The following is a 56,836-nucleotide window of genomic DNA, read 5'->3' on the forward strand; positions in this document are numbered from 1 at the left end:
CTCTTTTTCAACTTCCTTCTGGCTTCGATGAACTGAAGCAACCTGCCGCCGAAACCTACATAACTCATTGAATCTCAAGGAGTTTTCCGTTTCGACTGCGCCGGAAGTGGGGCGAATTATAGACATCTGAAATTCGCCGTCAACCGTTAATTTCGCTTTTCTTGCAAAACCTGCTTTTTAGCCAGCAAACGCGGGATCCGACGCATCACTGGCGGAATACGCAGCACCAGAAGCATCGCGCCTACAAAGGCATAGATCGCCCATTCCTCTAGATCAGCACGCACGATCCACAGCATATGCAGCAAACCCAGGCCAAGAATCACATAGACCAGACGATGCAGCTTCTTCCAGCGCGAACCCAAACGACGCTGACTGTAGCGATTTGACGTCAGCGCCAGCGCCAACAATCCGAGAAAACCCAAAGCCCCCACTATTATGTAGGGCCGCTTACGCAACTCGACAGTCAGCTGCGACCAATCGAAACCCAGAATAAACGCCATATAACTACACAGATGCAAAACCACATAGGCAAAACACCAGAGCCCCAGCTGTCGGCGCACTGCAATCCACCCAGCCCAGCCGGTGAGCTTCTGCATAGGTGTCATGCTCAGAGTGATCAACAACAACACCAACGTCCCCAAGCCCAGCCGATCCACCAGCACTTTGCCAGGATCAGGCCCGAGCAAATCCCCGAGAGCCTGATACAACCACAGCATCGGCCAGACTGCCGCCGCAATGAAAACGCCTATACGCCAGTACGGGAATCGCATCAGTAATTCTTCCGCAGATCGAGCCCTGTGTATAAAGAAGCGACTTCATCCGAGTAGCCGTTGAACATCTGCGTATCCCGCACATTTGGCTTGAACAGACTGTTTGGCAGTCGCCGCTCCCGCGCCTGGGTCCAGCGTGGGTGATCAACCGTCGGGTTCACATTCGCATAGAAGCCGTATTCATCTGCCGCGATACTCTGCCAGGTCGTCTTCGGCTGCTCGCTGACCAGGCTGATACGGACGATGGATTTAACGCTCTTGAAGCCGTACTTCCATGGCACCACCAAGCGCAGAGGCGCACCGTTCTGATTCGGTAACTCGCGGCCATACATACCAACCGCCAGAATCGCCAGTGGATTCATCGCCTCATCCAACCGCAAGCCTTCTACATAAGGCCAATCGATCAGGGCAAACCCTGAACGCTGGCCAGGCATGCTCTTGGGATCCTGCAAGGTTTCAAAACGGATGTATTTGGCCTTGGACGTTGGCTCGACCTGCTTGAGCAGCGCCGAGATTGGAAAACCGATCCACGGAATGACCATCGACCACGCCTCGACACAGCGCAAGCGATAGATGCGCTCTTCCAATTGGTACGGCTTCATGAAGTCTTCCAGCGCATAGCGCCCTGGCTTACCCACCTCCCCGTCGACCACCACACTCCATGGTTCGGTTTTCAGCGAGCCCGCATTCGCCGCCGGGTCGCCCTTGTCGGTACCGAACTCATAAAAGTTGTTGTAGTGAGTGGCGTCTTTATAAGGCGTGATCGCCTCATCCTTGACGTTGACCGCTCCCCATTTAGTAGAAGGCAGCTTCTCAGTGAACCATGCAGGTGCCTTGCCCGGCTCGACATCGGCATACCGCGCCGCATCGTCGGCATTGGCCCAGCGCGGCAGGCTGCTGACGGCGATACCGGCAGCAGTGACCCCCAATAATTGGCGGCGAGAAAGATAAATGGCTTCAGGCGTGACATCCGACTCGTGGCAGTCGGACGCTTTGGGGACTTTGATCAACATGGCAACTCCGCAGCTTTGGAGGACAGATGCACCCATAGACTGCGGAGTATGCGGAAAATTACATCACTCGGCTTTTTTGTGCCGACGAAGATGCAATAAGTACTGCACCGGGCCGGAAGCGGCGTAGGCAAGGAACACCAACAGCAGAATGCGCGGTGGATCGCTAAACACCACGGCAAACACCAGCACTACCGCAAGAATCGCCACAAACGGTACGCGCCCCTTCAAGTCCAGCTCTTTAAAGCTGTTGTACTTGATGTTGCTGACCATCAGCATGCCGGCAGCCGCCACCATCAACGCGACCAGGAACGACATCTTCGAACCCTGGATCCCGTAATCACTGAATGCCCAGACAATCCCCGCCACCACACCGGCCGCTGCCGGACTGGCCAGACCGATGAAGTAACGTTTATCCGCCGTGCCAACCTGCGTATTGAAACGCGCCAGACGCAACGCCGCGCCTGCTACATAGATGAAGGCAACCATCCAGCCGACCTTGCCCATGTCGCCCAACGCCCAACCGAATGCCAGCAACGCCGGTGCAACACCGAACGCGACCATATCCGACAGCGAGTCGTACTCGGCGCCAAAGGCACTTTGCGTATTGGTCATGCGCGCGACACGACCGTCGAGGCCGTCGAGCACCATGGCGACGAAAATCGCGATCGCGGCGAACGCGAAATACTTGCTAGCGTTCGCCGAATCACCGGCACTCAACGCAGCCTGGGCGCTCATCGAGTTGATGATGGAGTAAAACCCTGCGAACAGGTTTGCAGTGGTGAACAGGTTCGGCAGCAGATAGATACCACGATGCCGGACTTTACGACCTTCTGCGTCGTGCCCTTCTTCGATGTGTTCATCGATGGGCAACAGGCTTTCGGCGTCAGAAGCCTTGTTCGGCTCTTCGGGACGTTCGCTCATGGACATTACCTTGCAACGGTTTGAAGAAAATTCGACAGATGCTTGAGGACGACAGTTCGGCCACAAACGCTGCAGCTTTATACCAGAACCACCGCCTCAAACGAAAAAACGCGGCCGAGGCCGCGTTTTTTTCATACAAGGGACAACGACTTAGTTTTTGGCTTTGTCGACGATCTTGTTGGCACCGATCCACGGCATCATGGAGCGCAGTTGCTCGCCGATGACTTCGATACCGTGAGCGGCGTTGTTACGACGCTTGGCGGTCATCGAAGGGTAGCCGGTTGCGCCTTCGCTGATGAACATTTTGGCGTATTCGCCGTCCTGAATACGTTTCAGGGCGTTGCGCATGGCCTGACGGGATTCGGCGTTGATCACTTCCGGACCGGTCACGTACTCGCCGTACTCAGCGTTGTTGGAGATCGAGTAGTTCATGTTGGCGATACCGCCTTCGTACATGAGGTCAACGATCAGCTTCAGTTCGTGCAGGCACTCGAAGTAGGCCATTTCCGGCGCGTAGCCAGCTTCAACCAGGGTTTCGAAACCGGCTTTTACCAGTTCAACGGTACCGCCGCACAGAACGGCTTGTTCGCCGAACAGGTCGGTTTCGGTCTCGTCCTTAAAGGTGGTTTCGATGATGCCGGTACGACCGCCACCAACGCCAGCGGCGTAGGACAGCGCAACGTTTTTGGCGTTGCCCGAGGCGTCCTGGTAGATAGCGATCAGGTCAGGGATACCGCCGCCCTTCACGAACTCGGAACGTACGGTGTGACCCGGAGCTTTCGGCGCGATCATGATCACGTCGAGGTCGGCACGCGGAACAACCTGGTTGTAGTGGATCGCGAAGCCGTGGGAGAAGGCCAGGGTGGCGCCTTTCTTGATGTTCGGCTCGATTTCGTTTTTGTACAGCGAGGACTGGAACTCGTCCGGGGTCAGGATCATGACCAGGTCGGCGGCAGCAACAGCGGAAGCAACGTCGGTCACTTTCAGGCCGTGAGCTTCAGCTTTGGCAACAGTGGCCGAACCTTTACGCAGACCAACGGTAACGTCGACACCGGAGTCTTTCAGGTTGCACGCTTGGGCGTGGCCCTGGGAACCGTAACCGATGATGGCAACTTTCTTGCCCTGGATGATCGACAGGTCGCAGTCTTTATCGTAGAAAACTTTCATGAATTTCCCCTTTATATCCAGGCCGTTCAGGCCATTCGCTAATTTGGTTTAGATGCTGAGTACTTTGTCGCCGCGGGCAATGCCGGTCACGCCGCTACGGACGGTTTCCAGAATCGATGCGGTGCCGATGGACTGAATGAAGCTGTCGAGCTTGTCGCTGGTACCGGTCAATTGAACGGTATACACGCTGGCGCTGACGTCGACGATCTGTCCACGGTAAATATCGGTGGTGCGTTTGATCTCGGCGCGCTGGGCGCCAGTGGCCTTGACCTTGACCAGCATCAGTTCGCGCTCGATGTGAGCGCTTTCCGACAGGTCCACCAGCTTGACCACTTCGATCAGCTTGTTCAGGTTTTTGGTGATCTGCTCGATGACTTCATCGTGGCCCACAGTGGTCAGCGTCAGACGCGACAGGGTCGGATCTTCGGTCGGGGCCACGGTCAGGCTTTCGATGTTGTAGTTGCGCTGCGAGAACAGGCCGACTACGCGAGACAAAGCGCCGGGTTCGTTTTCCAGAAGCAAGGAAATAATGTGCCGCATGATTAAGTACGCTCCGTCTTGCTCAGCCACATATCGCGCATCGAGCCGTCTTTGATCTGCATCGGATAGACGTGCTCGCTGGTGTCGACCGAAATATCGATCACGACCAGGCGATCCTTCATGGCGAACGCTTCTGCCATCTTCGACTTCAAATCTTTCGATTCGGTGATGCGTACGCCAACGTGGCCGTAGGCTTCAGCCAGCTTGACGAAGTCAGGCAGCGATTCCATGTAGGAGTGTGAGTGGCGGCTGCCGTAGCTCATGTCCTGCCACTGACGAACCATCCCCAGAACACCGTTGTTGAGGATGACGATTTTCACTGGCAAGCCATACTGCAGGCAGGTCGACAGTTCCTGGATGTTCATCTGGATACTGCCTTCACCGGTGACGCAGGCAACGTCGTCATCCGGGAAGCTCAACTTGATGCCCATGGCCGCCGGAAAACCGAAGCCCATGGTGCCCAGACCACCGGAGTTGATCCAGCGATTCGGCTTGTTGAACGTGTAGTACTGCGCAGCGAACATCTGGTGCTGACCCACGTCGGAAGTGATGAAGGCATCGCCTTTGGTCACTTCGCAGAGGGTTTCGATCACGGTCTGCGGCTTGATCAGGCTGCCGTCGCCCTTTTCATAAGGGAACAGGCCGCGATCACCGCGCCATTCATCCACCTGCTTCCACCAACTGGCCACGGACTCCTTGTTCGGGGTCTCGCCGATTTCCTTGAGAATCGCGACCATTTCAGTCAGAACACTCTCAACCGGACCAACAATTGGCACGTCGGCCTTGATGGTCTTGGAAATCGAAGCCGGGTCGATATCGATGTGAATGATCTTGGCGTTCGGGCAGAACTTCGCTGCGCCATTGATCACGCGATCGTCGAAGCGTGCGCCGACAGCCAGGATCACGTCAGCATGGTGCATCGCCAAGTTGGCGGTGTAACTGCCGTGCATGCCGAGCATGCCGATGAACTGACGATCAGTCCCCGGGAAACCACCCAGGCCCATCAAGGTGTTGGTCACTGGCAGGTTGAGCATTTTCGCCAGTTCGGTCAGCGGTGCGGAACCGTTGCCGAGAATTACGCCGCCACCGGAGTACATGACCGGACGCTTGGCCGCCAGGAGCATTTCTGCTGCCTTGCGGATTTGCCCGGAGTGACCACGAACGGCCGGGCTGTAGGAACGCAGCTTGGCTTTCTTCGGGAAGATGTATTCGAACTTCTCGGCCGGGTTGGTCATGTCTTTCGGGATATCGACCACGACCGGCCCCGGACGACCGGATTGCGCCAGGTAGAAGGCCTTCTTCATGACTTCCGGGATTTCCGAGGCGTGCTTGATCATGAAGCTGTGCTTCACGATCGGCCGGGAGATACCGATCATGTCGGTTTCCTGGAACGCGTCGGTGCCGACCATGGTGCTTGGCACCTGACCGGAAATGATCACCATTGGAATCGAGTCCATATAGGCGGTCGCGATACCGGTAATGGCGTTTGTGGCGCCAGGACCGGACGTCACCAATACCACGCCGGCTTTACCGGTGGCACGGGCATAACCGTCAGCCATATGGGTTGCCGCTTGTTCGTGACGAACCAGAATGTGAGTCACTTCCGGTTCTTTGAACAGGGCATCGTAAACATGCAGGAGAGCACCACCCGGGTACCCGTAGATATATTTGACGCCTTCGTCACGCAAGAAGCGGACGAGCATCTCACCGCCAGATAAAAGCTCCACGTTGTTCACCTCTAAAACGCCAGAATACCGTCCACAAAAAAGGGGCGGGTCTTAATAGGTTTACTTCTCGGCAGAGCATGAGCGACGGTGGTCGCCGACTACGTCAGCACTGACTGAGCAAGTATTGGGATCGTCCCAAGTGTTGCGGGCCTTTCCCACCCAGCGCGAGGTAACGCGTTGCGGGTGTAACAGGTCGGCGCGGATGTGCGCCTCATGATCTACCGAGTGGGTCTGCTTCTGGCAGTCCCTCTACAGCGGACTTTGGATTCTTCTGTTTCGCCCTCTCCAAGTCAAGTCGTCTGTGTGGTTAATTGTGGGTAAGCACATGAGAACGCAAGAAAAAACCTGAAAACCGCTACTCTGTTAGTGTCAATTGCGCAATTTTGCCAAGGAATCAGCATGCGAACGCTCCTCCTTACTCTGCTGATCGGCCTCAGCCCATGGTGCATGGCCGCTCAAATCTACAAATGGGTCGATGCCCAGGGGGTCACGCACTTCGATGCGCAGCCGCCACCGGGTCAGCAGTCGACAACCTTGCAGACGCCCTCCTCGCCCCCACCGAAACCGGCGGCAATGCCGGGCAGCGGTGTATTGGGCGATCAGAAGGCGATTGATGACAGGGTGAAGAAACAGGTGGCCGACCAACAGGCGCAGCTCAAACAGTTTTGCGAGCAAGCACGCACGAACCTTGCGCAATTGCAGAACAATCCGCGTTTGAGGGAAGAGGTGGAGGGACAGATGCGACGGCTGGATGATGCGCAGCGTCAGGAACGCATTGTCGAGGCTCAGAAACAGATAGCCGAGAATTGCCAATAGGCATCTGCAGGACTGTAGGAGCTGTCGAGTGAGACGAGGCTGCGATCTTTTGACTTTAAAGTTCAATAGATCGCAGCCTTCGGCAGCTCCTACACAGAATCGGTATTAGCGCGAGGCAGTGATCAACAGGTCAAACTCTTTGAGCAGCACCTGAAGCTGACGATCCTTGCCACCCAGGTTGCGCTGGGCGAAGACCATTTCAGCCATTTCCTGAATCCCCGAGGCATTCGGCAATGGCAGATCCTCCTCAAGGATGTATTTCATCTTCGGCAGGAAGATCCATTGCAGCCACTGCTCGAAATCCAGCGTATCGACCGAAAACGGCTCGACACTGCTCAACGCTTCCGCCGACGGCGGAACCTCGTCCCACCAGCCTTGAGTGCGCAGTTCACGCTCGATCAGCAACAGCTGATCGGCGATTTTCGGGAAACGGGCATCCATCACAGCGAAACCTTGGCCTTCTGACGGGCCTGAGCGGCGCCCGCTGAATCGCCTTGTTTCTCACGGGACTGAGCGATGACTTCCCACAGGTTGGCCTGCAGGTCCGGACGACCGTTGGCCATGGTCAGCGCACGACGGGCGAACTGCTCGGCTTGCGGCGCATCACCTTGGGCCATGCGCACTTGCGCCAAGCGATAAAGCACTTGCGGCTCACGCGGGGCAACTCGCTGAGCACGCTCCAGGCTGGAGGACGCACCGTTGAGGTCGCCGCCGGCCTGTTGCTGCTGCGCTGTGGTCAGCAAGGCGAGCACCGGACCATCCAGTTGCTCGTCGGCGGAAAGTCCACCGCCACTGCTGGCCGAAGGAATTCCGCTCGGCGTCGAAGGCATGTTGTAAGTGCCCGAGTTGATCGGCGCCGATTCAACTGCTGATGGGTTGTACGGCCCAGGCGTGATACCACCGGACGCCGGACCCGGCACGATTGGCGAGGAGCTGATCGGCGCAGAAGTCGTCGCGCCGCCACCAGGCACCATCACCACCACGCCAGTGTCACCTTGCGGAATCGCCTGGGTCTGGCCCTGTGCTGGACGCTTCACCGTCGTTTGACGGAAGCCGCCATTGGCCGAAATACGTTCGCTGTTGGACACCGCAGTACCGGAGTCAACCACTGGAATCGAACCACGCTGTACGGTAGAGCAGCCGCTGAGCAAAGCCACGGCGGTCACCGCTGGAATCAACCACTTGTTCACTTGAAACCCTCTTTGCTTAATTCATCCAGCCCTTGACCCAATCCATCACCGACTCGCCGGAGGCAGGCGTTTCGCCCGCACACGCGGCGCCGGGTGGCGGTTCGCTGCCGCGAATATACGGCATCTGCACCGCCCCCGGACAGTTGGCATCGGAACCCTGCCCGGTACGCGAATCGACCCAAGCCTGTACGACATTGTCCGGCTGCGGCATGTCCAGCGGTAGCGGATCGGCCTTGCGCATGAAACTGGTCCAGACCTGCAACGCACCGGTGGCCCCGGTGAACGGCGTCTTGCCGTTGTCATCGCGCCCCAACCAGACCACCGCCAGCAGATCCTGACTGAAGCCGGCGAACCAGCTGTCCCGGGAATCGTTACTGGTACCGGTCTTGCCCGCCAGCGTCAAAGTCTTGGGCAGCACGTTATAAACCGAGCTGCCGGTACCTTCACGCATCACGCGCTGCATGGCGTTCTGGATCAGATAGATGGACGCCGGATCGAAACGCTGCTCGATCTGGAACGGATAACGCTTGAGCGGTTCGCCCTCGGCGGTCAGCACACTGCGAATGCCGCGCATCGGCGTATTGAAACCACCGTTGGCCAGCGTCTGGTACATGGTCGCGACTTCGATCGGGGTCATGCCACCGGCGCCAAGCAACATCGACGGGAATGCCGGGAACTCACGCGTTACGCCCAGACGACCCAAGGTCTTGAGTACGTTAGGTACGCCCACTTCCAGGCCCAGACGCGAGGTCGACAGGTTGTAGGAATGCGCCAGGCCTTGATAGAGGAACACGGTGCCGTGGGAGCGACGGTCGTAGTTCTGCGGTTTCCACACCTGACCGTTCGCGCCTTTGACCGACAACGGATCATCAGACAGCCAACTGGTCAGGGTGTACTGGCTCGGCTTTTCCAGCGCAGTCAGATAAACCGCAGGCTTGATCAACGAGCCGATCGGTCGCACGGCATCCAGTGCGCGGTTGAAACCGGCATAACTGGCCTGACGACTGCCGATCATTGCCTGGACCTCGCCGGTTTCCGGATTGGTCACGACCATCGCCGCTTCGACATCGTCGGAGCCCTTGCGCCCGGACAGACGTTTAAAGGTGTCGTTTACCGAGGCCTCGGCTTTCATCTGCAGGATCGGGTCGAAGCTGGTGAAGATGCGCAGACCTTCTTCGGTCAAGTCTTCGTCGCGATAGTCTTCACGCAACTGGCGTTTGACCAGATCGATAAAGCCCGGGAACGAGCTGTCGGCGAGCTTGCCGCGAGTAGTCACGCCCAGCGGCATTTTCTTCGCCGCTTCAACCTGTTCGGCCGTCGCCACGCCTTGCTGCTCAAGCACGTCGAGCACCAGGTTACGCCGCTCCAGCGCGCGCTCAGGATTGCGACGCGGGTTGTAGTAGGACGGACCTTTGACCATGCCGACCAGCATCGCCACCTGATGTAGCTTCAGCTCGGACAATGGCTGGCCAAAGAAGAACTGGCTGGCCAGACCGAAGCCGTGCACCGCGCGCTGACCATCCTGCCCGACGAAGACTTCGTTGAGGTAGGCCTCAAGGATTTCCTTTTTGTCGTAATGCAGCTCCAGCAGCATCGCCATCATCGCTTCGGTGAGCTTGCGGGTCAGGCTGCGTTCATTGGTCAGGTAGAAGTTTTTCACCAACTGCTGGGTCAGCGTACTGCCGCCCTGCGTCATCTTGCCGCCCGAGGTGTTGACCCAGATAGCCCGGGCAATCGACTTCGGCGACACGCCCCAGTGGCTATAGAAGTCGCGATCTTCGACAGCGATCAGAGTTTCGAGCAGATACGGCGGCACTTGATCGAGCTTGATCAGAATGCGGTCTTCAAGATTCTTCGGATAAATACCGCCGATCATCAGCGGTTCGAGGCGCACCACAGACAATTTCGATCCGTTGGTCGCCGACAGCTCAGCCACATAATCGCCAGAGAAACGCACGCGCACCGGCTGCGGTTTCTCCAAGCCTTCATAGAACTGGAAGCCACGGGTATTCAGATCGACGGTGTTGCCGCTAACGGCTGCCGCGCCGGGACCATTGCTCACGGCTTCGCGGCGATAACCGAGGGCATCGAGTTCGGTAAGGAAGTCGTCCTTGCTGAGCTTTTGTCCGACGAACAGCTCGAGCGGCCGCGCGTAAACCTTGGCCGGGATGGTCCAGCGCTTGCCGGAGAACTTCTCCTGCACCACGGCATCGAGGTAAACGGCGAAGCCAGCCAGCACGACAAGGCCGACCAGACTGAGTTTAATGGCCCAGCTCAACCATGGGCTAAGGCCCTTGGAGGGTGGTTTTTTCTTGGTACGGGGGGATCGAGTTCGAGTCATGGCGGCGGATTATACGCACTTTATTCATCCTCAACAGGAGCGCTCCGAGGTTTGCGTCGGGCTGGCGAGCGGCCATAATGGCGGCCTCGAATTTCCCCCAGTCTCTGAAGGATCGCCCGTGAGCCAGTCTCTGATCGCTGCCCTGCAAAACCCGGCCCTCTACCCGCACCCTGTCGAAGGGTTTCAGGTCATCGAAACCCATATCTCGTGGGTGATCCTCACCGGTCCCTTCGCTTATAAAATGAAGAAGCCGGTTAATTTCGGCTTCCTCGACTTCACTGGCCTCGAATCGCGCGCGCATTTCTGTGCGGAAGAGCTGCGTTTGAACCAGCGCCTGACCGATGATTTGTATCTGGAAGTGTTGCCAGTCACCGGCAGCCTTGAAGCACCGCAACTGGGCGGCGACGGTCCGGCCATCGAATACGTACTGAAAATGCGTCAATTCCCGCAGAGCGGTTTGCTCAGCACCTTGCAAGCCAAGGGTGAGCTGACGACTCGGCACATCGACGAGATGGCAGAGCAGATCGCACGCTTCCACCTCACCGCGCCAAAGGTCCCGGCCGAACACGACGCCGGCACCCCGGACAGCGTGATGGCGCCGGTCTCGCAAAACTTCGAACAGATCCTGCCGTTTCTCAGCGACAAAAACGATCTGCTGCAACTCGATGCACTGAAAGCCTGGGCCGAAAGCAGCTTCGAACGTCTCAAGCCACTGTTCGCTCAGCGCAAGACGGAGGGTTTCACCCGTGAATGCCACGGCGATATCCACTTGGGCAACGCCACGGTCATCGACGGCAAAGTGGTGATCTTCGACTGCATCGAGTTCAACGAACCGTTCCGCTTCACTGACGTCTGGGCCGACACCGGTTTCCTCGCGATGGACCTGGAAGACCGTGGTCTGAAATCCCTGGCGCGCCGCTTCATCAGCCAGTATCTGGAACTGACTGGCGACTATCAGGGCCTGGAAGTGCTGAACTTCTATAAAGCCTACCGTGCACTGGTGCGCGCCAAGGTTGCCCTGTTCAGCATGCCGGCGGACGCGACCCCGGTGCAGCGCGCCACCACCCTGCGCCAGTACCGCAACTACGCCAACCTGGCCGAAAGCTACAGCACCATTCCTTCGCGCTTCATGGCGATTACCCACGGCGTTTCCGCTGTCGGCAAGAGCCACGTGGCCATGCGTCTGGTCGAAGCGCTGGGCGCAATTCGCCTGCGTTCCGATGTCGAGCGCAAGCGTCTGTTCGGTGAGCAAACCGTTGCCAACGACGTGCAGGCCGGTATCTATAGTGCCGACGCCAGCGCCGCCACTTACGCGCGTCTGCATGAAATCGCTGAAGTGATCCTGCACGCTGGTTTCCCGGTGGTCATTGACGCGACTTACCTCAAACGCGAACAACGCGACAACGCGGCAAAGATCGCCGAAGCCACCGGCACGCCATTCCTTATCCTCGATTGCAACGCGCCACAAGCGGTGATCGAAAGCTGGCTGGCGATCCGTCAGGCCGACCAAAAGGATCCGTCCGACGCCACCCTGGCGGTGATCGAAGCGCAGCAGGCCAATCGCGAAGCGCTGACGCCGGAAGAAATCCTGCGCAGCAAACGCGTACAGACCAATGAGTCCGGCACGCTGGACACCGTGGTCGCGCAGATTCGTCAGCGCCTGCCAGGCCTGTAAGAAACTATTTCGGCCGTGAAGCCCTCGCTTGCTTCACGGCCGTCAAATAGTGGCACTATACTGGCGTCATAAAACCAACGGTGATATGACATGAGCCAGCCGAAACTTCTCGACACCCCGCTATATGCCTTGCTGCACAAAGACGACATCACAGGTTTCAACAAAGAGCGCCCACAAGATGGCCCGATCGACATGGTCGGCGGCGATTTCCGTGGTCTTGATTTGCGTGAACTGAATGCCGATGGCGTGGATTTCAGGGACGCGTATTTCCGTTCTGCCGATCTGCGAGGCATCGATTTCCGCAATGCGTCGCTGGAAGGCGCGAGCCTGGCTCACGCGCAGATTTCCGGGGCTTACTTCCCGCCGGAACTGAGCGCTGACGAGATTCTGATGTCGATGAATTTCGGCACGCGCCTGCGCTATCGCACCCGCTGATAGTTGCCTCCCCTCTGACACGACGCCCACCCTGTAGGAGTGAGCCTGCTCGCGATAGCGGTCTAACATTCAACACATGTGTGCCTGCCAGTCCGCTATCGCGAGCAGGCTCACTCCTACATTGATATGTGTTTTTTCCCCTTCTTTCTGCGTTCGCAGGCCTTTCAAGCGCCCTTTCTTAGAAGCGTTTGCGTTGAATCCGACCAAACAATCACGCTTTTCCTACTGATGGCTACACTCCTGAGAAGCTCGCCCACGCACCATTCGGCCGTCGCAAGGAGGCTTGATGAATGATGAACTGCAACACCTGAAGAATCTTGGCAAGACGTCGGCGCAATGGCTGCATGCCGTGGGCATCCACAGCGCCTCGGACTTGCGTCGCCTGGGCGCGGTGGACGCCTACCGGGCCGTGCGTACCCGCGGGTTTCGCGCATCGAAGGTGTTGCTGTATGCGATCGAAGGCGCGCTGATGGATGTGCACTGGAACGACATCCCCGCTGAACGCAAGGACGCCCTCAACAAGCAACTCGAAGCCATTTCCTCGCGCCACAAGAACTGAACGGGCATTGACCGTCATGTATTTACTTGGGGAACAATCGGCCTGCGCCGATGCCTTGATCAACCGTTTGCAGAGCTTGCCCGCACTGTGGCTGCGCGATTTGGCGCCTTGCGGGCCGATGCTGGAACTGGAGGCGGCGGATGATTTGCTGACGCAGTTACCCGCCGATCAGCTATTCATGCTGAATGAAGGGATGATCAACGGCTGTATCGGCGCCCGTCCGCTGTTTTATTGGCAGGACGGCGATTTGATCGGCCTTCAGCAAGGTGAGGACTGGGCTGATTGCCGTTTGTGCAGTGACGGGGCGTTGCGCTTGACGCCCTATTGGCGCCGTGAGGTTTTCCAGCATGTGTATGCCGACGCTCATCGGGCAGACCAGTTTCTAGAGTATCTGCTGGGGCAGATGGCGATCCTCGCCCATGCCGTCGCGGAACTGAAACCGCGTGAGTTTCGCAGCACCAATGGCTTCAAACGGGTCGAGGCGGGTGAAATCCTGATTAACCAAGGGGACGCGGCTGATCACGTGTTCGTGATCATCGACGGGCATGCCGAAGCGTTTGTCGACGGGCATAAGGTGGGAGATGTGGCCAAAGACGAGATTTTCGGTGCCATGGCCGTGTTTACCGGCGAGCCACGCAATGCCACGGTGATAGCACGAGAACCGAGCACGGTGATGCTGATTCCCGGTGATCATTTTTTGAGCATGACCCGCACCAATCCAAAGATCGCCCACAGCCTGATCGAGAGCATGGCACGGCGGATCGGCCAGTTGAATCGGCAGATCACGCAAATGACACCGACTGAAGGTCAACGCTAAAAGTCTTTGTTTGCGGGGCGTACCGACCATTTTCCGGACGATTTCAAAGAAACGGAAAAACAGTTGTTGACTCGGTAATGAGAATCGCTATGATTATCACAACTGGTCGCGAGATCAGTCGATATTCTGAAAAGCCCTTGGTTCGGACTCTCAGATTATCTCCTCATCAGGCTAATCACGGTTATTTGACCCGGTTTTTACCGGGTCTTTTTTTTGCCTGTGGAAAAGTCATTTGCCGAACTGTTTACGCATCTGCTCGCAGTAATCCTGTTTTGGCGTGGCCGGCGTGTACCAAACGTAATCGGCCATCGCAGCCGTTACCTCGGAGCCATGCTCCGCCAACAGCAACACGGTGGGTGCCTGGGCGGCGCCCAGATCAACAACATGCAACGGCACGCCGACGTCCTTGCGCGCATGCCACGCACCGGCCAGCAGGACTGAAGGTGAAGGAGCCGCCAGCAGACGCTCGGCCATACGCCGATCACGTTGTTGCTGAACGGCGAGCATCGCCGGCATCTGTGATTCGGGCAGCAGGCCACAATGGGAATCGCTGATCTGTTCCAGCAAAACAGCTTTCACGGATGCTGTATTGCTGCTCTCCCCGTTAAGCACAGGCGGATCACGATAGAAGGTGCGGATTTCAGCGCTGTTCAAATTCGCCGCCAGCAGTGGATACGGCTGAGTCAGCGCGAAGCGGACAATGGGTCCATAGAGATTCCAGTCCCAGCCGTCCTTCCAGGCCAATGCGGCTGGGAAGTCCGCGGGCGGCGTTGCAGCCTGGCGCACTTGATCAATGCGAGGCTGCTGATCCGGCGTGAGCATTTCCAGTAACAGACTGCCCTGCGGCCGCTGCTCACCGAGCGAGCGCAACAGCCACAATTGCGCGGCGTGATGATCGGCGTTGTCATGCTGTTCACCGATAATCAGCCGTTCAGACTCGACAAGACGCGTCAGCAACTGCTGTGCCGTCAGCACCTGACCGTTGCGCAGGTCGCGAATCTCGCCACTGATCGGCGGTGGCGCCGCAACATGCTGACACCCCGCAAGTAACATCACCGCCAACAACCACAACCCACGCATGCCATCACCTCAAGGATCCTGTCAGCGGGCGATGATCAGCGGATGCCCGCGCTCCGGGTGCGGCTGCACCAACACTTCGAGACCGAATACGGCCTGAAGCGTGTCCGGACGCAAAACCTGCTGCGGTGTATCCAGCGCCACCGGACGCCCACCCTCCAGCAGCAGAATGCGATCACAATAACGCGCCGCCAGATTCAGATCATGCAGGATCACCAACACCGCCGCGCCACGATCGGCAAACTCGCGTACGGCCTGCAGTGTCGTATGTTGATGCAGCGGATCAAGCATCGAAGTCGGCTCATCCAGCAACAGTGTCTGCCCGGCCTGCCCCGGCCAAAGCTGCGCGAGCACCCGCGCCAGATGCACACGCTGACGCTCGCCCCCGGACAGCGCCAGATAACTGCGACCACTCAAGTGCCCGGCATCCGCTGCCGTCAATGCCTGTGCGATGATTTCGGCATCCCGCACCCGCCCGCTTTGCCAAGGCAAGCGGCCCATGCCGACCACTTCCTCAACGCGAAAAGCAAAATCCAGGGTCGACACCTGAGGCAACACCGCCAGTCGTTGCGCGCGCTGCGGGCCAGTCCAGTGGCTCAACGCTTGCCCGTCGAGCGAAACCCCGCCCGCGCTCGCTGCCAGCTCACCGCACAAGGCACCGAGTAACGTACTTTTGCCAGCACCGTTCGGCCCAAGCACACCGAGCACTTCACCCGGTTCGACCTGCAACGAGACATCGCTGAGCACAGCCTTGCGACCCCGAAGGATGTGCAGATTCTGCGCACGCAACATCAGGCACGCCCTCGCAGCAGCAAATAGAGAAAGAACGGCGCACCGATAAACGCGGTGACGATGCCGATCGGCAACTCTGCCGGCGCCAGCGCCAGCCGCGCGACCAGATCAGCCAACAGCAACAGGCTCGCCCCCGCCAGCACTGAGGCCGGCAGCAACACTTTGTGATCCGGTCCCGCCAGCAAGCGCACCAGATGCGGCACCACCAGCCCGACAAAACCGATCATCCCGGCTGCCGCCACTGCTGCGCCAACCCCCAGCGCCGTGCAAAACACCAATTCACGCTTGAGCCGCTCGACATCAATGCCCAAATGACCAGCCTCGGATTCCCCGAGCAGCAAGGCATTCAGCGCTTTGGCGCGACGTGGCAACCACAACGCCACGCCGGCGCTGATGATCAGCAATGGCCACAGCCGCGCGTAACTAGCGCCGTTGAGACTGCCGAGATTCCAGAACGTCAGCGTGCGCAGGGTCGCGTCATCCGCCAGATAAGTGAACAGCCCCACCGCCGAACCGGCCAGCGCCGTCAGTGCGATGCCCGCCAGCAACATGGTCGCGACGTTGGTCTGGCCATTACGGCGACCCAGTCGATACACCAGCGCCGTCACGCCGAGGCCGCCGAGAAACGCGCAGACCGACAGCAGGTACGGCCCGAACCATTCCGGCAGGCCGCCAAAAAAAGCACCGCCGACAATCGCAATCGCTGCGCCCAATGCCGCGCCGCTGGAAACACCGACCAGTCCCGGATCGGCCAGCGGATTACGAAACAAGCCCTGCATCGCCACGCCGGACAACGCCAGCACACCGCCCACTGCCAGTCCCAGCAGCGTTCGCGGCAGACGAATCTGCCCAAGGATCAGTTCAGCCTGCTCCAGTCCGTCCGGTGCCAACGGCACACCAAGCATGCGTAGCGCAGCACGCAAAGTGTCGAACAACGGCAGACTGACGGGCCCGAGTGCCAACGATAGCCAGATCGCCAATAAACACAGGAGCGTCAGGCCAATGAACAAGCCACGGGGTTTTACCAGTGTGGTCATTGGCCGCTCTTGGCCGGGTAGAAACCGTCAGTCAGGGTTTTCAGCGCTGCCGGCAAACGCGGCCCGAGCCCACCGACCAGCAGGGTCGGATCCAGCTCCAGCACACGCCCGGTCTTCGCGGCGCGACTTGAATTGAGAATAGGGTTTTCCTTGAACAGCGCCGCTTTCGCCGCCTCACCGGTCAATGCACGGTCGGCGAACACCAGCACTTCAGGATCGAGACTGGCGAGGGATTCCACGGAAAACGGCTTGTAACCCGTGTGCGTGGCCAGGTTATGTCCGCCCGCCTGTTGCAGCAACCAGTCGGCGGCGGTGTCCTTGCCAGCAATCAATGGCTTGCCACCGGCATGTCCAAGCAACAGCAACACACCCGGCGCTTTTTGTTTAGTCTGCACTTCAGTAACCCGAGCCTTCTGCGCATCGAGTTGCTGTTGATAACTTTGCAGCAGTTGCGCGGCCTGAGCCTGTGCGCCGAGCAATTGGGCCAAATGAGTAACGTTTTTCTCCAGCGTTGGCAGATCTGGCTGAGCCGAAAACAACGCCACCTGAACCCTGGCCGCTTTTACCTGCGACAGTACCGGTGGCGGGCCCATTTCTTCGGTGCCGATCAGGATATCTGGGCGCAAACTGAGAATGCCCTCAGCGGACAGACTGCGCTGATAACCAATACTCGGTAGCGCCTTCAACGACTCCGGATGCTGGCTGGTGGTGTCGACACCGACCAGTTTCGACTCGCCCCCCAACGCACTCACCCACTCCGACAGCGCACCGCCAGCACTGACCCAACGTTGCGGCAAATCGGCCGCTGCAGCCTGGTGGCTGACCAAAAGTCCGACACACAGCACGGCAACGCGGGTACTCAGGCGCATACACAGCTTCCTTGAATAAGGTTTTTTCCCGGGCATCCGGATGGCAGGCCAAGTATCCTCGACATCTGCCAGACGCCTACGGGTGAAGGCCGCCATTTGATAATTGTTTGCATTTAAACGTCAAGCTCGGACATATCCAGACACGAGCGGACACTAGAGGATAGCCATGAAGTTTCTCTGCGCGGGCGCCGATCTGGCCGAAGCGAAAAGTCGTGGTTTCGAGATCGACGGAAAAAAGCTGTTTGCCGTGCGTCGCAATGGTCAGGCCTATGTCTACCTCAATCGCTGCCCGCACCGGGGCGTGGGTCTGGAATGGCAACCCGACCGGTTTCTCGACCCGAGCAACAGCCTGATCCAGTGCGCCACCCACGGCGCACTGTTTCTGATCGAGGACGGTGAATGCGTCGCCGGCCCCTGCGCCGGGCAAGCACTCACCGCCATTCCTTGCCGGGAAGACGTGCAAGGGCTGTGGATCGATGTTTAACCGTTAAGCAGCACCTCGAGACGCCGGTCGATGACCATCTCTTCATGGTCCAGCCGCACGCCATACGCCAGCACCTCAACGCCACAAGCCACCGCTTCGAGAAGCGCATCGGCGTAGGCCGAATCGATTTCCCTCGCCGGTCGCACCGCGTCAATCCCGGTCAGATTGACGCAATACAACTGCACCGCCCGAATTCCGTCCCGCGCCAGATGCGCCAATTCACGCAAATGCTTGGCGCCGCGCTGGGTCACCGCATCGGGAAACGCCGCCACGGCAGTGCCGTCGAAACCGAGGGTGACGCTTTTCACTTCAACATAAGCCGGGCCGCTCGGGTATTCGAGGCGGAAGTCGATTCGGCTCTTTTCCTGCCCGTACGCGACTTCACGTTTCAATGCGGTAAAGCCGTTCAACTCGCTGATGACGCCGGCCTGCAGCGCCTCCTCGACCAAACCGTTGGCCCGTGCGGTATTCACGCAAAACAACCGACCCTGCGGGGTTTCACCAATTTCCCAAGTGCCCGGTAATTTACGTTTCGGGTCATTTGAGCGGCTGAACCAGACCTGCCCGCCTTCGACCTGACAGTTGAGCATCGAACCAGTGTTCGGGCAGTGAATGGTCAGCAACTCGCCGTCAACGGTTTCGATATCGGCGAGAAAACGCTTGTAACGACGGATCAGTCGCGCCTCTTCCAGAGCAGGATAAAAGCGCATCAGCCTTGCCAGCTCTTCAAGCCACGGGCAATACGCTCCACTGCTTCCTGTAGGCGAGGGAGGTTTTGCGTGTAGGCAAAACGCACATGGTGGCTGGCCTGATAGCGACCGAAATCCAGACCCGGGGTGAACGCTACATGTTCGGTTTCAAGGAAATGACGGCAGAACGCGAAGGCATCGCCGCCGAACTGGCTGATATCGGCGTAAAGATAGAACGCGCCTTCCGGCTCCACGGCGATGTTGAAACCCAACTCGCGCAACGCTGGCAGGAGGAAATCACGGCGGCGACCAAATTCGGTGCGGCGCTCTTCCAGAATGGCGATGGTGTCCGGTTCGAAACAGGCCAACGCCGCATACTGCGCCATGCTCGGTGCGCTGATGTAGAGGTTCTGCGCCAGTTTTTCCAGCTCGCTGACGGCAGCGTCCGGCGCCACCAGCCAGCCGAGACGCCAGCCGGTCATGCCGAAATATTTGGAGAAACTGTTCAATACAAAAGCGCTGTCGTCGACTTCCAGTACGCTGGCGGCATCGGTGCCGTAAGTCAAACCGTGGTAGATCTCGTCCACCACCAGATGTCCGTGCCTGGCCTTGATGGCGGTGGATAACCCGGCCAGTTCATCGCGGGTCAGGATGGTGCCGGTCGGATTGGCTGGCGAAGCGACCAATGCACCGACGCTGTCGTGATCCCAATGACGCTCGACCAGATCCGGAGTCAACTGATAGCGCACGTCCGGCCCTACAGGAACAAGCTGCGCCGCACCTTCCACCAGGCGCAGAAAATGCCGGTTACACGGATACCCCGGATCCGCCAGCAGCCAGTGTTTACCTGGATCGACCAGCAAAGCGCTGGCCAGCAACAGCGCACCGGAACCACCCGGCGTGATCAGAATCCGCCGTGGATCGATGTTCAAGCCGTAGTGCGATTGATAAAAACCGGAAATCGCCTCGCGCAATTCAGGAATGCCGCGCGCAGCGGTGTAACGGGTCTTGCCCGCCGTTAAAGCGGCCTGCCCGGCACGGATGATCGGCTCGGCAGTAGTGAAGTCCGGCTCGCCGATTTCCAGGTGGATCACGTCGTGGCCTTCAGCCTGTAATTCATTGGCCCGCGCCAGCAGCGCCATCACATGGAACGGTTCGATCGCACGACTGCGCGCACTGTAGGGCTGAGCCATTGGTTTTCCTTCGGCAGGGAAAAAGAGACGATTCTACCCATCTGCCGGAACGAGCGAGAACCCGCAGCGGTCACAGCCTCAAGAACGCTGGACTGTAACGATATGAGCGTACGCTCCAGGATTGACTAAAATCAGTGATTGAACAGGTCTTCAGCACCACCAGACACGGCTTGCCAAACATTTGCAAGCGCCACCCGCCGGGGCCTCGACATCCGGGAGTAGCGCAGGCCGAATTGATCTGGTAAGTTCGCCCGCTTGCAGCCGCAGGGCCGGCAGGTGTCGGTGATGGAGCAATCCTGCGCAATGGATTACAAGAGTAGAGGCGGTCCATTTCATGCCCACCCAAGCAAAGCAACAGCAGCAAACGGCGATCAGTGGCTTCGAACCTTACGTTCAGGCCAAAGACGAAGAGTACATGGGCAAACCCATGCGCGCGCACTTCACCAAGATCCTGACCAAGTGGAAACTGGACTTGATGCAGGAAGTCGACCGAACTGTTGATCACATGAAGGACGAAGCGGCCAACTTTCCCGACCCGGCCGACCGTGCCAGTCAGGAAGAAGAGTTCGCCCTTGAACTGCGCGCCCGTGATCGCGAGCGCAAGCTGATCAAGAAGATCGACAAGACACTGCAACTGATCGAAGACGGCGAATACGGCTGGTGCGATTCGTGCGGCATCGAGATCGGCGTCAAGCGCCTTGAAGCCCGTCCTACCGCCGACATGTGCGTCGACTGCAAGAACCTGGCTGAGATCAAGGAAAAGCAGGTCGGCAAGTAACCTCGACCTGAACGAAAAACGGAGCGTGCGAACGCTCCGTTTTTGTTTCTGCCTTTTGCCTTTTGTAGGAGTGAGCCTGCTCGCGATAGCGGTGGGTCGGTCAATATCGGTGTTGAATGTCACACCGCTATCGCGAGCAGGCTCACTCCCACAGGTTGACCTGCGTATAGCCTGAAAAGTAGCTTCGTCTCCATGACTGCCAAAACATCCCCCGCCTACATCGGCCGCTTCGCCCCAACCCCCAGTGGCCACTTGCACTTCGGTTCGCTGGTTGCCGCCCTCGCCTCTTACCTCGACGCTCGCTCGGTCGGCGGTCGCTGGCTGGTGCGCATGGAAGATCTCGACCCACCCCGCGAAGAACCCGGCGCACAAGCGGCGATTCTCAAGGCGCTGGAAAGTTACGGCTTCGAGTGGGATGGCGACATGGTGCGCCAGAGCGATCGCCACGACGCCTACGCGGACGTGCTCAACAGCCTGTTCAATCACGGCTTGGCCTACGCCTGCACGTGCTCGCGCAAACAGCTCGAAGCGTATAACGGGATTTATCCGGGCCTGTGCCGCAATGCCGGCCACGATCAGCAAGACGCCGCTATCCGCCTGCGCGTACCCGAACTGGAATACCACTTTATCGACCGCGTGCAAGGCGAATACCGCCAGCATCTGGGTCGCGACGTCGGCGATTTCGTGATCCGTCGCCGTGACGGTCTCTACGCCTATCAACTGGCGGTGGTGCTCGACGATGCCTGGCAAGGTATCACCGACATCGTGCGTGGTGCCGACCTGCTCGACTCGACGCCGCGCCAACTCTATCTGCAAGAGTTGCTGGGGTTGCGCCAGCCGCGCTATCTGCACCTGCCGCTGATTACCCAACCGGACGGCAACAAACTCGGCAAGTCCTATCGCTCGCCGCCGCTGCAAGCCGATCAAGCGACACCGTTGTTGCTGCGCGCCCTGCGTGCTCTGGGGCAAAACCCTGGCGCCGAACTGGCCCACGCCTCACCGCAAGAATTACTCAAGTGGGGCAGCACACACTGGGATGCCACGAAGATCCCGCGCACACTGACCCTGCCCGAAGCGCAACTGCTATGACGACACTTGCAGTCGTGCGCCCATCCGTTACCATCGCCGCACGTTTTCGGGCACGCGCATAAAAAAGAGAGGCCGGGATGTACATCTATCGCTTGGTCCTGCTTTTAGTCGTGGGGATCTACCTGTTTTCCCCCGCCATCATGGATTGGTGGATCGACGCTACGGGCGCCTGGTATCGCCCCTATCTGCTCTGGCTGATCCTGATTGTCGTGACCTTCATCCTGCAGAGCCAAAAAGATGCCGATGAGCTTTAGCCTGACCCAGATGATCCTGATCAGCGCCGCGTACCTGGCGGTGCTGTTCGGCGTCGCCTGGATCAGCGAACGGGGCATGATCCCGCGGGCGATCATTCGCCACCCGCTGACCTACACCTTGTCGCTGGGGGTTTACGCCAGTGCGTGGGCGTTCTACGGCACGGTCGGCCTCGCCTATCAGTACGGCTACGGCTTTCTGTCCAGTTACCTCGGCGTGTCCGGCGCATTTCTGCTGGCGCCGGTGTTGCTCTATCCGATTCTGAAGATCACCCGCACTTATCAATTATCGTCGCTGGCCGATCTGTTCGCGTTTCGCTTTCGCAGCACCTGGGCCGGCGCGCTGACCACGATTTTCATGCTGATCGGTGTGCTGCCGCTGCTGGCGTTGCAGATTCAGGCGGTGGCCGACTCCATCGGCATTCTGACCGGCGAGCCGATCCAGAGTCGCGTGGCGCTGGCGTTCTGTGCGCTGATCATCCTGTTCACGATTTTCTTCGGCTCCCGGCATATCGCCACTCGTGAGAAGCACGAAGGACTGGTGTTTGCGATTGCCTTCGAGTCGGTGATCAAACTGATCGCTCTCGGCGGCGTCGGTCTGTATGCGCTGTACGGCGTGTTCGATGGCCCGCAACAGCTGGAACTGTGGCTGCTGCAAAACCAGACCGCCCTCGCCGCTCTGCACACGCCGTTGCAGGAAGGCCCGTGGCGCACGTTATTGCTGGTGTTCTTTGCCTCGGCGATCGTGATGCCGCACATGTATCACATGACCTTTACCGAAAACCTCAATCCGCGCTCGCTGGTCAGTGCGAGCTGGGGCCTGCCGCTGTTCCTGCTGCTGATGAGCCTGGCGGTGCCGCTGATTCTATGGGCCGGCCTCAAACTCGGCGCCACAACCAACCCGGAATACTTCACCCTCGGCATCGGCATCGCCGCCAACAGCAAACCGCTGGCGTTGCTCGCCTATGTCGGCGGTTTATCGGCGGCCAGCGGGCTGATCATCGTCACCACGCTGGCGCTGTCGGGCATGGCGCTGAACCACTTGGTTTTGCCGCTCTACCAGCCGCCGGCCGAAGGCAACATCTACCGTTGGCTGAAGTGGACCCGCCGCGCGCTGATCGTCGCGATCATCATGGCCGGTTTCGGTTTCTACTTGATGCTTGGCGCCGAGCAGGATCTGGCCAACCTCGGCATCGTCGCGTTTGTCGCAACCCTGCAATTCCTGCCTGGGGTGTTGTCGGTGTTGTACTGGCCGACCGCCAACCGTCGCGGCTTTATCGCCGGTCTGCTGGCGGGGATTCTGGTCTGGGTAGTGACCATGCTGCTGCCGCTGGTCGGCAATCTGCAGGGTTTCTACATACCGCTGCTGAACATGATTTACGTGCTCGACGACACCAGTTGGCACATGGCGGCCATCGCTTCGCTCGCTGCCAACGTGTTGATGTTCACCCTGATCTCGCTGTTCACCAACGCCAGTCCCGAAGAGGCCAGCGCTGCCGAAGCCTGCGCTGTGGATAACGTTCGTCGCCCGCAGCGGCGTGAGCTGCATGCCGCTTCGCCACAGGAATTCGCCACACAACTGGCGAAACCGTTGGGCGCCAAGGCTGCGCAGAAAGAAGTCGAGCAGGCCCTGCGCGATCTTTATCTGCCGTTCGACGAACGCCGTCCGTACGCCTTGCGCCGTTTGCGTGACCGCATCGAAGCCAACCTCTCCGGCCTGATGGGCCCGAGCGTGGCCCAGGACATGGTGGAAACCTTCCTGCCGTACAAGGCCGGCGGCGAAAACTACGTGACCGAAGACATCCACTTCATCGAAAGCCGCCTCGAGGATTACCACTCGCGCCTCACAGGCCTGGCCGCCGAACTCGATGCCCTGCGTCGTTACCACCGCCAAACCTTGCAAGAACTGCCGATGGGCGTCTGCTCGCTGGCCAAGGATCAAGAGATCCTGATGTGGAACAAGGCCATGGAAGAACTCACCGGAATCGCCGCACAGCGCGTGGTCGGTTCGCGCCTGAGTACCATCGGCGAGCCATGGAAAGGCCTGCTGCAAGGTTTCATCGATCTGCCGGACGAGCATTTGCACAAACAGCATTTGGCCCTCGATGGCCAAACCCGCTGGTTGAACCTGCACAAAGCGGCAATCGACGAACCGTTGGCACCGGGTAACAGCGGCCTGGTGCTACTGGTCGAAGATTTGACCGAAACGCAGATGCTCGAAGACAAATTGGTGCACTCCGAGCGTCTGGCCAGCATTGGTCGTCTCGCGGCGGGTGTGGCTCACGAAATCGGCAACCCGATCACCGGCATCGCTTGTCTTGCGCAAAACCTGCGCGAAGAACGTGAAGACGACGGCGAGCTGACGGAAATCAGCGGACAGATTCTCGAACAGACCAAACGCGTCTCGCGCATTGTCCAGTCGCTGATGAGCTTCGCCCACGCCGGCAGCCACCAGCACAGTGACGAGCCCGTTTGCCTGGCCGAAGTGGCGCAGGATGCGATTGGTCTGCTGGCGCTGAACCGACGCAATTTCGAAGTGCAGTTCTACAACCTCTGCGATCCTGATCATTGGGTCGAGGGCGATCCGCAGCGACTTGCCCAGGTACTGATCAATCTGCTCTCCAACGCCCGCGACGCCTCACCGCCGCACAGTGCGGTACGGGTCAAGAGCGAAGCCGGCGAACACACGGTCGATCTGATCGTCGAAGACGAAGGCAGCGGTATTCCGAAGAACATCATGGACAGATTGTTCGAACCCTTCTTCACCACCAAGGATCCTGGCGAAGGCACCGGTCTGGGCCTTGCACTGGTCTATTCCATCGTTGAAGAGCATTATGGACAAATCACCATCGACAGCCCGGCTGATGTACAAAGCCAACGCGGCACCCGTATCCGGGTGACCTTACCGCGTCATGTCGAAGCGACGTCCGCTGTGAACTGAGACCGTCGAGAGTATCGAATCAATGCCGCACATTTTGATCGTCGAAGACGAAACAATTATCCGCTCCGCCTTGCGCCGCCTGCTGGAACGCAACCAGTACCAGGTCAGCGAAGCCGGTTCAGTGCAGGAAGCACAAGAACGCTTCACCATTCCTACGTTCGATCTGATCGTCAGCGATCTGCGTTTGCCGGGCGCTCCGGGCACCGAGCTGATCAAGCTCGGCCAGGGCACGCCGGTGCTGATCATGACCAGTTACGCCAGCCTGCGCTCGGCGGTCGACTCGATGAAGATGGGCGCGGTGGATTACATCGCCAAGCCTTTCGACCACGATGAAATGCTTCAGGCTGTCGCACGGATCCTGCGTGATCGCCAATCGGCACCGGCGGCCGGCGAAGCGGTTGCCAGCAAACCGGCCAATGGCAGCGGCAAATCTGCCGTCGACAACAGCAATGGCGAGATTGGCATCATCGGTTCCTGCCCACCGATGCAGGATCTGTACAGCAAGATCCGCAAAGTCGCGCCAACCGATTCCAATGTGTTGATCCAGGGCGAGTCCGGCACCGGTAAAGAACTGGTGGCCCGCGCGCTGCACAACCTGTCGAAACGCGCCAAGGCGCCGATGATCTCGGTGAACTGCGCAGCCATTCCGGAAAGCCTGATCGAGTCCGAACTGTTCGGCCACGAGAAAGGCGCATTCACCGGCGCCAGCGCCGGGCGTGCCGGTCTGGTCGAAGCGGCGGACGGCGGCACCTTGTTCCTCGACGAAATCGGCGAACTGCCGCTGGAAGCTCAGGCTCGCCTGCTGCGTGTGTTGCAGGAAGGCGAAATTCGCCGTGTTGGCTCGGTGCAGTCGCAGAAGGTCGATGTACGCCTGATCGCGGCCACTCACCGGGATCTCAAGAGCCTGGCGAAAATCGGCCAGTTCCGTGAAGACCTTTATTACCGTCTGCACGTGATCGCACTGAAACTACCGGCCCTGCGCGAGCGCGGCGCTGACGTCAACGAAATCGCTACTGCCTTCCTCGCTCGTCAGAGCGCACGCATCAACCGTACCGACCTGAAGTTTGCCGCGGATGCCGAACAGGCGATCCGTCATTATTCCTGGCCGGGTAACGTACGTGAGCTGGAGAACGCGGTCGAGCGCGCAGTGATTCTGAGCGAAAGCCCGGAAATCTCCGCCGACCTGCTGGGCATCGACATCGAGCTGAGCGATCTGGAAGACGACGAGTTCATCGGTCTGCCGCCACAAACGGCGGGTAACGCCAGCAACAGCAGCCATGAGCCGACCGAAGACCTGTCGCTGGAAGACTACTTCCAGCACTTCGTTCTCGAGCACCAGGACCACATGACCGAGACCGAACTGGCGCGCAAACTGGGCGTCAGCCGTAAATGTCTGTGGGAGCGCCGTCAGCGTCTAGGCATCCCACGGCGCAAGACCGGGGTCGCCAGCGAGAGCTGAACGTTACCTGTCGAGTGTGCGGGTAACGCTTGAAGATGTGAAAAAACTGTTACCTCAGTCGATTCACGTAACAGAAGCCGGGGTTATCGGTAACGAAACCCCGGCTTTTTTTCGCCCCGACAAAACGGTTATATCGACCTAACCCCTTGTTTTATTGGGCTTCGCAAAAGTTGGCACGCCCCCTGCTATATGTTTGGTACAAGAACAATAACAAGCAATGCACAAGACAATAAAAATAAGACGAATCGACTCACGCACAATAAAAACAAGACGGCGAGAGGCGCAGCTAACTGATTCTTTTGGAGAGGCGTTGTATTTGGGGCTTGCCCCACGACCAGGCCGAGAACAACAAAAACTGTCCTAAGACAGAGCCTGTACTGGTTGGATCGAGAGATCACTGCAATTCAGCGACCAAAGCAATCCGTTTGCTCTTGGCTCCCGATTGGGAGGGTCACGAAGGACACACTTCGTGGCGAGGGCACTCAACAAAAACAAGAAGCCCGAATCAATAATAAAAAGAGCACGCAACTACTTCTTGGGGAGCTTCGGCTCCCCTTGTAGTTTCTCCTCCCTGGTAAAATCCTCCATTTTATTCGCGCGCGATGCCTGTAGCCTGCGGCTTGCAGCTCAAATCGGCCGTGTCCTACACCATCCCCCGACTAAATGCTAGAATCTGCGCCCATCATGCGGTCATTCTTTGGTATGGCCGAACATTCCTTCAAACAGTGCATCCCATGCTGAAGAAGTTGTTCCAGTCATTCCGAACTCCCGTGCGTCGTACGCAACACATCCGCAGCACCCCTGAAGTGCTCAACAGCGGTCAACATTCGCTGCAGAAAACGCAATTCAGCCGCTATGCGGTGAATATTGTCGAACGCCTGCAAGGTGCCGGTTACCAGGCTTATCTGGTCGGCGGTTGCGTGCGTGACATGCTGCTGGGCATCACGCCCAAGGATTTCGACGTCGCCACCAGCGCCACCCCCGAGCAAGTCCGTGCCGAATTCCGCAATGCGCGGATCATTGGCCGTCGCTTCAAACTGGTGCACATCCATTTCGGTCGCGAAATCATCGAAGTCGCGACCTTCCGCGCCAATCACCCGGTCAACGAAGACGACGAAGACAGCAACCAGTCTTCGCGTAACGAGAGCGGGCGCATTCTGCGCGACAACGTTTACGGCACCCTGGAAGAAGACGCGCAACGCCGCGACTTCACCATCAACGCCCTGTATTACGATCCGGTCAGTGAGCGCATCCTCGATTACGCCAATGGCGTACACGACATCCGCAATCACCTGATCCGTCTGATCGGTGATCCGAAGCAGCGCTACCAGGAAGACCCGGTGCGCATGCTGCGCGCCGTGCGTTTTGCCGCCAAGCTCAACTTCGGCATCGAAAAGCACACCGTGCAACCGATCCGTGAATTGGCGCCGATGCTGCGCGAGATCCCGTCGGCACGCCTGTTCGAAGAAGTGCTCAAGCTGTTCCTTTCGGGACACGGCGCAATCACCTTCGAAATGCTGGTCGATCTGCAACTGTTCGCCCCGCTGTTCCCGGCCAGTGCCGATGCGCTGGAACACAACCCGGAATACACCCACACACTGATCAGCGAAGCGCTGACCAACACTGACCTGCGCATCAAGCAGAACAAACCGGTGACCCCGGCGTTCCTGTTTGCCGCGCTGCTGTGGCCTGCCCTGCCGGCTCGCGTGTTGCGCTTGCAGGAACGTGGCATGCCGCCGATCCCGGCGATGCAGGAAGGCGCCCACGAGCTGATCGCCGAACAGTGCCAGCGCATCGCGATTCCGAAACGTTTCACCATGCCGATCCGCGAGATCTGGGACATGCAGGAGCGTCTGCCACGCCGCAGCGGCAAACGTGCCGACCTGTTGCTGGACAATCCGCGTTTCCGCGCCGGTTACGACTTCCTCCTGCTGCGTGAAAGCGCGGGCGAAGAAACGGACGGCCTGGGCGAATGGTGGACTGATTATCAGGACGCCAACGACAGCGAACGTCGCGACATGATCCGCGACCTCAGCGGCAAGGGCGATGACGCTAGCGGCGCGCCACGTAAACGTCGCCGCAGCGGCGGCTCCAAGCGCAAACGCGCCGGCGCCCCGAGCGCTACAGGCGAATAAAGGCATGGAACGCATCTACATCGGCATGGGCAGCAACCTCGCTGACCCGGCCGAACAGTTACGCAGCGCCGTCGAAGCGCTTGGGCAATTGCCGCAGACCACACTCGCGGGCGTTTCCGCCTTCTATCAAAGCGACTCGTTGCTGCCAGGCCAACCGCGGTACACCAACGCGGTCGCTGCTCTCGACAGCGATCTTGCGCCGATTGAACTGCTCGACGCGCTGCAAGCCATCGAGAATGATCAGGGCCGCGAGCGCCTGGAGCGCTGGGGCCCGCGCACGTTGGACCTGGATATTCTGCTGTTCGGTGATCGACTGATCGACAAACCGCGCCTGAAAGTCCCGCATTATCAGATTCAGGAACGTGCGTTCGTGCTCTATCCCCTTGCCGAACTGGCGCCGCAAGATCTGCGTCTGGCCGATGGCCGCAGCCTGTCTGATCTGCTGGCAGCCTGCCCGTTCGTCGGCCTGGAACGCCTCTCGACAGATTGATTGCAATCCCCTGTGGGAGCGAGCCTGCTCGCGAAAGCGGAGTGTCATTCAATACTATGTTGACTGATCAGCCGCCTTCGCGAGCAGGCTCGCTCCCACATTGGTTTATTGCATACGCTGGATTTTGTCGGACAAAAACCCGTCGAATCAGGCCCGCCGCAGCGCTGAATCGCATCAGTAACGCCGGTAACACTCCCCTCGTAACAATGCGGTAACACACGCAATTGACTTCCTGTTGGCTCATCACGACTATAGGCGTCCCGCTGCCGCCAACCCGGCACATACGGGCGCAATCCAGGCCTTATAAGCACGACAAAAGAGCGTGCGCCTGAGTAGATGAAGAATCACGCGCGTTACTCGCAGTAGTTTCCAGAGCGCCTGAACGAGGATTTTTTACATGCCAGCCATCACCCTGACCACGCTCCAGAGCCTCAAGCAGAAAGGTGAAAAGATCACCATGCTGACCTGCTATGACGCGACCTTCGCCCACGCCTGCAACGAAGCTGGTGTCGAAGTGCTGCTGGTGGGCGACTCCCTCGGCATGGTCCTGCAAGGTCACGACAGCACTTTGCCGGTGTCCACCGCAGAAATGGCCTACCACACCGCGTGCGTCAAACGCGGCAACACTGATGCCCTGATTCTGGCCGACCTGCCCTTTATGGCTAACGCCACCCTTGAACAAACCATGACTAACAGCGCCATGCTGATGCAGGCCGGTGCGCACATGGTCAAGGTCGAAGGTCAGTTGTGGCTGGCCGAGTCGATCCGTCTGCTTGCCGAGCGCGGGGTACCGGTTTGCGCGCACATGGGTCTGACCCCACAAGCGGTGAACATCCTCGGCGGCTACAAAGTGCAGGGTCGCAACGAGAACCAGGCGCGGCAGATGCGTGCCGATGCGATCTCGCTGGAACAGGCCGGCGCCGCCATGCTGCTGCTCGAATGCGTACCGAGCGAACTAGCTGCCGAAATCAGCCAGGCGGTGAAGATTCCAGTCATCGGCATCGGCGCCGGTAACGCCACCGACGGCCAGGTCCTGGTACTGCACGACATGCTCGGCCTGTCGATCACCGGCCGCGTGCCGAAATTTGTCAAAAACTTCATGCACGGCCAGGACAGCATCCAGTCCGCGCTAAAGGCTTACGTCAACGAAGTCAAAGCCACCACGTTCCCTGGCATCGAACACGGATTCTCTGCATGAACACCGTTAAAACCGTACGCGAACTACGCGCCGCCGTAGCCCGCGCCCGCAGCGAAGGCAAGCGCATCGGCTTTGTGCCGACCATGGGCAACCTGCACAGCGGTCACGTTGCACTGATCACCAAAGCCACCCAACGTGTGGACTTCGTGGTCGCGAGTATTTTCGTCAACCCGCTGCAGTTCGGCGCCGGCGAAGACCTCGATAAATACCCGCGCACGTTGGCAGCGGATCAGGAGAAGCTGCTCGAAGCCGGTTGTTCTCTCCTCTTCGCGCCGACTGTCGAAGAAATGTACCCCGACGGCATGGCCGGACAGACTCGGGTCAGCGTGCCGCAGTTGTCCGAAGGCCTGTGCGGCGCCAGCCGTCCGGGGCATTTCGAGGGTGTGGCGACCGTCGTCAGCAAACTGTTCAACATGGTCCAGCCGGATCTGGCGATTTTCGGTCAGAAGGATTACCAGCAACTGGCGGTGATCCGCGCGCTGGTGCATGACCTGAACATGCCGATCCAGATCATTGGCGAACCGACCGTGCGTGCAGCCGATGGCCTGGCGCTGTCATCGCGCAATGGCTTCCTCAACGAGGAACAGCGCGCGGTGGCTCCGGTGGTCTATCGCTCGCTGAGCAACATTGCCGAGTCGATCAAGCAAGGCCAACGCGACTTCCCGGCAATGATCAGTGCCCAGGTACAGCAGCTGGAAACGGCGGGCCTGCGTCCGGATTACTTGGAAATACGCCATGCACTGACCTTGCGTCCGGCGACGGCGGAGGATCGCGATCTGGTGATTCTGGTGGCGGCGTTTCTTGGCACTACTCGGTTGATCGACAACCTGCACCTGAATCTCGATACACCCGCTTAAAAACACCGCAATACCCCCTGTAGGAGTGAGCCTGCTCGCGATAGCGGTGAGTCAGTCAGCATTAGTGTTGAATGACACACCGCTATCGCGAGCAGGCTCACTCCTACAGTGGTTTTCGGTGTTATGAAAATTGCGTTTCAAGCCTTATTGCCGCCCCTAAAGCCTTCGGGCACACTGCCCGCCGTTCGATTCCAACCCGGGAAAACCCTCATGCACGCGATCATGCTCAAGGCCAAACTGCACCGCGCCGAAGTCACTCATGCAGTGCTCGATTACGAAGGTTCGTGCGCCATCGATGGTGAGTGGCTGGACTTGTCCGGCATTCGTGAATACGAGCAGATCCAGATTTATAACGTCGACAACGGCGAGCGTTTCACCACCTACGCGATCCGTGGCGAAGAAGGTTCGCGGATGATCTCGGTCAATGGCGCCGCTGCGCACAAGGCCAAGGTTGGCGACCGCGTAATCATTTGTGCCTACGCCCATTACAGCGAAGCCGATCTGGTCAATTTCAAGCCGCGCATGCTTTACATGGCGCCAGGCAACGAGCTGAGTCACACCAGCAACGCCATCCCGGTTCAGCTCGCCTGATCCCGATTTCGCCCCGCCCCCTCCGTTTGTCGGCCAGTTCCCGGCCTCGATGTTAAAAAAGTACAGGGATCTGGTCAGACAAAGTCAAGACAGAACGCAGCGCGAGGTTTACTGTATTCGCCCTGTGTCCAGAAATCGTGTCGACGCAGTTGATCCCATGCCCAAACATGGCGTGCCGGGTCTGTTCAGTGTTCAAAAGGCCGTTCAAGTAAAAAGGAAAACCGCAGCGATGGCGTATTACCTCACTCCTCAAGACGTTACCGCTCTGCCCGCCTGGCAAGCGTTGAAAGACCACCGCCAAGCCATGCAGGATTTCAGCATGCGCGAAGCCTTCAACGCCGATCCGCAGCGCTTCAATCAATTCACCCTCAGCAGCTGCGGACTGTTTCTCGATTATTCGAAGAATTTGATCAACGCCCAGACCCGCAACCTGCTGGTCGGTCTGGCCAATGAAGTCGATCTGAAGGGCGCGATCAAAGCGCTGTTCGACGGCGAAATCGTCAACACCTCCGAAGGCCGCCCGGCGCTGCACACCGCCCTGCGCCGCCCGGTAGGAGACAAACTGTCGGTCAATGGCGTCAACGTGATGCCGGAAGTCCACAAGGTCTTGAACCAGATCACCGATCTGGTTGGCCGCATTCACGACGGTCTGTGGCGTGGTTACACCGAAAAGCCGATCACTGATGTGGTGAACATCGGCATCGGTGGCTCGTTCCTCGGCCCTGAGCTGGTGTCCGAAGCGCTGCTGTCGTACGCGCAGAAAGGCGTGCGTTGCCATTATCTGGCGAACATCGACGGCAGCGAATTCCACGAGCTGACGCAGAAACTGCGCGCCGAGACCACACTGTTCATCGTTTCGTCGAAGTCGTTCAACACCCTCGAAACCCTGAAGAACGCTCAGGCTGCTCGTGCCTGGTACCTGGCGCAGGGCGGTTCGGAAGCCGAGCTGTATCGTCACTTCATCGCCGTATCGAGCAACAACGCAGCGGCCGTTGCGTTCGGTATCCGCGAAGAAAACATCTTCCCGATGTGGGATTGGGTCGGCGGTCGTTATTCGCTGTGGTCGGCCATCGGTTTGCCGATCGCCCTGGCCATCGGCATGTCCAACTTCAAGGAACTGCTGTCCGGCGCCTACACCATGGACCAGCATTTCCAGACCGCACCGTTCGAACAGAACATGCCGGTGCTGCTGGCCCTGCTCGGTGTGTGGTACGGCAACTTCTGGGGCGCGCAAAGCCACGCGATCCTGCCGTACGACCACTATCTGCGTAACATCACCAAGCACTTGCAACAGCTGGACATGGAATCCAACGGCAAGAGCGTGCGTCAGGACGGCACGCCGGTGTCGACCGATACCGGTCCGGTGATCTGGGGCGGCGTCGGCTGCAACGGTCAGCACGCCTACCACCAGTTGCTGCATCAAGGTTCGCAGTTGATTCCGGCCGATTTCATCGTGCCGATCGTCAGCTTCAACCCGGTCTCCGACCACCACCAGTGGCTGTACGCCAACTGCCTGTCGCAGAGCCAGGCGCTGATGCTCGGCAAGACCTTGCCGGAAGCCGAGCAGGAACTGCGCGACAAGGGCATGAGCGAAGATGAAGTGCACAAGCTCGCGCCGCACAAGGTGATCCCGGGCAACCGTCCGAGCAACACCCTCGTGGTCGAGCGCATTAGCCCGCGTCGTCTCGGCGCACTGGTGGCGATGTATGAACACAAAGTGTTCGTGCAAAGCGTGGTCTGGGGCATCAACGCCTTCGACCAATGGGGCGTGGAACTGGGCAAGGAACTGGGCAAAGGCGTTTACAACCGTCTGGTCGGCAGCGATGAAAGCACTGCTGATGACCCTTCCACTCAGGGCTTGATCAACTACTTCCGCGGTCGTCACCGCGGGTGATAGGCTGAAGGGGCGGTTTGCCTGCCCCTACAGCTTGCAACATCGACAGTTCCACGGCACCGGGCTAATCGCAGAATCGGTGGCGTACACGATCCCTGTAGGAGCTGCCGAAGGCTGCGATCTTTTGATCTTGACCTTAAAAAACAAGATCAAAAGATCGCAGCCTTCGGCAGCTCCTACGAGGGTCGTACAGCTCCCCTCTTGTCGCACAACAAGAATAAGGAACCGTCATGTTCGATATCAGCACGTTCCCCAAAGCCGATGCCGTCCGCCGGGCTGCGCAATTGAGTCAGGATGACTATCGGCGCCTGTACCGCGAATCCATTGAACACCCCAGCACCTTCTGGGCCGAACAGGCCACGCGGTTCCTCGACTGGAGCACGCCGTGGCAGACCGTTCAGCGCTACGACCTGAAAACCGGTGAAGCCGCCTGGTTTGTCGGTGCGAAGCTGAACGTCAGTTACAACTGCATCGACCGCCATCTGGACAAGCGCGGAGATCAGACCGCCCTGCTCTGGGAGGGCGACGACCCGGCAGAATCAGCGCAAATCACTTATAAAAAACTCCATCACCACGTCTGCCGCCTGGCCAACGTGCTGAAAAGCCGTGGTGTGAAGAAAGGCGACCGGGTGTGCATCTACATGCCAATGATCCCCGAGGCCGCATATGCCATGCTTGCCTGTTCGCGGATCGGCGCAATCCATTCGGTGGTGTTTGGCGGGTTCTCCCCCGATTCCCTGCGTGACCGCATCCTTGATGCTGACTGCCGCACGGTGATCACCGCCGATGAAGGCGTGCGCGGTGGCAAGTTCGTGCCGCTGAAGCAGAACGTCGATAAAGCCCTGCAAAGTTGCCCCGACGTCAGTACTGTCGTGGTGGTCGAACGCACCCAGGGCAAAGTCGATTGGGTCGAGGGTCGCGACCTCTGGTATCACCAGGCCGTGCGCGAGGTCAGCGACGATTGCCCACCGGAGCCGATGGACGCCGAAGACCCGCTGTTCATCCTCTACACCTCCGGCAGCACCGGCAAACCCAAAGGCGTGCTGCACACCACCGGCGGCTACCTGCTGCAAGCGGCGATGACCTTCAAGTACGTGCTCGATTACCGCGACGGCGAAGTGTTCTGGTGCACCGCTGACGTCGGCTGGGTTACCGGCCACAGCTACATCGTCTACGGCCCGCTGGCCAATGGTGCGACCACGCTGATGTTCGAAGGCGTGCCGAGCTATCCGAGCAGTTCACGTTTCTGGCAGGTGATCGACAAACACAAAGTCAACATCTTCTACACCGCGCCGACCGCCCTGCGCGCGTTGATGCGTGAAGGTGCCGAACCGTTGAAGGAAACCTCGCGCGCCAGCCTCAGATTACTCGGCAGCGTCGGTGAGCCGATCAACCCGGAAGCGTGGGAATGGTATTTCAATGTCGTCGGAGAACAGCGCTGCCCCATCGTCGACACTTGGTGGCAGACCGAAACCGGCGGCATCATGCTCAGCCCGCTGGTCAGCGCCCAGCGAATCAAGCCTGGCTGCGCCACGCAACCGATGTTCGGCGTGCAACCGGTGCTGCTCGATGAGCACGGCAAGGAAATCAAAGGCGCCGGCAGTGGCGTGCTGGCGATCAAGTCGAGTTGGCCAGCGCAGATCCGCAGCGTCTATGGCGACCCGCAGCGCATGGTCGACACCTATTTCAAACCCTACCCCGGCTACTACTTCACCGGCGACGGCGCACGCCGCGATGAGGACGGCGATTACTGGATAACCGGGCGCATCGATGACGTGATCAACGTCTCCGGCCACCGCATCGGTACCGCCGAAGTGGAAAGCGCACTGGTATTGCACGACAGCATCGCCGAGGCCGCCGTGGTTGGTTACCCCCACGACGTCAAAGGTCAGGGCATCTACGCCTTCGTCACACCCATGAACGGCACCGAACCCAATGACGAGTTGAAGAAAGAATTGCTGGCCCACGTCAGCAAGGAAATCGGCAGCTTCGCCAAACCGGATCTGATCCAGTGGGCGCCGGCCTTGCCGAAAACCCGTTCAGGCAAGATCATGCGGCGCATCTTGCGCAAGATCGCCTGCAACGAACTCGACAGCCTCGGTGATACCTCGACCCTGGCCGATCCGAGTGTGGTGCAAGGCCTGATCGACAAGCGCCTCAATCAGTAACACCCCGGGCGCGGTCCATCGGCCGCGCCCTCCCTTCTTCACTGAGTGTTCATGGAATTCATCCGCAGCCGTATCGAACAGCAACTCATGAGCCTGACCGGGCTGTCGCTCGGTCAGCTCGACCTGGAAAACCCCAAGGGCGATCCCGGCCTGTTCGGCCCGGATTCGATCAGCTGGCAGGTGCACGGCGATTTCAGCAGCATGTTGATCGGCGGCATCAGCGCGCTGTTGCTGCAAGCTTTGCATCCGCTGGCACTGGCCGGGGTCTGGGATCATTCGAACTTTCGTGAAGACATGCTCGGGCGCTTGCGGCGTACCAGTCAGTTCGTCTCCGGCACTACGTTTGGCTCAAGAAAAGACGCCGACTGGCTGATCGAGAAAGTGCGCACCATTCACCTGCAAGTGGTCGGCACCGCGCCGGACGGACGACCTTACGCGGCCAGCGATCCGGATTTGCTGACCTGGGTGCATGTGGCGGAAGTCAGCAACTTTCTTGCCGCGCATTTGCGCTATCGCAACCCGCAGTTGTCAAGCATGGATCAGGATCGCTATTACGCGGAAATCGCCGTGGTGGCTGAACGTTTGGGCGCGCGGGATGTGCCGAAATCGCGGCAAGCCGTGGCTGATTATCTGCAACGCATGCGCCCGCAGTTGCTGTGCGATGAGCGCAGTCGTGAGGTTTTGCGCTTGCTGCTCAACGCCCCGGCGCCGAGTGTTCTGGCCCGGCCGTTTGGCGATCTGATGATGAAGGCCGGTATCGACCTGTTGCCGGACTGGGCCAGCGACATGCTTGATGTGCGACAGAGTTCGCTGCAACGGCAACTGATTCGCGCCAGCGTCCGGCGCAGCGCACCGATGCTGCGCTGGGCGATGCGCAATGGTTCGGTGCAACGGGCTAAACGACGAATGGGTTTGCTGACCTAAAAGCTTCGCGAGCAGGCTCGCTCCCACATTTGGAATGCATTCCCATGTGGGAGCGAGCCTGCTCGCGAAGGGCGCAACTCGATTGCCCGCCAAGCTGCTAAACTCCCGCGCCCCAATTCTCACCAGCAAGGCGCCCGCATGTCTTCCTTGAATCAGGCGCTGCGCGCCGCCCTCGATCAACGCCAGGACTTGCTCGCTGAGCTGCACAGCCAGGGCACCGATTGCTATCGGCTGTTCCACGGCAGCCAGGAAGGCGCCGGCGGCCTGACCATCGACCGCTACGGCCCGCAACTGCTGGTGCAAAGCTTCCACCAGACGCTGGAGCGTGACGACCTGCTGCAACTGCACGCCATGGTTAATCAGAGCCTGGGGATGGAAACCTTGCTGGTTTACAACGACCGTTCCCGTGGCAACTCGCGCATCGACCGGGAAGACAGCGTCTACAAAGCTGAAGACGCGGCACTGGCCGATCTGGTCGGCCACGAATGGGGCCTCAACTACCGGGTGCGCGGACGCCATGCTGGACAGGATCCGCTGCTGTTCCTCGACCTGCGCAACACCCGTGGCTGGGTCAAGGATCACGCCCAAGGCAAATCCGTGCTCAACCTATTCGCCTACACCTGCGGCGTTGGCCTCAGTGCGGCCGCAGGTGGCGCGCGCGAAGTGTGCAACCTGGATTTCGCCGAGGGTAATCTGGCGGTCGGTCGCGAAAACGGTCTGCTCAATCCGCAGTTGCCCGAGATGCAGTTCATTCAGTCCGATTACTTTCCGGCGATCCGGCAACTCGCCGGTCTGCCGATCAGTCAGCGCCGTGGACAGAAACTGCCGAGCTACCAGCGCCTCGATCAGCGCCAATATGATCTGGTCCTGCTCGACCCGCCCGCCTGGGCCAAGAGCGCATTCGGCACCGTCGACCTGCTGCGCGACTATCAGAGCCTGCTCAAACCGGCCCTGCTGACCACCGCCGACAATGGCGTGTTGATCTGCTGCAACAATCTGGCGAAAGTCAGCATGGACGACTGGCGCGAGCAAGTGCTGCGCTGCGCCGAGAAGGCCGGGCGACCGGTGCGTGAGTGGAGCGTGATGACCCCAGGCGCCGACTTCCCGTCGATGGATCAGCAACCGCCGCTGAAAACCCTGATCCTCCAGCTATAAACAACCCTGTGGGAGCTGGCTTGCCAGCGATTGCGGTGGGTCAGTCAACAAAGTTGTCGACTGGTATTGCCTCATCGCTGGCAAGCCAGCTCCCACAGGGGTTCTGTGTTTTGAGACAAATCTGAACAATCCTGCCCCACGCGAGGTACTTCGGAACCAGAATCGCGTGCCATACTCCAAGGCACTCCGATTCAGACAGATGAAGCCGCACATGCCCAAAGGATTGATTCGCGCGATTGGCGCCTTGTTGACTGCTCTGGCCCTCTACAGCCTGCTGGGGTTTCTGATTTTGCCGGGCATCGCCCTGCGTGTGGCCAATCAACAACTGGCCAATTACGCAACGGTGCCTGCGCATATCCAGCGTATCGAGCTCAACCCGTTCAGCCTTGAAGTTACCTTGTGGGGACTGGTGATCGGCGAGCCGGGCAAGGAGCAGGTCGGTTTCGATCGCCTGTACGCCGACCTGCAAATCGACAGTCTGTGGACCAAAGCTCTGCATCTGGCGAACATCGAGCTGGACAAGCCAAAGACCGAAATCCTTTTCGCCAAAGACGGCAAGCTCAACCTGCTCGGCCTGTTCAATGTCCCGGCCAGCGAGCCGACACCGGCCGACCCGGACGCCAAGCCCTTCCCGCTGCGCATCGACAACATCAAACTGGCCGGCGGCGTCGTGCACTTTGAGGACGTGCGCCCCAGCGAACCCATCGAGTTTCTCTACGATGACCTCAGCTTCGAGCTGAAAAACCTCAGCACCCTGCCCGAAGACAGCGCCGACATGACCCTGGTCGCCATCGGCCCGGCCGGTGGCCGGATCGACTGGAGTGGCAATTTCAGCCTGATCCCGTTCACTTCCGAAGGCACCCTGAAAGTCACCGACGGCAAGATGAAAGCGTTCTGGCCCTACGTGCGTGACTCGGTACCGCTGGTACTCGAAGATGGTGTGATTAGCCTCAGCAGCGAATACAAACTCAATCTGTCGAAAGAAACCGAACTGCAGTTGAACAATGTCGCAGTGAGCATCGCGCCATTCGCCATCAAGGCTCCGGACGGGCGGCCACTGGCGAAACTTGAACGCCTCGACGTCAGCGAGACCTCGGTGGATCTGGCCAAACAACAAGTCGTAGTCGGCAAGATCCGCAGCAACAAACTGGAAACCTGGGCGGCGCTCGAAGCCGACGGCCAACTCGACTGGCAGAAACTGTTTGCCAGCCAGCCATCGAAACCGGCTGCCAAAGCGGCTGCCGAACCGGCGAACACACCGGCAGCTGCCGACTCGCCGAAAACCCCACCGGCGCCGAGCAAACCGTGGCAGGTGCTGCTCAAAGACGTGCAATTGCGCAATTACACCGTGCATCTGGCCGACCGCTCGGCCAAACCGGCAGTAGCACTGGACATCACCCCGCTGAATGTCGATCTGCAGGATTTCGACAGCCTCAACGGCTCGCCCTTCAAGCTCAAGCTCGATAGCGGCGTGGGCAAACAAGGCAAGATCACGGCTGACGGCACGGTCAATCTCGCCCCGGTCAACGCCCAGCTCAACGTGAAAACCCAGGACATCGACCTGCGCGTCGCGCAGTCCTACATCAACCCATTCATTCGCCTGGAACTGCGCAGCGGCATGCTCGGCAGTGATCTCAAGGTCAATCTCAAGAGCACCGAGCCGCTGGCCCTAAGCGTCACCGGGCGCGCGCAGATCGATCAACTGCACACCCTCGACACCCTGAAAACCCGCGATTTCCTCAAGTGGCAGCAGGTGGTGGTCGAAGGCTTGAACTATCAGCACGGCGACAGCCTGTCGATTGACAAGGTCAACCTGTTCCAGCCGTATGTGCGGTTCATGATCAACGATGATCGCACCACCAACATCGATGATCTGCTGATCCCGCAGCCCGCCGACAGCGGCACCAAAAGCGCAGCAGCGAAACCGGCCAGCAACGAGAAACCGCTGGGCATTCACATCGGCGGCATCGCCATCAACGACGGTTCGGCCAACTTCGCCGACTTCAGCCTGACGCCGAACTTCGCCACCGCCGTGCAGCAGCTCAACGGCCAGATCGGCACCATCGACAGCCGTCAGGCGAAACCGGCCAGCGTCGACATCAAAGGCAAGGTCGATCGCTATGCTCCAGTGACCATCAAGGGCGCGGTCAATCCGTTCGACCCGATGGCCAGCCTCGACATCGCCACCAGTTTCAAACGCGTCGAGCTGACCACGTTGACGCCCTACTCCGGCAAATTCGCCGGTTACCGCATCCGCAAGGGCCGGCTCAACCTCGACCTGCATTACCTGATTACCAAGGGCCAGCTAAAAGCCGAAAACAAAGTGGTGGTCGAGCAATTGCAGCTCGGTGAGAAAGTCGACAGCCCGGATGCTGTGAGCCTGCCACTGAAACTGGCGATTGCCTTGCTCAAGGACGTCGACGGCAAGATCTCCATCGAGTTGCCGGTGACCGGCGACTTGAACAACCCGCAATTCAGCGTGATGCCGATTGTCTGGCAGACCCTGCGCAATCTCATCGTCAAAGCCGCTGCCGCACCCTTCAAAATGATTGGCGGGCTGATCAGTGGTGGCAGTTCGCAAGACCTTGGCACCGTGTCGTTTGCTCCGGGTTCCAGCGAGTTGAGCAAGGATGCCGAAGCGGCGCTGATCAAACTGTCTCAAGCGCTGAAGGAGCGTCCGGCACTGCGTCTAGAGATCGAAGGCACTGCCGCCAAAAGCAGTGACGGCCCGTTACTCGCCGAGCAACGTCTGGAACGTGAATACCAGTACAACTACTACAAGATGCTCCAACGTCGCGGCGATAAAGTCCCGGCCCAAGCTTCGTTGCTGCAAGTACCAGACAGCGAAAAAGGTCCACTGCTCGAAGGCATTTACCGCACCCGTCTGAAAACCCAGCCGCCAGCCGAATGGAAGGATCTGGGCAAGGAAGAACGCACGGCGAAGATGCGTGAAGGCGTGATCCAGTTCTGGAGTGGCAGCGATGTGCTGCTGCGTCAGTTGGGTCAGGACCGTGCCAGCAGCATCAAGGATTATCTGGTCGATAAAGGCCAACTGGCAGACGACCGCGTGTACTTCATCGACGCCAACCTGGGCGAGGCCGAAAGCGATGGCCGCGTGGTCACGCAAATGCATCTGGACGCCGAATGATGAAACTAAAGTGGCTGGCCTTGATCGCGATGACCTTCGCGGCCAGCCACGCCTCGGCCTCCGATACCCTGCGCTGCGGCAGTCAGCTGATCAGCCTGGGCGACCGTTCCAGCGAAGTCCTGCAAAAGTGTGGTGAGCCGGTCAGCCGTGATGTGTTGGGCTACAAGCGCAGCGCCAATCGCCGCGAAGAGTTTCAGGTCGAGGAGTGGACCTACGGCCCGAGCAACGGCATGTACCAATACCTGCGCTTCGAAGGCAATCGCCTGCGGCAGATCAACAGCAAACGCGGTAACTGACCCGAAACCGATCCCCCCTGTAGGAGTGAGCCTGCTCGCGATAGCGGTGTGTCAGTCAACACATTAATCGGCTGATACACCGCTATCGCGAGCAGGCTCACTCCTACAGTTGTTTTGTGGTGCCATTTGATTCTTTCGTCCCTGAAATAGAACAGGCCCCGACACAAGTGCCGGGGCCCGTAATGGTCACCTCCGTGTGACCGTTCGCATGAACTCTAAAGTTGCGGCAGACGTATTGCTCGGCCCGTCTGTCGCGCCTTCTCCCGGTCCAGGCGAGAAGTCATGCCTTACTCGGCTTTCAGGCCGTCAGCGGAGACCGCTTTAACGCCTTTGATTTTCTTGGCGATCGCAACAGCAACGTCTTTCTGCGATTCAGTTACAGCAGTAGTCGACGAAAGCGATACAACGCCTTTGTTGGTTTCTACTTTGATGTCAGTACCTGGAATGCCTTTTTCGGTGACCAGGTCAGCTTTGACTTTGGTAGTGATCCAAGTGTCGGAAGTAGCTTCTTTAGCCTGGGTGACTTCACCGGCAGCCAGAGTCATTGGAGCCTGGGTAGCCTGAGTGGATTGTGCGAATGCACCGGAAGCCATGGTCAGGGTCAGCGCGGTAGCAGCAGCGGCAGTGATAGCGAACTTCTTCATACGAGTAACTCCTGTTTTTCTGGAAAGTCTGCTGGTTGTCTTGTCAGCAGGGTTACCAAGGTAGTTGCGAACGCTGTGCCAACTTTTTCGAACGAACAATATTCTTAATAATCAATAACTTACAGATATCACCAATTTCCGAAATCATGCAATTTGCATGAACTGGCCAATGTTCGCATGCAAGTTGCGGTTTTTGGGAAAGTTCCTAAGACGCTGAAATTATTGAAGCTTTTTAGAAGTGTGAACCAAGAAAAATGCCCCGCATTGCGGGGCATTTGGCAGTCCATCAACAACTCAGGTACCGCTGGCAGTACATCCTTTTGGCGAATAGTCCGGTGCAACGGTCGTACCGCAAGTCCATACGCCCGCACCGGTTCCGGAGGAACGAGTAAGCGTGATGGTTTTATCCAGCACCGGACCTGGCGCATTTTTAATCGTGCAGACGATCGAACCTGCACCCGAAGATGCGGTACCTGTTGCAGACACTGAGCAGTTGGAGGTTAAAACAGTTGCACTGCCAGCCACGTTTGTATTGGTAGGATCGGTGCCCTGATTGATCACATCCTCAAACGGCACTTTCATCGCACTGATTTCCGCCAGCCCCGCCGTCACCTTCGACCGCGCCTGATACTTGGAATACTGCGGCAAGGCGATGGTCGCCAGAATCCCGATGATTGCCACCACGATCAGCAGTTCGATCAGCGTAAACCCTTGTTGTTTTTTCATAGACACGCTCCATGCATGAGTCGAATTCTCATGATCTGAAAGTGACGCAGCATAGGCCATGCCAATGCCTTCAAGACCCGCCCATTGGGGCGCGAAGCGCTTGCAACGCCAATTCCTACAACCTGCAACCGCACTATCTGACACTTTTTGTCACCTGCATCCGCCGTGTTTGGCGCTGTCACTTGACTAGGCTATAAGTCATGAACGGCAAGCGTGCGGAATCCCCATGAATGACATCGCTCTGAGCGGTCTGGCCAAGCAATTGGTCCAGGCCGAACTGCTCACGGAAAAAAGCGCCCAGCAAGCTTGGCAACAGGCCCAACGCAATCGTCTGTCGCTGGTCAGCTATCTGGTGCAGAACAAACTGGTCAAGAGCTCACAGGTCGCCGAGATCGCCTCCGAGCATTTCGGCATGGCCTTGCTTGATCTCAACTGCCTGGACAAGGAAACCCAGCCCAAAGGCCTGGTCAGCGAAAAACTCGTGCGTCAGCATCACGCCATGCCCTTGTGGCGTCGCGGCAACAAGCTGTTCGTGGGCATTTCCGACCCGAGCAATCATCAAGCAATCAACGACATCCAGTTCAGTACCGGGCTGAGCACCGAAGCCATTCTGGTCGAGGACGACAAACTTACCGATGCCATCGAGAAATTCTTCGACACCCACACCAGCGGTCTGGAGGACATGGCCGATGTCGATCTCGACGGGGTCGATGTCGAATCCGTCGACGACAGCAAGCAGGACGCCATCGGCGGGCTCGACGCCGACGATGCGCCGGTGGTGCGCTTCGTGCACAAGATGTTGCTGGATGCGATCAAGAGTGGCTCTTCCGACTTGCACTTCGAGCCTTACGAAAAAAACTACCGGGTGCGGGTGCGCACCGACGGCATCCTGCGCGAGGTTGCCAAACCGCCGATTCAATTGGCCGGGCGCATCGCCGCACGCCTGAAAGTCATGGCCAGCCTGGATATTTCGGAACGGCGCAAACCTCAGGACGGGCGGATCAAGATGCGCCTGTCGAAAAGCAAGTCGATCGATTTCCGGGTCAACACGCTGCCGACCCTGTGGGGCGAAAAAGTGGTGATCCGGATTCTCGACCCGTCCAGCGCGCAGATCGGTATCGACGCGCTCGGCTATGAGCCAGAGCAGAAAGACCTGTACATGGCCGCACTCAAGCAGCCACAGGGCATGATTCTGGTCACCGGGCCGACCGGTTCGGGTAAAACCGTTTCGCTGTATACCGGCCTGAACATCCTCAACACCGTCGACATCAATATCTCCACCGCCGAAGACCCGGTGGAAATCAACATGGAAGGCATCAACCAGGTCAACGTCAATCCCAAGCAAGGGCTCGACTTTGCCCAGGCACTGCGCTCGTTTCTGCGTCAGGACCCGGACGTGATCATGGTCGGCGAGATTCGTGATCTGGAAACTGCCGAGATTGCGATCAAGGCTGCGCAGACCGGTCACCTGGTGCTCTCGACCCTGCACACCAACAGCGCTGCGGAAACCCTGACGCGCCTGCACAACATGGGTATTCCCGGTTTCAACATCGCTACCTCGGTCAGCCTGATCATCGCCCAGCGCCTGGCGCGCAAACTGTGCAGCCACTGCAAAAAAGCCATCGAGATCCCGCGCGAAACCTTACTCAAGGAAGGCTTCCCCGAGGAACGCATCGGCCATTTCACGATCTACGAGCCGGTCGGTTGCGATCACTGCAACGGCGGTTACAAAGGACGCGTGGGGATTTATGAAGTGGTGAAAAACACACCGGAGCTGCAACGCTTGATCATGGCCGAAGGCAATTCGCTGGAAATCGACCTGCAGATGCGCCGCGACGGCTTCGACGACCTGCGCACCTCCGGACTGCACAAGGCCATGCAAGGCATCACCAGTCTTGAAGAAATCAACCGGGTCACCAAGGACTGAACATGGCGGTCAAGGCAGCAAAAATCAGTATTTATGCCTGGGAAGGCACGGACAGAAAAGGCAGCAAAGTCACCGGTGAATTGAGCGGACAGAACCCGGCGCTGATCAAGGCACAATTGCGTAAACAGGGGATCAATCCCGGCAAGGTGCGCAAGAAATCCGCGTCATTGTTGAGCTTTGGCAAACGCATCAAGGCCCGGGACATTGCCCTGTTCACCCGGCAGATGGCGACCATGATGAAAGCCGGCGTACCGCTGTTGCAGTCGTTCGACATTATTGGCGAAGGCTTTGATAACCCGGCCATGCGCAAACTGGTGGACGACGTGAAACAGGAGGTCGCGGCCGGTAACAGCTTCGCCGCAGCCCTGCGCAAGAAACCGCAGTATTTCGACGAGTTGTATTGCAACCTGGTCGATGCCGGCGAACAGTCCGGCGCCCTCGACACCTTGCTCGAACGCGTCGCGACCTATAAGGAAAAAAGCGAAAGCCTCAAAGCCAAGATCAAGAAAGCCATGACCTATCCCACCGCCGTGGTGCTGGTCGCGGCTGTTGTCACCGGGATTCTGCTGGTCAAAGTAGTGCCACAATTTCAGTCAGTGTTTTCCGGTTTCGGCGCCGAACTGCCGGCGTTCACCCTGATGGTGATCAGCCTGTCGGAATTCATGCAGCAATGGTGGTGGGCCATTCTCGCTGCGCTGGTCGCGGCCATTTTCGGCACCCGCCACGCGCTGAAAACCTCCCAGGCACTGCGCGATCGCAAAGACACTTGGCTGCTGAAACTGCCACTGGTGGGCACGCTGATGTACAAGTCCGCCGTGGCGCGATTCGCTCGAACCTTGTCCACCACGTTTGCCGCCGGTGTGCCGTTGGTCGAAGCGCTTGACTCGGTGGCCGGCGCCACCGGCAACGTGGTCTTCAAGCGAGCCGTGCTGCGCATTCGCCAGGACGTGTCCACCGGTATGCAGCTGAATTTCTCGATGCGCAGCACCGGGGTCTTTCCCAGCATGGCCGTGCAAATGACCGCGATTGGCGAAGAGTCCGGCGCCCTGGATGACATGCTCGACAAGGTTGCGGGCTTTTACGAGGAAGAAGTGGATAACATGGTCGACAACCTCACCAGCCTCATGGAGCCGTTCATCATGGTCGTGCTGGGGGTAATCGTCGGCGGGCTGGTGGTGGCCATGTACCTGCCGATCTTCCAACTCGGCTCAGCGATCTGACATGCCTATCGACGAACTGTTTGCCGTGTATCCGCTAGCGTTTGTCGGCACCGCCCTGCTGCTGGGCCTGGTGGTCGGCAGCTTCCTCAATGTGCTGATATGGCGCCTGCCGAAAATGCTCGAACGCGACTGGCGCCAGCAGGCACACGATGTGCTCGGTTTGCCCGGCGAAGCCTCGCAACCCGTCTACAACCTGATGCTGCCGCACTCCGAATGCCCGCATTGCGCCCACCGTATTCGCCCGTGGGAAAACATTCCCCTGCTCAGTTATCTGTGGCTGCGTGGGCGCTGTTCAGCGTGCTCCGCACCGATCAGCAAACGTTATCCGTTGACCGAGCTGGCCTGTGGGCTGCTCTCGGCCTTCATCGCCTGGCACTTGGGTTTCGGTTGGCCGGCGTGCTTGCTGATCGTCCTCACCTGGGGTCTGCTGGCGATGAGTCTGATCGACACCGAGCATCAACTATTGCCTGATGTGCTGGTGTTGCCGTTGCTGTGGCTGGGGTTGATCGTCAACAGTTTCGGCCTGTTCGTGACCTTGCACGATGCGTTGTGGGGCGCGGTGGCCGGTTATCTGGCGCTGTGGTCAGTGTTCTGGCTGTTCAAGCTGCTGACCGGCAAGGATGGCATCGGTCATGGTGACTTCAAGCTGTTGGCGCTGCTGGGGGCATGGGGCGGCTGGCAGATTCTGCCGCTGACGATTCTGTTGTCATCACTGGTCGGCGCCATTATCGGGGTGATTTTGTTGCGCCTGCGAGAGCAAAAAACCTCGACGCCAATCCCCTTCGGCCCTTATCTGGCAATTGCCGGCTGGATTGCCTTGCTCTGGGGTGGTCAAATAACCGCCTTCTATTGGCAGTTTGTCGGTTTGAAATGAATACCCCTGTGCAAAAACCCTGGATTCTCGGCCTCACCGGCGGCATTGGCAGCGGCAAAAGCGCGGCGGCTCAGCACTTCATTGATCTGGGTATCCACGTGGTGGATGCCGATCACGCGGCGCGCTGGGTGGTTGAACCGGGGCGCCCGGCGCTGGCGAAGATTGCCGAACACTTCGGCCCCGACGTGTTGCAGGCCGATGGCACGCTGGATCGCGCTGCCCTGCGCAAACTGATCTTCGAAGAGCCGGAGCAACGCCGTTGGCTCGAAGCCCTGCTGCATCCGTTGATCGCCGAGGAAATCGCTCATCACCTGGCGCAGGCAAAATCGCCTTATGCGATTCTTGTGTCGCCGCTGCTGATCGAATCCGGGCAATACGCGATGACCCAGCGCATTCTGGTGATCGACGCTCCGCAACAATTGCAGATCGAACGCACTTTGCAGCGTGACCAGACCAGCGAGCAGCAGGTTCAGGCGATCCTCAAGGCCCAGTCGAGCCGCGAAGAGCGTGTGAGCCGCGCCGACGACGTGGTCGTCAACGACCGCGACCTCGCCTGGCTGCACAGCGAAGTCGAGCGTCTGCATCACTTTTACCTGACTTTATCCGGAGGCCAAGCATGAGCCAGATCCCCACCGTTGAATGCCCGACCTGCGGCGCCCCCGTGGAATTCATCCCCGAAAACAAGTTTCGGCCGTTCTGCTCTGATCGCTGCAAGCTGATCGACCTCGGCGCCTGGGCGTCGGAAGAACACAAGATTCCGGTCGCACCGGATGCCGAGGACGAACTGTTTTCCGGCGACTTCGATCCGCGTCACTGATCTCGATCAGGGCCGCATAAAGCCGTAGTCCTGATCGTCGTCGAGGTTTTCCGCCAGAAAGCGCAACTCGTCGGCCAGGTCTTCGGCGTTGCGCACGGCCTTGCTCTGCTGCACCACCGCATTGAGCAAGGCACGCAAACTCAACCCCGGGTCAAAGCCCACCTCCTGCGCCATGTCCAGACTCTGCCGGGTCTCCTGCCTTGCCCACTCGTAAACACTCATGCCGCTGCTCCTGAAGGGATTTGCGTGAGCATGAAATTTCCCGCGCGTGGCGGATTTGATGTGGATCAAGACTTCGGATCGTCGTCCTTCCACGGCGCCGAAAGGTAGCGCGTGCGGTTGAAGGTCTCCAGCCACTCCGGGCTGAATACCACCAGCGCACTGATGATCATGCCGTTGATGAACGCTTCGGGGAAAATGATCAGCCACACGTAACCGATGAAGTCTTCCAGCCACTCCGGCATGGCGAAAAGGCCGTCGTACCACAGCAGCGTCAGGCTGAGGATCAGGCACAACAAGGCCGACAACGCGGCGGCAAAAAAACCGGAACAGAAGATATACACGAACGGGTTGCGCGGTTGAGCACGCTCGACAAGGATTGCCACGCACTCGGTGACCAGCACCGGCAGCAAAATGAACAAGGCGCCATTGACCCCCATCGCCGCAAGATCCTGACGCCCGAGCAGCACCAGGCCGATTTGCGCCACCAGTCCGCCAACGATCGCCAGCGGCCAGTCCAGCAACAGGGTTACCGCCGTCATGCCGAGGAAGTGATACGACACGCCTGTGTCGAAATCCCTGCGCATCAACCACAAGAGAAACAACGCAAACACGGTGCCGAACAGCAGATGCTGACGCCGGCTGTCGCTGAACAACTCGACCCACGGCGCCCGCACGATCGCCCAAAGCAGCACCGGCAGATAAATCAGCCAGCCCAGCAACAGACTTTCGGTCGCCAGCACCTCAACGCCGATCATGGGCGCGCCTTCTCCAGTGCCTCGCGCAGATCACCCGCGTTGGCGTACTCACGTTGCGAGAGCAATCGACCGTCCTTGAGTTGCAACCACAACACCTGGCCTTCCGCGCCGGGATAGCGCGACGCAACCCGTCCTTCTCGATCCAGCATGACCCGATAGTGGTAGTCGCGCATGGCCGGTACGGCAAACATTTTGGCAATCAGCGCCGGCATGCGCTGGATGTCGGCAACGAACACCGCGTGACGGGCCTCCAGATAGCCCTTGGGTTGGTCCTTCAACGCTTCCTTGATCAGCTTGGCGCCGTCCATATCCCGTGCCACCAGCAGCGTGTTGGTGCTGTTGTCGAGGGTGAAGGGTTGCTCGTACTGATCGAGCAACGTCCAGGGAGCCAGACGCTCACCGGTTTCGAGTGCATGGGCACACAGCGGAAAAACAGCAAACAGCAGCAGCCAGCGAAATTTCACGATGAGTCCTCACGGTTTGGCGCAAATAATCGATTTCCATGAGTCTACACCGCCCTTCTCCACTACCCACTGATGCACTTTGCCGCGGAACGCTTTCAGCTTGTCGCATTTGAACGCTAAGCTTGGGCTTATGGATGACTCAGATTATTTACGCCTGCTGACCATCGCGGCCGAGCAGGCCAACGCCTTTCTGTCCAATGCCCGCAAATGGGAGCGTGAGCGTTGGGTTTGCCAGCGCCTGCTGCAAGGCCTGAACATTCCCTACCGCGCCGACGAATTCGCGCCGGCCGGCGAGCCGCCGGACGTATTGTTTCGCGATGCCAATTTCGAGGTGTTCTTCGTGCTCGACGAGGGGCGCCGGCTCAACGACGAATGGCGCGATGAATTGCAGCGACGACGCAGCGCCTTTTCCCTCAGCCAACTGGTACGCCGCGAAGCCAAGCCGAAACGGATCCCGGCCAATGAATTCCTGCTACGACTGGCGCCGACCCTGCGCAAAAAAGCACACAACTACAAAGAGCGCGGCATGGATCTCGGCGAACTGGACATCATCGCCTTCGCCAGCCTCAAACGAGAAGTACTGGATTTGAACAGCCATTTCCCCCCGCCCACCGAATACCTACGTCAGGGCTGGCGCTCGCTGTCGCTCGTCGGCCCGACCTTCGCCCGCGTGCTGTTCGCCCACCCGGACGCGCCGGATTTTCTGCGCAGCAACCTCGGTCGCAGCATCGTTTTTGATGTGGGAATCAGCCTGTGACCCCCCTTCAGCAATTGATCGCCGATGTACCGCAGACCGGATGTGTGCGCTGGATTGGCGTGCGCCCCGAGTCGCGCGGGCCGATGATCGAACTCGATGCCGTCGAGGCGCGGCTGGAAGCTGGACTGACCGGCGATCACGCCCGTCCCGGTGTGCGTAACGCGCGACAGGTGACCCTGATCCAGTGGGAACATCTGGCGGTAATCAGCGCCTTGATGGGTCGCCCCGACGATCAACCCGTCAGGCCTGAAGATCTGCGGCGCAATCTGGTTATCAGCGGTATCAATTTGTTTAGCCTCAAGGGTCGGCGCTTTCGCATCGGTCAGGCAATATTCGAAACCACGGGCTGGTGTCAGCCCTGCGCACGCCTGCAGAACAACCTCGGCCCGGGCACCTTTCAAGCGGTGCGCGGCCATGGCGGAATTACCGCGCGGGTGTTACAAAGCGGGATCATTCGCCTCGAAGACCGGGTGAGCGTCGAACCGGTTCCGGACAGCGGCTATGCTGCGTTCAACCCCGGATAAAAACCGCTGTAGCTTCTGCCCATTCAGCAACGTCTACCTGACGAGGCAAATATGACCAGCCGCCTGAACCCCGAAGACCAGAAACATGTCGAAGAGTACCTGCAACTGTCCCAACACCGAGTCGAGCGCCGGCCTTTCCGGCCGTGGATGCTCCTCGTGCTGGTGCTGGCAGTGACCATTGGTCTGGGCCTGTTGAGCCGATTTATCAGTTACCTGACGCTATGAGCAGCCTGGCGCTCGCTTGGGTAATGACGACAAAGATTTCCTTTAAAAACCTTGCGAGTTATCCCTATGTCCCATCGTATTGTTATTGTCGGCGGCGGCGCCGGCGGTCTGGAGTTGGCTACCCGTCTGGGTAAGACTCTGGGCAAGCGCGGCACGGCCAGTGTGATGCTGGTCGACGCGAACCTGACGCACATCTGGAAGCCCCTGCTGCACGAAGTAGCCGCCGGATCGCTGAACTCCTCCGAAGACGAACTCAACTATGTTGCCCAGGCAAAATGGAACCACTTCGAGTTCCAGCTAGGGCGCATGAGCGGGCTCGATCGCGCACAGAAGAAAATCCAGCTCGCCGCCACCTACGACGAAAACGGCGTAGAACTGGTGCCTGCACGTGAAGTGCAATACGACTCGCTGGTGATCAGCGTCGGCAGCACCACCAACGACTTCGGCACTCAGGGCGCGGCGCAGCACTGCCTGTTCCTCGACACACGCAAACAGGCCGAGCGCTTCCACCAGCAATTGCTTAATCACTATCTGCGTGCACACGCCGGGCAAACCGATGTGGTCGAGCAGATCAGCGTGGCGATTGTCGGTGCCGGCGCCACAGGCGTTGAACTGGCGGCAGAACTGCACAACGCCGCCCATGAACTGGCGGCTTATGGCCTGGACCGGATCAAACCGGAAAACATGCATATCACCCTGATCGAAGCCGGTCCACGGGTGTTGCCCGCCCTGCCGGAGCGCATCAGCGGGCCGGTGCACAAGACCCTGGAAAAACTCGGGGTCAACGTGATGACCAACGCTTCGGTCAGCGAAGTGACCGCCGACAGCCTGATCACCGCCGATGGCAACGAGATCAAGGCCAGCCTGAAAGTCTGGGCAGCGGGCATTCGCGCGCCGGGTTTCCTCAAGGACATCGACGGCCTGGAAACCAACCGCATCAATCAACTGCAAGTGCTGCCGACACTGCAAACCACCCGCGACGAGAACATCTTTGCTTTCGGTGACTGCGCCGCGTGCCCGCAACCGGGTACCGATCGCAATGTGCCGCCGCGTGCCCAAGCCGCACACCAACAGGCGTCGCTGCTGGCCAAATCGCTGAAACTGCGCATCGAAGGCAAGACCTTGCCGGAGTACAAGTACACCGACTACGGCTCGCTGATCTCGCTGTCGCGTTTTTCGGCGGTGGGTAACTTGATGGGCAACCTGACCGGCAGCGTGATGCTCGAAGGCTGGCTGGCGCGGATGTTTTACGTGTCGCTGTATCGCATGCACCAGATGGCGCTGTACGGGCCATTCCGCACAGCGATGCTGATGCTGGGCAGCAAGATTGGCCGTGGTACTGAACCGCGTCTGAAACTGCACTAAAACCTGTGGGAGCGAGCCGGCTCCGGGCGGCGATCCGACGAATGCGGCGTGTCAAACGACAAAAATGTCGACTGATACAACCTCTTCGTCGGATCGCTGCCCGGAGCCGGCTCGCTCCCACAATGTTTTGTGTTGATCGAAAGATCTGTTTCTTACTGTATCCCCGCCCCGCTTTTCCCTCCTTCGCTTACAAACTCCCCCGCTCCGCGACACAGTCGCGATACACCGCCACCGCTTAATGGCCACACCCGAGCAACACCTGCTCAGGCAATCGTCCTTAACGTGTGGTTGCGCAGTGCAGCCCAGGAGAATGTAAATGTCCCGTACTTCGACCCTCGGTAAAAAATCCATTGGCCTGATCGGCGCCGCGCTGGCGGGCGGCCTGATGTTGTCCGGTTCGGTGTTTGCCGCTCAGCCACTGGCGCAGGGCTACATGGTTGCCTCGGCGGAAACCTCGGTGAAAGCGCCGGAAGGCAAATGCGGTGAAGGCAAATGTGGCGATGCTTCGATGGCCAAGACTGACAGTGATGGTGACGGCAAGGTCTCGCGCGCCGAATTTCTGAAAGTCGCGCCGAAGTCCGACTTCGACAAGATCGACACCAACCATGACGGTTTCATCGACGAGCAAGAGGCCTACAACAACGTGAAGGCCAACTTTGAGGCCAACGGCAAGAAGATGCCGAAAGGCCTGTTCGAACACCTGAAAGACCAAGACGGCGCCTGATCGACAATAAAAAACAAGCCGCGCTTCTCCTGAAAGAAACGCGGCTTTTTCACGTCTGCCCGTTTACAACTGGAAGCGCCGTACCATGCCCTGCAAGGCATTGGCCAGTTGCGATAACTCATGGCTGGACGCGCTGGTCTGGTCAGCACCTGCGGCAGAACGTACCGATAAATCACGAATATTCACCAGGTTGCGATCCACTTCCCGGGCTACTTGCGCTTGTTCTTCAGCTGCGCTGGCGATCACCAGATTGCGTTCATGGATCTCATGCACCGACGCGGTAATGGTTTGCAGCGCCTCACCGGCGCGCTCAGCCAAGGCCAGCGTGGTCGTCGCCCGCGCGGTACTGGCCTGCATCGAATCCAGCGCCAGGCTCGAACCGCTGCGCATGCCCTGGACCATCTGCTCGATCTCCTGCGTCGATTGCTGCGTGCGATACGCCAGGGCCCGCACTTCATCGGCGACTACGGCAAAGCCTCGCCCGCTCTCACCGGCCCGCGCCGCCTCAATCGCCGCGTTGAGCGCCAGCAAATTGGTCTGCTCGGCAATCGCCCGAATCACGTCCAGCACTTTGCCGATGTCCTGCGATTGATTGGCCAGTGATTGCACCAACTCACCGGTCTGTTGCACATCGCTGGCCAGTGCATTGATGGCCGTGGCGGTCTCACTGACCCGCACCTGGCCCAGATGCGCCGACTCGCTGGATTGACGGGTCGCGTCAGACGTCGACACCGCATTGCGTGCGACCTCTTCCACTGCTGCCGTCATCTGGTTGACGGCCGTCGCGGCTTGTTCGATTTCGTTGTTCTGTTGTTGCAGTCCCTGGGTGCTGTCGAGCGTCACCGCATTGAGTTCATCGGCAGCGGTCGCCAGTTGCGTGGCCGAACCGCTGATGCCTTGCAGCGTCTCTCGCAGGTTTTGCTGCATGGTCGCCAAGGCTTTGAGCAAGCGACTGACTTCATCGTTGCCATGGGTTTCGATCGGCCGGGTCAGATCCCCCTGCGCGACACTTTCTGCTGCGCTGACGGCGCTGCTGAGCGGACGAACGATACTGCGGGTGAGCATCATCGCCAGTGCCACCGTGGCCAGCGCGGCCAACGCAATAAACAAACTGACAATCGTGCGCGAGTTTTCATAGTGCGCAGCGGACTTCTGGCTTTCGGCGGCGACCTGTTTGGCGAACAGGTCTGCCAGGTCGTTGAGTTGTTTGCCGGAGCCATCGACGACGGTTTTCATGTCGACCAGCAACAACCGGGTCAACTCATCACGTTTGCCTTGCTCGGCGAGGGCGAAGGATTGAGCGATACCGCTGCGATAAGCGGCGAAGGTCTTTTTGAATTGGTCATATAGCTGCTGGCCTTCCGGGGTGTTGACCAGTTTGTCGTAGGCGGCGATTTTCTCGCTCAGCTCCTTGTCGCGGGTGTCCATCTGGCTGCGGTAAGTCGCAATGTTGGCCGGATCCTGATCCAGCGCCATGCGCAGCGAGATGGTGCGGATGCGCAGCATGATCTCGCGAATCTCGTCGCCGCCACGAATACTCGGCAGCCACTGATTTTCCACCGCGACTTCACTGTCGCGAATACTCGACATCTGCCCGAGCGCAAACACGCCGAGCAAGGCCACCAACACCGCGATCAGGGCGAACCCCAGGGCCGCCCGGGGAGCAATATTCAACTGACGAAGCAACATGACGAACGCCCTTATTCTTGTATTGGCCAGATTCAAGGGGCGAAAGCCATGGCAGTCCCCTCGTGTTAGCGGGCTATCGGCAGGTTGTATGATGACTTGAAGGGGAAATGAGTTTTTGTCGGACAAAAAAAATCCCCGTATCTTTCGATACGAGGATTTTTAATATGGTCGGGGTAAGGGGATTCGAACTCCTGACATCCTGCTCCCAAAGCAGGCGCGCTACCGGACTGCGCTATACCCCGGTAAAAAAAAGGCGACCTTTCAAAGATCGCCTTCTTCGATCAGCGCTTTTGGCCTCTGATCTTAAGATTCGATCCCAGCGCAAACTGGTTTCAAAAATGGTGGGTCGTGTGGGATTCGAACCTACGACCAATTGGTTAAAAGCCAACTGCTCTACCAACTGAGCTAACGACCCAAAAATGGTCGGGGTAAGGGGATTCGAACTCCTGACATCCTGCTCCCAAAGCAGGCGCGCTACCGGACTGCGCTATACCCCGGCTTGAAATTGGCTCCGTGACCAGGACTCGAACCTGGGACCCAATGATTAACAGTCATTTGCTCTACCGACTGAGCTATCACGGAACTACATATTTCAATTTACAACGGTGAAACTTACTGCATCTAGCCACTCGTTCGCATCGCTGCGTTCGTGTGTCTGAGGCGCGCTATTCTACAACCTAGAACACCTCTGTCAACCCCCTAAATTGCTTTCAAGTTAATGATTTGCAACTTATTTCAGATTTCAACTCAGTGAGCTGAGACCGTCTTGGCGACTGACTGCGGGGCGCACTTTACAAGCCTTTTCCTTTGAGTTCAACAGCCTAACGAAAAAAAAGGCCCCACAATGTGGGGCCCTCCTTTTTTCATTGGCGCTCAGGCTTAGTTGAAAACGATTTCGTCGTTCTCGACAGTGCCGGTTGCCGTGTCGCCCGGCATGAAGTGACCCGAGAGGATCAACTGCGCCAGCGGGTTTTCGATCCAGCGCTGAATTGCCCGTTTCAAAGGACGTGCGCCATACACCGGGTCGTAGCCAACGGCGATCAGCTTATCCATCGTCTCTGGACTGAGTTCCAGCTTCAGCTCGCGCTCGGCCAGACGGCTGCGCAGACGGCCCAACTGGATCTCGGTAATGCCCGCGATCTGATCCCGCGCCAAAGGCTCGAAGATCACCACTTCGTCGACCCGGTTGATGAACTCCGGACGGAAGTGCGACGTCAGCGCATCCATGACTGCAGCACGTTGAGCCTCACGATCACCGACCAGTTCCTGGATCTGTACCGACCCCAGGTTCGAAGTCATGACGATCACGGTGTTGCGGAAATCCACCGTACGGCCATGGCTGTCGGTCAGGCGACCATCCTCGAGCACTTGCAGCAAGATGTTGAACACATCCGGGTGCGCCTTCTCGACTTCGTCCAGCAGGATCACCGAATAAGGCTTGCGACGCACCGCCTCAGTCAGGTAACCACCCTCTTCGTAGCCGACGTATCCCGGTGGTGCACCGATCAGGCGAGCCACGGAATGTTTCTCCATGAACTCGGACATGTCGATCCGCACCATCGCCTCTTCCGTATCAAAGAGGAATTCGGCCAGCGCCTTGCACAGCTCGGTTTTACCGACACCGGTCGGGCCGAGGAACATGAACGAGCCGCTCGGACGATTCGGGTCGGACAACCCGGCGCGCGAACGGCGTACCGCGTTGGCGACGGCGACCACGGCCTCTTCCTGACCGATCACCCGTTTGTGCAACAGGCTTTCCATCTTCATCAGCTTGTCGCGCTCGCCTTCGAGCATTTTCGACACCGGGATGCCGGTCCACTTCGACACAACTTCAGCGATTTCTTCTTCAGTCACCTTGCTGCGCAGCAACTGGTTCTCGCTCTTGCCGTGCTGGTCGACCATTTGCAGGCTGCGTTCCAGATCCGGGATCACCCCGTACTGCAATTCAGCCATACGGTTGAGGTCACCTTTACGGCGCGCGGCTTCCAGTTCCTGCCGCGACTGCTCGATCTTCTGCTGAATCTGCGCAGAACCCTGCACCTCGGCTTTTTCCGAGTTCCAGATTTCTTCCAGATCGGAATACTCGCGTTCGAGGCGGACGATTTCTTCCTGGAGTTTCTCCAGACGTTTCATCGCCGCTTCGTCGCTTTCTTTCTTCAGCGCCTGGGATTCCACCTTCAACTGAATCAGGCGACGTTCCAGACGATCGAGCACTTCCGGCTTGGAGTCGATTTCCATGCGGATGCGGCTGGCGGCCTCGTCGATCAGATCGATGGCCTTGTCCGGTAACTGCCGGTCAGTGATGTAGCGATGGCTGAGCTTGGCAGCAGCAATGATCGCACCGTCGGTGATTGCCACCTTGTGGTGAACCTCGTAACGCTCTTTAAGGCCACGCAGGATGGCAATGGTGTCTTCTT

At 58.9% G+C, this 56,836-nt stretch carries 54 protein-coding genes, 4 tRNA genes and 1 pseudogene (1 of these 59 cut by a window edge); 32 read left to right on the top strand and 27 right to left on the bottom strand.

Annotation, left to right across the window (positions count from 1 at the left end; translation table 11 throughout):
* Positions 1-146 precede the first annotated feature (146 nt).
* The 6 genes from msrQ to CKW26_RS11365 form a co-directional block, all read right to left on the bottom strand.
* Complete coding sequence (gene msrQ / locus CKW26_RS11340; protein ID WP_095048650.1) at positions 147-770, bottom strand: protein-methionine-sulfoxide reductase heme-binding subunit MsrQ; 624 nt, start codon at positions 768-770, stop codon at positions 147-149.
* Complete coding sequence (msrP, locus tag CKW26_RS11345; RefSeq protein ID WP_095048651.1) at positions 770-1,783, bottom strand: protein-methionine-sulfoxide reductase catalytic subunit MsrP; 1,014 nt, start codon at positions 1,781-1,783, stop codon at positions 770-772. The genes msrQ and msrP overlap by 1 nt, the downstream gene beginning before the upstream one ends.
* Before the next feature lie 63 nt (positions 1,784-1,846).
* Positions 1,847-2,704, bottom strand: a complete 858-nt coding sequence (gene pssA, locus CKW26_RS11350) for a CDP-diacylglycerol--serine O-phosphatidyltransferase (RefSeq protein WP_016983477.1) — start codon at positions 2,702-2,704, stop codon at positions 1,847-1,849.
* A 150-nt stretch (positions 2,705-2,854) separates the two neighbouring features.
* Positions 2,855-3,871, bottom strand: a complete 1,017-nt coding sequence (gene ilvC / locus CKW26_RS11355; protein WP_007909969.1) for a ketol-acid reductoisomerase — start codon at positions 3,869-3,871, stop codon at positions 2,855-2,857.
* Between the two features lie 48 nt (positions 3,872-3,919).
* The gene (ilvN, locus tag CKW26_RS11360; RefSeq protein WP_003176102.1) at positions 3,920-4,411 is read right to left on the bottom strand and encodes an acetolactate synthase small subunit; all 492 of its coding nucleotides are present in this window, start codon (positions 4,409-4,411) and stop codon (positions 3,920-3,922) included.
* A 2-nt stretch (positions 4,412-4,413) separates the two neighbouring features.
* Positions 4,414-6,138, bottom strand: coding sequence for an acetolactate synthase 3 large subunit (locus CKW26_RS11365; RefSeq protein WP_093434972.1), 1,725 nt, complete (start codon positions 6,136-6,138; stop codon positions 4,414-4,416).
* Between the two features lie 399 nt (positions 6,139-6,537).
* Between CKW26_RS11365 and CKW26_RS11370 the strand changes: the two genes are divergently transcribed.
* On the top strand, positions 6,538-6,954 hold the full coding sequence (locus CKW26_RS11370) for a DUF4124 domain-containing protein (protein ID WP_095048652.1): 417 nt from the start codon (positions 6,538-6,540) through the stop codon (positions 6,952-6,954).
* Between the two features lie 105 nt (positions 6,955-7,059).
* Here CKW26_RS11370 and CKW26_RS11375 read toward each other — a convergent pair whose 3' ends face one another.
* Genes CKW26_RS11375 through mrcB form a run of 3 tightly spaced genes read right to left on the bottom strand, consistent with a single transcriptional unit; the run spans position 7,060 to position 10,485 of the window.
* Positions 7,060-7,395 carry a YqcC family protein gene (locus CKW26_RS11375; protein WP_095048653.1) on the bottom strand — a complete coding sequence of 112 codons (336 nt, stop codon included), beginning with the start codon at positions 7,393-7,395 and terminating at the stop codon, positions 7,060-7,062.
* Complete coding sequence (locus CKW26_RS11380; protein WP_095048654.1) at positions 7,395-8,144, bottom strand: hypothetical protein; 750 nt, start codon at positions 8,142-8,144, stop codon at positions 7,395-7,397. The genes CKW26_RS11375 and CKW26_RS11380 overlap by 1 nt, the downstream gene beginning before the upstream one ends.
* 16 nt (positions 8,145-8,160) lie before the next feature.
* Positions 8,161-10,485, bottom strand: a complete 2,325-nt coding sequence (gene mrcB / locus CKW26_RS11385) for a penicillin-binding protein 1B (protein WP_095048655.1) — start codon at positions 10,483-10,485, stop codon at positions 8,161-8,163.
* A gap of 118 nt (positions 10,486-10,603) precedes the next feature.
* Here mrcB and CKW26_RS11390 point away from each other — a divergent pair, with 118 nt between their 5' ends.
* From CKW26_RS11390 to CKW26_RS11405, 4 genes are all read left to right on the top strand, one after another.
* Positions 10,604-12,160: a bifunctional aminoglycoside phosphotransferase/ATP-binding protein gene (locus CKW26_RS11390; protein ID WP_095048656.1), complete on the top strand. Its 1,557-nt coding sequence runs from the start codon at positions 10,604-10,606 to the stop codon at positions 12,158-12,160.
* 90 nt (positions 12,161-12,250) lie between these two features.
* The gene (locus CKW26_RS11395; protein WP_007909940.1) at positions 12,251-12,595 is read left to right on the top strand and encodes a pentapeptide repeat-containing protein; all 345 of its coding nucleotides are present in this window, start codon (positions 12,251-12,253) and stop codon (positions 12,593-12,595) included.
* Between the two features lie 286 nt (positions 12,596-12,881).
* A complete protein-coding gene (locus CKW26_RS11400; protein ID WP_003228231.1) occupies positions 12,882-13,154 on the top strand; it encodes a TfoX/Sxy family protein in 273 nt (90 codons plus the stop codon).
* A gap of 16 nt (positions 13,155-13,170) precedes the next feature.
* Positions 13,171-13,971, top strand: coding sequence for a Crp/Fnr family transcriptional regulator (locus CKW26_RS11405; protein WP_095048657.1), 801 nt, complete (start codon positions 13,171-13,173; stop codon positions 13,969-13,971).
* A gap of 228 nt (positions 13,972-14,199) precedes the next feature.
* On the opposite strand, the gene CKW26_RS11410 is transcribed toward CKW26_RS11405, so the two are convergent.
* Genes CKW26_RS11410 through CKW26_RS11425 form a run of 4 tightly spaced genes read right to left on the bottom strand, consistent with a single transcriptional unit; the run spans position 14,200 to position 17,746 of the window.
* Positions 14,200-15,051, bottom strand: coding sequence for a ChaN family lipoprotein (locus CKW26_RS11410; RefSeq protein ID WP_095048658.1), 852 nt, complete (start codon positions 15,049-15,051; stop codon positions 14,200-14,202).
* 21 nt (positions 15,052-15,072) lie between these two features.
* Positions 15,073-15,840 carry a heme ABC transporter ATP-binding protein gene (locus CKW26_RS11415; RefSeq protein WP_095048659.1) on the bottom strand — a complete coding sequence of 256 codons (768 nt, stop codon included), beginning with the start codon at positions 15,838-15,840 and terminating at the stop codon, positions 15,073-15,075.
* Positions 15,840-16,877, bottom strand: coding sequence for an iron ABC transporter permease (locus tag CKW26_RS11420; RefSeq protein WP_095048660.1), 1,038 nt, complete (start codon positions 16,875-16,877; stop codon positions 15,840-15,842). Before CKW26_RS11420 ends, CKW26_RS11415 begins: the two co-directional genes overlap by 1 nt.
* Positions 16,874-17,746, bottom strand: a complete 873-nt coding sequence (locus CKW26_RS11425; RefSeq protein WP_095048661.1) for a hemin ABC transporter substrate-binding protein — start codon at positions 17,744-17,746, stop codon at positions 16,874-16,876. The genes CKW26_RS11420 and CKW26_RS11425 overlap by 4 nt, the downstream gene beginning before the upstream one ends.
* 166 nt (positions 17,747-17,912) lie before the next feature.
* On the opposite strand from CKW26_RS11425, the gene CKW26_RS11430 reads away from it, so the two are divergent.
* Positions 17,913-18,230, top strand: a complete 318-nt coding sequence (locus CKW26_RS11430; protein ID WP_095048662.1) for a Rieske (2Fe-2S) protein — start codon at positions 17,913-17,915, stop codon at positions 18,228-18,230.
* On the opposite strand, the gene sfsA is transcribed toward CKW26_RS11430, so the two are convergent.
* Both sfsA and CKW26_RS11440 read right to left on the bottom strand, forming a co-directional pair.
* The gene (gene sfsA, locus CKW26_RS11435; protein ID WP_095048663.1) at positions 18,227-18,940 is read right to left on the bottom strand and encodes a DNA/RNA nuclease SfsA; all 714 of its coding nucleotides are present in this window, start codon (positions 18,938-18,940) and stop codon (positions 18,227-18,229) included. The genes CKW26_RS11430 and sfsA overlap by 4 nt on opposite strands.
* Positions 18,940-20,112, bottom strand: coding sequence for a pyridoxal phosphate-dependent aminotransferase (locus CKW26_RS11440; protein WP_095048664.1), 1,173 nt, complete (start codon positions 20,110-20,112; stop codon positions 18,940-18,942). Before CKW26_RS11440 ends, sfsA begins: the two co-directional genes overlap by 1 nt.
* A 334-nt stretch (positions 20,113-20,446) precedes the next feature.
* On the opposite strand from CKW26_RS11440, the gene dksA reads away from it, so the two are divergent.
* From dksA to CKW26_RS11525, 16 genes are all read left to right on the top strand, one after another.
* On the top strand, positions 20,447-20,890 hold the full coding sequence (gene dksA / locus CKW26_RS11445) for an RNA polymerase-binding protein DksA (protein ID WP_007909922.1): 444 nt from the start codon (positions 20,447-20,449) through the stop codon (positions 20,888-20,890).
* A 192-nt stretch (positions 20,891-21,082) separates the two neighbouring features.
* Positions 21,083-21,979, top strand: a complete 897-nt coding sequence (gene gluQRS / locus CKW26_RS11450) for a tRNA glutamyl-Q(34) synthetase GluQRS (RefSeq protein ID WP_095048665.1) — start codon at positions 21,083-21,085, stop codon at positions 21,977-21,979.
* A gap of 77 nt (positions 21,980-22,056) precedes the next feature.
* Positions 22,057-22,233, top strand: coding sequence for a hypothetical protein (locus CKW26_RS11455; protein ID WP_003176118.1), 177 nt, complete (start codon positions 22,057-22,059; stop codon positions 22,231-22,233).
* Positions 22,217-25,171, top strand: coding sequence for a sensor histidine kinase (locus tag CKW26_RS11460; RefSeq protein WP_176471287.1), 2,955 nt, complete (start codon positions 22,217-22,219; stop codon positions 25,169-25,171). Before CKW26_RS11455 ends, CKW26_RS11460 begins: the two co-directional genes overlap by 17 nt.
* A gap of 22 nt (positions 25,172-25,193) precedes the next feature.
* Positions 25,194-26,630, top strand: coding sequence for a sigma-54 dependent transcriptional regulator (locus CKW26_RS11465; protein ID WP_095048667.1), 1,437 nt, complete (start codon positions 25,194-25,196; stop codon positions 26,628-26,630).
* 734 nt (positions 26,631-27,364) lie between these two features.
* A complete protein-coding gene (locus CKW26_RS11475) occupies positions 27,365-28,765 on the top strand; it encodes a polynucleotide adenylyltransferase PcnB (RefSeq protein ID WP_095048669.1) in 1,401 nt (466 codons plus the stop codon).
* A 4-nt stretch (positions 28,766-28,769) separates the two neighbouring features.
* Positions 28,770-29,255: a 2-amino-4-hydroxy-6-hydroxymethyldihydropteridine diphosphokinase gene (folK, locus tag CKW26_RS11480; protein ID WP_095048670.1), complete on the top strand. Its 486-nt coding sequence runs from the start codon at positions 28,770-28,772 to the stop codon at positions 29,253-29,255.
* 397 nt (positions 29,256-29,652) lie between these two features.
* Entirely contained in the window at positions 29,653-30,453 is an 801-nt protein-coding gene (gene panB, locus CKW26_RS11485) for a 3-methyl-2-oxobutanoate hydroxymethyltransferase (RefSeq protein ID WP_095048671.1), read from the top strand.
* A complete protein-coding gene (panC, locus tag CKW26_RS11490; protein ID WP_095048672.1) occupies positions 30,450-31,310 on the top strand; it encodes a pantoate--beta-alanine ligase in 861 nt (286 codons plus the stop codon). The genes panB and panC overlap by 4 nt, the downstream gene beginning before the upstream one ends.
* Positions 31,311-31,520: 210 nt before the next feature.
* Entirely contained in the window at positions 31,521-31,901 is a 381-nt protein-coding gene (panD, locus tag CKW26_RS11495) for an aspartate 1-decarboxylase (protein ID WP_095048673.1), read from the top strand.
* Positions 31,902-32,130: 229 nt separating this feature from the next.
* Complete coding sequence (gene pgi, locus CKW26_RS11500) at positions 32,131-33,795, top strand: glucose-6-phosphate isomerase (protein ID WP_095048674.1); 1,665 nt, start codon at positions 32,131-32,133, stop codon at positions 33,793-33,795.
* Between the two features lie 230 nt (positions 33,796-34,025).
* A complete protein-coding gene (gene acs / locus CKW26_RS11505) occupies positions 34,026-35,963 on the top strand; it encodes an acetate--CoA ligase (RefSeq protein ID WP_095048675.1) in 1,938 nt (645 codons plus the stop codon).
* A gap of 51 nt (positions 35,964-36,014) precedes the next feature.
* Positions 36,015-36,887, top strand: coding sequence for an oxygenase MpaB family protein (locus tag CKW26_RS11510; protein WP_095048676.1), 873 nt, complete (start codon positions 36,015-36,017; stop codon positions 36,885-36,887).
* Positions 36,888-37,025: 138 nt separating this feature from the next.
* On the top strand, positions 37,026-38,042 hold the full coding sequence (locus tag CKW26_RS11515; protein WP_095048677.1) for a class I SAM-dependent rRNA methyltransferase: 1,017 nt from the start codon (positions 37,026-37,028) through the stop codon (positions 38,040-38,042).
* A gap of 199 nt (positions 38,043-38,241) precedes the next feature.
* A complete protein-coding gene (locus tag CKW26_RS11520) occupies positions 38,242-41,190 on the top strand; it encodes a DUF748 domain-containing protein (protein WP_095048678.1) in 2,949 nt (982 codons plus the stop codon).
* Positions 41,190-41,486 carry a DUF2845 domain-containing protein gene (locus tag CKW26_RS11525; protein ID WP_095048679.1) on the top strand — a complete coding sequence of 99 codons (297 nt, stop codon included), beginning with the start codon at positions 41,190-41,192 and terminating at the stop codon, positions 41,484-41,486. The genes CKW26_RS11520 and CKW26_RS11525 overlap by 1 nt, the downstream gene beginning before the upstream one ends.
* 287 nt (positions 41,487-41,773) lie before the next feature.
* Here the strand turns inward: CKW26_RS11525 and CKW26_RS11530 are convergent, their stop codons facing one another.
* Both CKW26_RS11530 and CKW26_RS11535 read right to left on the bottom strand, forming a co-directional pair.
* Positions 41,774-42,130, bottom strand: coding sequence for a BON domain-containing protein (locus CKW26_RS11530; protein ID WP_047600285.1), 357 nt, complete (start codon positions 42,128-42,130; stop codon positions 41,774-41,776).
* A gap of 294 nt (positions 42,131-42,424) precedes the next feature.
* Complete coding sequence (locus CKW26_RS11535) at positions 42,425-42,856, bottom strand: pilin (protein WP_095048680.1); 432 nt, start codon at positions 42,854-42,856, stop codon at positions 42,425-42,427.
* A gap of 226 nt (positions 42,857-43,082) precedes the next feature.
* Here CKW26_RS11535 and pilB point away from each other — a divergent pair, with 226 nt between their 5' ends.
* From pilB to yacG, 5 genes are read left to right on the top strand one after another with little or no spacing between them, the layout of a single operon-like run.
* Positions 43,083-44,783, top strand: a complete 1,701-nt coding sequence (gene pilB, locus CKW26_RS11540) for a type IV-A pilus assembly ATPase PilB (protein WP_095048681.1) — start codon at positions 43,083-43,085, stop codon at positions 44,781-44,783.
* A gap of 2 nt (positions 44,784-44,785) precedes the next feature.
* On the top strand, positions 44,786-46,003 hold the full coding sequence (locus CKW26_RS11545) for a type II secretion system F family protein (RefSeq protein ID WP_093434875.1): 1,218 nt from the start codon (positions 44,786-44,788) through the stop codon (positions 46,001-46,003).
* A 1-nt stretch (position 46,004) separates the two neighbouring features.
* Positions 46,005-46,877 carry an A24 family peptidase gene (locus CKW26_RS11550; RefSeq protein WP_095048682.1) on the top strand — a complete coding sequence of 291 codons (873 nt, stop codon included), beginning with the start codon at positions 46,005-46,007 and terminating at the stop codon, positions 46,875-46,877.
* The gene (coaE, locus tag CKW26_RS11555) at positions 46,874-47,497 is read left to right on the top strand and encodes a dephospho-CoA kinase (protein WP_095048683.1); all 624 of its coding nucleotides are present in this window, start codon (positions 46,874-46,876) and stop codon (positions 47,495-47,497) included. Before CKW26_RS11550 ends, coaE begins: the two co-directional genes overlap by 4 nt.
* Positions 47,494-47,694 (top strand): DNA gyrase inhibitor YacG, encoded by a 201-nt coding sequence (gene yacG / locus CKW26_RS11560; protein ID WP_095048684.1) that lies wholly within the window; start codon positions 47,494-47,496, stop codon positions 47,692-47,694. The genes coaE and yacG overlap by 4 nt, the downstream gene beginning before the upstream one ends.
* Positions 47,695-47,700: 6 nt before the next feature.
* Here yacG and CKW26_RS11565 read toward each other — a convergent pair whose 3' ends face one another.
* The 3 genes from CKW26_RS11565 to CKW26_RS11575 all read right to left on the bottom strand — a co-directional run bounded on the left by CKW26_RS11565 (position 47,701) and on the right by CKW26_RS11575 (position 49,135).
* Positions 47,701-47,916 (bottom strand): hypothetical protein, encoded by a 216-nt coding sequence (locus CKW26_RS11565; RefSeq protein ID WP_095048685.1) that lies wholly within the window; start codon positions 47,914-47,916, stop codon positions 47,701-47,703.
* A 65-nt stretch (positions 47,917-47,981) separates the two neighbouring features.
* A complete protein-coding gene (locus CKW26_RS11570) occupies positions 47,982-48,671 on the bottom strand; it encodes an energy-coupling factor ABC transporter permease (RefSeq protein WP_095048686.1) in 690 nt (229 codons plus the stop codon).
* Entirely contained in the window at positions 48,668-49,135 is a 468-nt protein-coding gene (locus CKW26_RS11575; RefSeq protein ID WP_095048687.1) for an FAD/FMN-containing dehydrogenase, read from the bottom strand. Before CKW26_RS11575 ends, CKW26_RS11570 begins: the two co-directional genes overlap by 4 nt.
* Positions 49,136-49,265: 130 nt before the next feature.
* Between CKW26_RS11575 and CKW26_RS11580 the strand changes: the two genes are divergently transcribed.
* The 5 genes from CKW26_RS11580 to CKW26_RS11600 all read left to right on the top strand — a co-directional run bounded on the left by CKW26_RS11580 (position 49,266) and on the right by CKW26_RS11600 (position 52,730).
* Positions 49,266-49,892: a DUF1780 domain-containing protein gene (locus CKW26_RS11580; RefSeq protein ID WP_007909887.1), complete on the top strand. Its 627-nt coding sequence runs from the start codon at positions 49,266-49,268 to the stop codon at positions 49,890-49,892.
* A complete protein-coding gene (locus CKW26_RS11585) occupies positions 49,889-50,416 on the top strand; it encodes an MOSC domain-containing protein (RefSeq protein WP_095048688.1) in 528 nt (175 codons plus the stop codon). Before CKW26_RS11580 ends, CKW26_RS11585 begins: the two co-directional genes overlap by 4 nt.
* 51 nt (positions 50,417-50,467) lie before the next feature.
* Complete coding sequence (locus tag CKW26_RS11590) at positions 50,468-50,641, top strand: DUF3094 domain-containing protein (protein ID WP_007909875.1); 174 nt, start codon at positions 50,468-50,470, stop codon at positions 50,639-50,641.
* Positions 50,642-50,707: 66 nt separating this feature from the next.
* Entirely contained in the window at positions 50,708-52,006 is a 1,299-nt protein-coding gene (locus CKW26_RS11595; RefSeq protein ID WP_016986237.1) for an NAD(P)/FAD-dependent oxidoreductase, read from the top strand.
* A gap of 316 nt (positions 52,007-52,322) precedes the next feature.
* Positions 52,323-52,730, top strand: a complete 408-nt coding sequence (locus CKW26_RS11600; protein ID WP_016986236.1) for a hypothetical protein — start codon at positions 52,323-52,325, stop codon at positions 52,728-52,730.
* A gap of 63 nt (positions 52,731-52,793) precedes the next feature.
* Here CKW26_RS11600 and CKW26_RS30510 read toward each other — a convergent pair whose 3' ends face one another.
* The 7 genes and pseudogenes from CKW26_RS30510 to clpB all read right to left on the bottom strand — a co-directional run.
* Positions 52,794-53,657 (bottom strand): methyl-accepting chemotaxis protein, encoded by an 864-nt coding sequence (locus CKW26_RS30510; protein ID WP_371044025.1) that lies wholly within the window; start codon positions 53,655-53,657, stop codon positions 52,794-52,796.
* Positions 53,649-54,419, bottom strand: a pseudogene (locus tag CKW26_RS30515) (MCP four helix bundle domain-containing protein); the annotation flags it as partial. The pseudogene CKW26_RS30515 and the gene CKW26_RS30510, both read right to left, overlap by 9 nt.
* A 165-nt stretch (positions 54,420-54,584) precedes the next feature.
* Positions 54,585-54,661, bottom strand: a tRNA-Pro gene (locus CKW26_RS11610).
* 97 nt (positions 54,662-54,758) lie between these two features.
* Positions 54,759-54,834: transfer RNA gene (locus tag CKW26_RS11615), tRNA-Lys, on the bottom strand.
* A 5-nt stretch (positions 54,835-54,839) separates the two neighbouring features.
* Positions 54,840-54,916: transfer RNA gene (locus CKW26_RS11620), tRNA-Pro, on the bottom strand.
* Positions 54,917-54,925: 9 nt separating this feature from the next.
* Positions 54,926-55,001: transfer RNA gene (locus CKW26_RS11625), tRNA-Asn, on the bottom strand.
* Between the two features lie 297 nt (positions 55,002-55,298).
* Positions 55,299-56,836, bottom strand: the 3' portion of a protein-coding gene (gene clpB / locus CKW26_RS11630) for an ATP-dependent chaperone ClpB (protein ID WP_095048690.1). The gene runs 1,027 nt beyond the window's last position; only the last 1,538 of its 2,565 coding nucleotides appear in the window; its start codon lies beyond the right edge, outside the window; it ends in the stop codon at positions 55,299-55,301.

The sequence above is a fragment of the Pseudomonas sp. Irchel s3h9 genome (assembly GCF_900187475.1).
Taxonomy (GTDB): Bacteria; Pseudomonadota; Gammaproteobacteria; order Pseudomonadales; family Pseudomonadaceae; genus Aquipseudomonas; species Aquipseudomonas neuropathica.

Bases quoted from the DNA above. Each gene is read 5' to 3' on its own strand.
- msrQ (WP_095048650.1), bottom strand. From the start codon at position 770: ATGCGATTCCCGTACTGGCGTATAGGCGTTTTCATTGCGGCGGCAGTC.
- msrP (WP_095048651.1), bottom strand. From the start codon at position 1,783: ATGTTGATCAAAGTCCCCAAAGCGTCCGACTGCCACGAGTCGGATGTC.
- pssA (WP_016983477.1), bottom strand. From the start codon at position 2,704: ATGAGCGAACGTCCCGAAGAGCCGAACAAGGCTTCTGACGCCGAAAGC.
- ilvC (WP_007909969.1), bottom strand. From the start codon at position 3,871: ATGAAAGTTTTCTACGATAAAGACTGCGACCTGTCGATCATCCAGGGC.
- ilvN (WP_003176102.1), bottom strand. From the start codon at position 4,411: ATGCGGCACATTATTTCCTTGCTTCTGGAAAACGAACCCGGCGCTTTG.
- CKW26_RS11370 (WP_095048652.1), top strand. From the start codon at position 6,538: ATGCGAACGCTCCTCCTTACTCTGCTGATCGGCCTCAGCCCATGGTGC.
- CKW26_RS11375 (WP_095048653.1), bottom strand. From the start codon at position 7,395: ATGGATGCCCGTTTCCCGAAAATCGCCGATCAGCTGTTGCTGATCGAG.
- mrcB (WP_095048655.1), bottom strand. From the start codon at position 10,485: ATGACTCGAACTCGATCCCCCCGTACCAAGAAAAAACCACCCTCCAAG.
- CKW26_RS11395 (WP_007909940.1), top strand. From the start codon at position 12,251: ATGAGCCAGCCGAAACTTCTCGACACCCCGCTATATGCCTTGCTGCAC.
- CKW26_RS11400 (WP_003228231.1), top strand. From the start codon at position 12,882: ATGAATGATGAACTGCAACACCTGAAGAATCTTGGCAAGACGTCGGCG.
- CKW26_RS11405 (WP_095048657.1), top strand. From the start codon at position 13,171: ATGTATTTACTTGGGGAACAATCGGCCTGCGCCGATGCCTTGATCAAC.
- CKW26_RS11410 (WP_095048658.1), bottom strand. From the start codon at position 15,051: ATGCGTGGGTTGTGGTTGTTGGCGGTGATGTTACTTGCGGGGTGTCAG.
- CKW26_RS11415 (WP_095048659.1), bottom strand. From the start codon at position 15,840: ATGTTGCGTGCGCAGAATCTGCACATCCTTCGGGGTCGCAAGGCTGTG.
- CKW26_RS11420 (WP_095048660.1), bottom strand. From the start codon at position 16,877: ATGACCACACTGGTAAAACCCCGTGGCTTGTTCATTGGCCTGACGCTC.
- CKW26_RS11425 (WP_095048661.1), bottom strand. From the start codon at position 17,746: ATGCGCCTGAGTACCCGCGTTGCCGTGCTGTGTGTCGGACTTTTGGTC.
- CKW26_RS11430 (WP_095048662.1), top strand. From the start codon at position 17,913: ATGAAGTTTCTCTGCGCGGGCGCCGATCTGGCCGAAGCGAAAAGTCGT.
- sfsA (WP_095048663.1), bottom strand. From the start codon at position 18,940: ATGCGCTTTTATCCTGCTCTGGAAGAGGCGCGACTGATCCGTCGTTAC.
- CKW26_RS11440 (WP_095048664.1), bottom strand. From the start codon at position 20,112: ATGGCTCAGCCCTACAGTGCGCGCAGTCGTGCGATCGAACCGTTCCAT.
- dksA (WP_007909922.1), top strand. From the start codon at position 20,447: ATGCCCACCCAAGCAAAGCAACAGCAGCAAACGGCGATCAGTGGCTTC.
- gluQRS (WP_095048665.1), top strand. From the start codon at position 21,083: ATGACTGCCAAAACATCCCCCGCCTACATCGGCCGCTTCGCCCCAACC.
- CKW26_RS11455 (WP_003176118.1), top strand. From the start codon at position 22,057: ATGTACATCTATCGCTTGGTCCTGCTTTTAGTCGTGGGGATCTACCTG.
- CKW26_RS11460 (WP_176471287.1), top strand. From the start codon at position 22,217: ATGCCGATGAGCTTTAGCCTGACCCAGATGATCCTGATCAGCGCCGCG.
- CKW26_RS11465 (WP_095048667.1), top strand. From the start codon at position 25,194: ATGCCGCACATTTTGATCGTCGAAGACGAAACAATTATCCGCTCCGCC.
- CKW26_RS11475 (WP_095048669.1), top strand. From the start codon at position 27,365: ATGCTGAAGAAGTTGTTCCAGTCATTCCGAACTCCCGTGCGTCGTACG.
- folK (WP_095048670.1), top strand. From the start codon at position 28,770: ATGGAACGCATCTACATCGGCATGGGCAGCAACCTCGCTGACCCGGCC.
- panB (WP_095048671.1), top strand. From the start codon at position 29,653: ATGCCAGCCATCACCCTGACCACGCTCCAGAGCCTCAAGCAGAAAGGT.
- panC (WP_095048672.1), top strand. From the start codon at position 30,450: ATGAACACCGTTAAAACCGTACGCGAACTACGCGCCGCCGTAGCCCGC.
- panD (WP_095048673.1), top strand. From the start codon at position 31,521: ATGCACGCGATCATGCTCAAGGCCAAACTGCACCGCGCCGAAGTCACT.
- pgi (WP_095048674.1), top strand. From the start codon at position 32,131: ATGGCGTATTACCTCACTCCTCAAGACGTTACCGCTCTGCCCGCCTGG.
- acs (WP_095048675.1), top strand. From the start codon at position 34,026: ATGTTCGATATCAGCACGTTCCCCAAAGCCGATGCCGTCCGCCGGGCT.
- CKW26_RS11510 (WP_095048676.1), top strand. From the start codon at position 36,015: ATGGAATTCATCCGCAGCCGTATCGAACAGCAACTCATGAGCCTGACC.
- CKW26_RS11515 (WP_095048677.1), top strand. From the start codon at position 37,026: ATGTCTTCCTTGAATCAGGCGCTGCGCGCCGCCCTCGATCAACGCCAG.
- CKW26_RS11520 (WP_095048678.1), top strand. From the start codon at position 38,242: ATGAAGCCGCACATGCCCAAAGGATTGATTCGCGCGATTGGCGCCTTG.
- CKW26_RS11525 (WP_095048679.1), top strand. From the start codon at position 41,190: ATGAAACTAAAGTGGCTGGCCTTGATCGCGATGACCTTCGCGGCCAGC.
- CKW26_RS11530 (WP_047600285.1), bottom strand. From the start codon at position 42,130: ATGAAGAAGTTCGCTATCACTGCCGCTGCTGCTACCGCGCTGACCCTG.
- CKW26_RS11535 (WP_095048680.1), bottom strand. From the start codon at position 42,856: ATGAAAAAACAACAAGGGTTTACGCTGATCGAACTGCTGATCGTGGTG.
- pilB (WP_095048681.1), top strand. From the start codon at position 43,083: ATGAATGACATCGCTCTGAGCGGTCTGGCCAAGCAATTGGTCCAGGCC.
- CKW26_RS11545 (WP_093434875.1), top strand. From the start codon at position 44,786: ATGGCGGTCAAGGCAGCAAAAATCAGTATTTATGCCTGGGAAGGCACG.
- CKW26_RS11550 (WP_095048682.1), top strand. From the start codon at position 46,005: ATGCCTATCGACGAACTGTTTGCCGTGTATCCGCTAGCGTTTGTCGGC.
- coaE (WP_095048683.1), top strand. From the start codon at position 46,874: ATGAATACCCCTGTGCAAAAACCCTGGATTCTCGGCCTCACCGGCGGC.
- yacG (WP_095048684.1), top strand. From the start codon at position 47,494: ATGAGCCAGATCCCCACCGTTGAATGCCCGACCTGCGGCGCCCCCGTG.
- CKW26_RS11565 (WP_095048685.1), bottom strand. From the start codon at position 47,916: ATGAGTGTTTACGAGTGGGCAAGGCAGGAGACCCGGCAGAGTCTGGAC.
- CKW26_RS11570 (WP_095048686.1), bottom strand. From the start codon at position 48,671: ATGATCGGCGTTGAGGTGCTGGCGACCGAAAGTCTGTTGCTGGGCTGG.
- CKW26_RS11580 (WP_007909887.1), top strand. From the start codon at position 49,266: ATGGATGACTCAGATTATTTACGCCTGCTGACCATCGCGGCCGAGCAG.
- CKW26_RS11590 (WP_007909875.1), top strand. From the start codon at position 50,468: ATGACCAGCCGCCTGAACCCCGAAGACCAGAAACATGTCGAAGAGTAC.
- CKW26_RS11595 (WP_016986237.1), top strand. From the start codon at position 50,708: ATGTCCCATCGTATTGTTATTGTCGGCGGCGGCGCCGGCGGTCTGGAG.
- CKW26_RS11600 (WP_016986236.1), top strand. From the start codon at position 52,323: ATGTCCCGTACTTCGACCCTCGGTAAAAAATCCATTGGCCTGATCGGC.
- CKW26_RS30510 (WP_371044025.1), bottom strand. From the start codon at position 53,657: ATGCAGCAAAACCTGCGAGAGACGCTGCAAGGCATCAGCGGTTCGGCC.